At 64.7% G+C, this 57,671-nt stretch carries 45 protein-coding genes, 1 rRNA gene, 1 other RNA gene and 1 pseudogene (1 of these 48 running past the window's edge); 39 read left to right on the forward strand and 9 right to left on the reverse strand.

From position 1 onward, the window contains the following. Positions 1-241: 241 nt before the first annotated feature. Positions 242-354, forward strand: a 5S ribosomal RNA gene (gene rrf, locus ASE30_RS25435). A gap of 323 nt (positions 355-677) precedes the next feature. Continuing rightward, entirely contained in the window at positions 678-1,043 is a 366-nt protein-coding gene (locus ASE30_RS25440; RefSeq protein WP_057287071.1) for a hypothetical protein, read from the forward strand. 382 nt (positions 1,044-1,425) lie between these two features. On the opposite strand, the gene ASE30_RS25445 is transcribed toward ASE30_RS25440, so the two are convergent. After that, positions 1,426-1,704, reverse strand: a complete 279-nt coding sequence (locus ASE30_RS25445) for an SWIB/MDM2 domain-containing protein (protein ID WP_057287072.1) — start codon at positions 1,702-1,704, stop codon at positions 1,426-1,428. Positions 1,705-1,850: 146 nt separating this feature from the next. On the opposite strand from ASE30_RS25445, the gene ASE30_RS25450 reads away from it, so the two are divergent. Further along, the gene (locus ASE30_RS25450; RefSeq protein WP_057287073.1) at positions 1,851-3,044 is read left to right on the forward strand and encodes a M20 aminoacylase family protein; all 1,194 of its coding nucleotides are present in this window, start codon (positions 1,851-1,853) and stop codon (positions 3,042-3,044) included. Between the two features lie 10 nt (positions 3,045-3,054). Then, positions 3,055-4,119 carry a dihydroorotase gene (gene pyrC, locus ASE30_RS25455; protein ID WP_082601733.1) on the forward strand — a complete coding sequence of 355 codons (1,065 nt, stop codon included), beginning with the start codon at positions 3,055-3,057 and terminating at the stop codon, positions 4,117-4,119. Between the two features lie 116 nt (positions 4,120-4,235). Here the strand turns inward: pyrC and ASE30_RS25460 are convergent, their stop codons facing one another. After that, a complete protein-coding gene (locus tag ASE30_RS25460) occupies positions 4,236-6,062 on the reverse strand; it encodes an ATP-binding cassette domain-containing protein (protein WP_057287074.1) in 1,827 nt (608 codons plus the stop codon). A gap of 129 nt (positions 6,063-6,191) precedes the next feature. Between ASE30_RS25460 and rnpB the strand changes: the two genes are divergently transcribed. From rnpB to lpxC, 16 genes are all read left to right on the forward strand, one after another. Continuing rightward, positions 6,192-6,597, forward strand: an RNA gene (gene rnpB / locus ASE30_RS26380) — RNase P RNA component class A. Positions 6,598-6,954: 357 nt separating this feature from the next. Then, positions 6,955-7,383 carry a division/cell wall cluster transcriptional repressor MraZ gene (mraZ, locus tag ASE30_RS25465; protein ID WP_057287234.1) on the forward strand — a complete coding sequence of 143 codons (429 nt, stop codon included), beginning with the start codon at positions 6,955-6,957 and terminating at the stop codon, positions 7,381-7,383. A gap of 7 nt (positions 7,384-7,390) precedes the next feature. Further along, complete coding sequence (rsmH, locus tag ASE30_RS25470) at positions 7,391-8,488, forward strand: 16S rRNA (cytosine(1402)-N(4))-methyltransferase RsmH (protein WP_057287075.1); 1,098 nt, start codon at positions 7,391-7,393, stop codon at positions 8,486-8,488. Beyond that, the gene (ftsL, locus tag ASE30_RS25475) at positions 8,488-8,781 is read left to right on the forward strand and encodes a cell division protein FtsL (RefSeq protein ID WP_057287076.1); all 294 of its coding nucleotides are present in this window, start codon (positions 8,488-8,490) and stop codon (positions 8,779-8,781) included. Before rsmH ends, ftsL begins: the two co-directional genes overlap by 1 nt. Then, entirely contained in the window at positions 8,778-10,508 is a 1,731-nt protein-coding gene (locus tag ASE30_RS25480) for a penicillin-binding protein 2 (protein ID WP_057287077.1), read from the forward strand. The genes ftsL and ASE30_RS25480 overlap by 4 nt, the downstream gene beginning before the upstream one ends. Next, complete coding sequence (murF, locus tag ASE30_RS25485; protein WP_057287078.1) at positions 10,505-13,354, forward strand: bifunctional UDP-N-acetylmuramoyl-L-alanyl-D-glutamate--2,6-diaminopimelate ligase MurE/UDP-N-acetylmuramoyl-tripeptide--D-alanyl-D-alanine ligase MurF; 2,850 nt, start codon at positions 10,505-10,507, stop codon at positions 13,352-13,354. The genes ASE30_RS25480 and murF overlap by 4 nt, the downstream gene beginning before the upstream one ends. After that, a complete protein-coding gene (gene mraY / locus ASE30_RS25490; protein WP_057287079.1) occupies positions 13,344-14,513 on the forward strand; it encodes a phospho-N-acetylmuramoyl-pentapeptide-transferase in 1,170 nt (389 codons plus the stop codon). Before murF ends, mraY begins: the two co-directional genes overlap by 11 nt. Continuing rightward, positions 14,510-16,042, forward strand: coding sequence for a UDP-N-acetylmuramoyl-L-alanine--D-glutamate ligase (murD, locus tag ASE30_RS25495; RefSeq protein WP_057287080.1), 1,533 nt, complete (start codon positions 14,510-14,512; stop codon positions 16,040-16,042). Before mraY ends, murD begins: the two co-directional genes overlap by 4 nt. 49 nt (positions 16,043-16,091) lie before the next feature. Next, a complete protein-coding gene (gene ftsW, locus ASE30_RS25500; RefSeq protein WP_057287081.1) occupies positions 16,092-17,285 on the forward strand; it encodes a putative lipid II flippase FtsW in 1,194 nt (397 codons plus the stop codon). A gap of 11 nt (positions 17,286-17,296) precedes the next feature. Beyond that, the gene (murG, locus tag ASE30_RS25505; protein WP_057287235.1) at positions 17,297-18,370 is read left to right on the forward strand and encodes an undecaprenyldiphospho-muramoylpentapeptide beta-N-acetylglucosaminyltransferase; all 1,074 of its coding nucleotides are present in this window, start codon (positions 17,297-17,299) and stop codon (positions 18,368-18,370) included. After that, on the forward strand, positions 18,367-19,773 hold the full coding sequence (murC, locus tag ASE30_RS25510) for a UDP-N-acetylmuramate--L-alanine ligase (protein ID WP_057287082.1): 1,407 nt from the start codon (positions 18,367-18,369) through the stop codon (positions 19,771-19,773). Before murG ends, murC begins: the two co-directional genes overlap by 4 nt. Beyond that, complete coding sequence (locus ASE30_RS25515) at positions 19,770-20,720, forward strand: D-alanine--D-alanine ligase (RefSeq protein ID WP_057287083.1); 951 nt, start codon at positions 19,770-19,772, stop codon at positions 20,718-20,720. The genes murC and ASE30_RS25515 overlap by 4 nt, the downstream gene beginning before the upstream one ends. A 12-nt stretch (positions 20,721-20,732) precedes the next feature. After that, positions 20,733-21,557, forward strand: coding sequence for a cell division protein FtsQ/DivIB (locus ASE30_RS25520; protein ID WP_057287084.1), 825 nt, complete (start codon positions 20,733-20,735; stop codon positions 21,555-21,557). Positions 21,558-21,561: 4 nt separating this feature from the next. Further along, positions 21,562-22,788 (forward strand): cell division protein FtsA, encoded by a 1,227-nt coding sequence (gene ftsA, locus ASE30_RS25525; RefSeq protein WP_006217473.1) that lies wholly within the window; start codon positions 21,562-21,564, stop codon positions 22,786-22,788. A gap of 186 nt (positions 22,789-22,974) precedes the next feature. Continuing rightward, positions 22,975-24,159 (forward strand): cell division protein FtsZ, encoded by a 1,185-nt coding sequence (gene ftsZ, locus ASE30_RS25530; protein WP_057287085.1) that lies wholly within the window; start codon positions 22,975-22,977, stop codon positions 24,157-24,159. A gap of 240 nt (positions 24,160-24,399) precedes the next feature. Further along, positions 24,400-25,323 carry a UDP-3-O-acyl-N-acetylglucosamine deacetylase gene (gene lpxC / locus ASE30_RS25535; RefSeq protein WP_057287086.1) on the forward strand — a complete coding sequence of 308 codons (924 nt, stop codon included), beginning with the start codon at positions 24,400-24,402 and terminating at the stop codon, positions 25,321-25,323. Between the two features lie 197 nt (positions 25,324-25,520). On the opposite strand, the gene ASE30_RS25540 is transcribed toward lpxC, so the two are convergent. Next, complete coding sequence (locus ASE30_RS25540; protein ID WP_082601735.1) at positions 25,521-25,928, reverse strand: DciA family protein; 408 nt, start codon at positions 25,926-25,928, stop codon at positions 25,521-25,523. Between the two features lie 126 nt (positions 25,929-26,054). On the opposite strand from ASE30_RS25540, the gene ASE30_RS25545 reads away from it, so the two are divergent. The 9 genes from ASE30_RS25545 to ASE30_RS25585 all read left to right on the forward strand — a co-directional run bounded on the left by ASE30_RS25545 (position 26,055) and on the right by ASE30_RS25585 (position 36,618). Continuing rightward, the gene (locus tag ASE30_RS25545) at positions 26,055-27,026 is read left to right on the forward strand and encodes a M23 family metallopeptidase (RefSeq protein ID WP_057287088.1); all 972 of its coding nucleotides are present in this window, start codon (positions 26,055-26,057) and stop codon (positions 27,024-27,026) included. A 190-nt stretch (positions 27,027-27,216) separates the two neighbouring features. Beyond that, on the forward strand, positions 27,217-29,952 hold the full coding sequence (secA, locus tag ASE30_RS25550) for a preprotein translocase subunit SecA (RefSeq protein ID WP_057287089.1): 2,736 nt from the start codon (positions 27,217-27,219) through the stop codon (positions 29,950-29,952). 15 nt (positions 29,953-29,967) lie between these two features. After that, entirely contained in the window at positions 29,968-30,687 is a 720-nt protein-coding gene (locus tag ASE30_RS25555) for a VOC family protein (RefSeq protein ID WP_057287090.1), read from the forward strand. A 186-nt stretch (positions 30,688-30,873) separates the two neighbouring features. Continuing rightward, positions 30,874-31,629 (forward strand): GntR family transcriptional regulator, encoded by a 756-nt coding sequence (locus tag ASE30_RS25560; RefSeq protein WP_057287091.1) that lies wholly within the window; start codon positions 30,874-30,876, stop codon positions 31,627-31,629. Next, positions 31,626-32,612, forward strand: coding sequence for a tripartite tricarboxylate transporter substrate binding protein (locus ASE30_RS25565; protein WP_057287092.1), 987 nt, complete (start codon positions 31,626-31,628; stop codon positions 32,610-32,612). The genes ASE30_RS25560 and ASE30_RS25565 overlap by 4 nt, the downstream gene beginning before the upstream one ends. 59 nt (positions 32,613-32,671) lie before the next feature. Next, a complete protein-coding gene (locus ASE30_RS25570; RefSeq protein ID WP_057287093.1) occupies positions 32,672-34,366 on the forward strand; it encodes a thiamine pyrophosphate-binding protein in 1,695 nt (564 codons plus the stop codon). A gap of 174 nt (positions 34,367-34,540) precedes the next feature. Then, positions 34,541-35,320: an SDR family oxidoreductase gene (locus tag ASE30_RS25575; protein WP_057287094.1), complete on the forward strand. Its 780-nt coding sequence runs from the start codon at positions 34,541-34,543 to the stop codon at positions 35,318-35,320. 66 nt (positions 35,321-35,386) lie between these two features. After that, on the forward strand, positions 35,387-35,845 hold the full coding sequence (locus ASE30_RS25580) for an Lrp/AsnC family transcriptional regulator (protein ID WP_057287095.1): 459 nt from the start codon (positions 35,387-35,389) through the stop codon (positions 35,843-35,845). 161 nt (positions 35,846-36,006) lie between these two features. Next, the gene (locus ASE30_RS25585; protein WP_057287096.1) at positions 36,007-36,618 is read left to right on the forward strand and encodes a gamma-glutamylcyclotransferase; all 612 of its coding nucleotides are present in this window, start codon (positions 36,007-36,009) and stop codon (positions 36,616-36,618) included. A gap of 3 nt (positions 36,619-36,621) precedes the next feature. Here ASE30_RS25585 and mgtE read toward each other — a convergent pair whose 3' ends face one another. The 3 genes from mgtE to ASE30_RS25600 form a co-directional block, all read right to left on the reverse strand. Continuing rightward, on the reverse strand, positions 36,622-38,094 hold the full coding sequence (gene mgtE / locus ASE30_RS25590; RefSeq protein ID WP_057287097.1) for a magnesium transporter: 1,473 nt from the start codon (positions 38,092-38,094) through the stop codon (positions 36,622-36,624). A 10-nt stretch (positions 38,095-38,104) separates the two neighbouring features. Continuing rightward, complete coding sequence (locus tag ASE30_RS25595) at positions 38,105-38,515, reverse strand: acyl-CoA thioesterase (RefSeq protein WP_057287098.1); 411 nt, start codon at positions 38,513-38,515, stop codon at positions 38,105-38,107. 106 nt (positions 38,516-38,621) lie between these two features. Next, a complete protein-coding gene (locus tag ASE30_RS25600; protein WP_156407765.1) occupies positions 38,622-39,713 on the reverse strand; it encodes a YeiH family protein in 1,092 nt (363 codons plus the stop codon). Positions 39,714-39,827: 114 nt separating this feature from the next. Here ASE30_RS25600 and ASE30_RS25605 point away from each other — a divergent pair, with 114 nt between their 5' ends. Further along, positions 39,828-40,721, forward strand: coding sequence for a LysR family transcriptional regulator (locus tag ASE30_RS25605; RefSeq protein WP_057287099.1), 894 nt, complete (start codon positions 39,828-39,830; stop codon positions 40,719-40,721). 8 nt (positions 40,722-40,729) lie between these two features. On the opposite strand, the gene ASE30_RS25610 is transcribed toward ASE30_RS25605, so the two are convergent. After that, on the reverse strand, positions 40,730-41,926 hold the full coding sequence (locus ASE30_RS25610; protein WP_057287100.1) for a M20 aminoacylase family protein: 1,197 nt from the start codon (positions 41,924-41,926) through the stop codon (positions 40,730-40,732). Positions 41,927-42,002: 76 nt separating this feature from the next. Between ASE30_RS25610 and ASE30_RS25615 the strand changes: the two genes are divergently transcribed. Beyond that, positions 42,003-43,697, forward strand: coding sequence for an AMP-binding protein (locus ASE30_RS25615; RefSeq protein ID WP_057287101.1), 1,695 nt, complete (start codon positions 42,003-42,005; stop codon positions 43,695-43,697). 22 nt (positions 43,698-43,719) lie between these two features. On the opposite strand, the gene ASE30_RS25620 is transcribed toward ASE30_RS25615, so the two are convergent. Further along, positions 43,720-44,595 carry an inositol monophosphatase family protein gene (locus tag ASE30_RS25620; protein ID WP_057287102.1) on the reverse strand — a complete coding sequence of 292 codons (876 nt, stop codon included), beginning with the start codon at positions 44,593-44,595 and terminating at the stop codon, positions 43,720-43,722. 140 nt (positions 44,596-44,735) lie between these two features. Between ASE30_RS25620 and mnmD the strand changes: the two genes are divergently transcribed. From mnmD to ASE30_RS29085, 6 genes and pseudogenes are all read left to right on the forward strand, one after another. Continuing rightward, positions 44,736-46,607 (forward strand): tRNA (5-methylaminomethyl-2-thiouridine)(34)-methyltransferase MnmD, encoded by a 1,872-nt coding sequence (gene mnmD / locus ASE30_RS25625; RefSeq protein ID WP_057287103.1) that lies wholly within the window; start codon positions 44,736-44,738, stop codon positions 46,605-46,607. Between the two features lie 270 nt (positions 46,608-46,877). Then, the gene (locus tag ASE30_RS25630; protein WP_057287104.1) at positions 46,878-49,103 is read left to right on the forward strand and encodes a TIM-barrel domain-containing protein; all 2,226 of its coding nucleotides are present in this window, start codon (positions 46,878-46,880) and stop codon (positions 49,101-49,103) included. Positions 49,104-49,319: 216 nt separating this feature from the next. After that, complete coding sequence (locus ASE30_RS25635; RefSeq protein WP_057287105.1) at positions 49,320-50,408, forward strand: methionine ABC transporter ATP-binding protein; 1,089 nt, start codon at positions 49,320-49,322, stop codon at positions 50,406-50,408. After that, complete coding sequence (locus ASE30_RS25640) at positions 50,365-51,018, forward strand: methionine ABC transporter permease (RefSeq protein WP_057287106.1); 654 nt, start codon at positions 50,365-50,367, stop codon at positions 51,016-51,018. Before ASE30_RS25635 ends, ASE30_RS25640 begins: the two co-directional genes overlap by 44 nt. 55 nt (positions 51,019-51,073) lie before the next feature. Further along, a complete protein-coding gene (locus tag ASE30_RS25645) occupies positions 51,074-51,871 on the forward strand; it encodes a MetQ/NlpA family ABC transporter substrate-binding protein (protein ID WP_057287107.1) in 798 nt (265 codons plus the stop codon). A gap of 50 nt (positions 51,872-51,921) precedes the next feature. Then, positions 51,922-52,654, forward strand: a pseudogene (locus ASE30_RS29085) (IS5 family transposase). A 295-nt stretch (positions 52,655-52,949) separates the two neighbouring features. Here ASE30_RS29085 and ASE30_RS25660 read toward each other — a convergent pair. Continuing rightward, positions 52,950-53,663 (reverse strand): autoinducer binding domain-containing protein, encoded by a 714-nt coding sequence (locus tag ASE30_RS25660; protein ID WP_057287108.1) that lies wholly within the window; start codon positions 53,661-53,663, stop codon positions 52,950-52,952. Positions 53,664-54,144: 481 nt separating this feature from the next. On the opposite strand from ASE30_RS25660, the gene ASE30_RS25665 reads away from it, so the two are divergent. Both ASE30_RS25665 and ASE30_RS25670 read left to right on the forward strand, forming a co-directional pair. Beyond that, positions 54,145-54,729 (forward strand): acyl-homoserine-lactone synthase, encoded by a 585-nt coding sequence (locus ASE30_RS25665; protein ID WP_057287109.1) that lies wholly within the window; start codon positions 54,145-54,147, stop codon positions 54,727-54,729. Between the two features lie 352 nt (positions 54,730-55,081). Further along, positions 55,082-57,671 carry the 5' portion of a type I polyketide synthase gene (locus ASE30_RS25670; RefSeq protein WP_057287110.1) on the forward strand. 2,411 nt of this gene lie beyond the right edge of the window, so only the first 2,590 of its 5,001 coding nucleotides appear in the window; the start codon lies at positions 55,082-55,084; the stop codon falls past the right edge of the window.

Raw genomic sequence — 57,671 nt, forward strand, 5'->3', positions numbered from 1 at the left:
CCTTCCCATCCCGAACAGGACAGTGAAACGCCTTCGCGCCGATGATAGTGGACGGACGTCTGTGAAAGTAGGTCATCGTCAGGCTTTTATTCCGCAAAACCCCACAGGTATCCCCTGTGGGGTTTTGTCTTTTAGTGAGAACACGCGTGTGAACTGCCAGGCGTGCCGGCAGCCGTGCGGTGTGATGCGCTGACCCAGATTCGAACAGTTGACGCCGCAGTCAACTGCTCTAGCAGTTACGCTTGACGACCATAGCAAGGTGGTACCACTCCTTCCCATCCCGAACAGGACAGTGAAACGCCTTCGCGCCGATGATAGTGGACGGACGTCCGTGAAAGTAGGTCATCGTCGAGCTCTTATCCTTCAAAGCCCCGCCGGCATCCGGCGGGGCTTTGTCATGTGTGGGCGGAGGTCTCATATGCTGAGGTCTGATCTGTGTGGGCTGCGGTCGCTCAGCGCGAGTTCGTGACCGTGGCATGGCACGCACGCCCACCGTATCCGCGTGCCGCCGTGGGGCCCGTGTGGAGCGCTGCCGACGCGTGTCGAATCGCGCTCGCGAATCCATGCGTGTCGGTCTGCAAGCCGCGCCAATGCTGAATGTGCACAATTAACAACGCACGTGGGCGGGGTGGCTTTGTGCGGTAAGATTGACCGAGTCAATTCGTTGGAGCGTTATCGTGAGTGATACCCAGACCCCCGTGCCCGGTACGACATTGGACCTGCGCACGTTGACCCACGTGGCCTATGGCTTGTACGCCTTGGGCTTTCTGACGAGTGGAATTCTGGGCATCGCCACGCTGGCAGCCGTTGTGCTCATGTATTTGAAGCGCTCGGATGCCGCCGGCACCGTCTACGCCGCTCATTTCGACTGGTTGTTGCGCACGTTCTGGTGGGCCTTGCTGTGGCTGGCTATCAGCGGCATTGCGACGCTTATCTTCATTGGATGGATCGGCGTGGCCGCCACGGTCGTATGGGTGCTGTATCGCCTGATCAAGGGATGGCTGGCGCTCTTGGAAGGCAGCGCGCCCACCACCTACGCCTGACGTCACGTCCAGGTATGCAGAAGGGCCGGCATCGATGCCGGCCCTTCTGCATGTGGCTCCGCGCAGCGCGGAGCAAGCCAAGTCCGCGCGCGTGGAACGGACAGGCTCATATCACAATCGCTACAGACCGATCGAGAGTAGAAGAGGTTGGGATGTCAGCCGCGGCGGCCGTGGCGCACAGGCTGATTGATGCGTCTGCCTGAGACGCGCACCAAGCGGGCGTTTCGGGCGATGGGATGGGGTAGGACGGGTCCACGGATCGTGGAGGTGGCGAATACGCCGGAGACGGGATCAGCGCGGGGGAGCTTGGCTCGCCCGGCAGTGAGCCAGGGCGTCGCGACAATCCAAAGGCAGGGACGTACGCTGTACGCCCTTTGCCTGCTTACTTCAGATGTGCGTTGACCAGTTTGGTCAGTTCGAACATCGTGACCTGATCTTTGCCAAAGATCGGGAGCAGCTTGGCATCGGCGTTGATGTTGCGCTTGTTGCTGGCGTCTTGCAGGTTGTGCTTCTTGATGTATTCCCAGATCTTCTTGGTGACCTCGGTACGCGGCACGGCTTCCGAGCCGATGACAGCGGCCAAGTCGGCGCTGGGGGTCAGGGGCTTCATGAATGCAGCGTTCGGCTTGCGCGCGGTCGCGGGTTTGGAGGTTGTGGCCATAATGCGGCGCTCCTACTCTGGCTGTTGGAAAAATTGTCCTGCGGCCGGAGCATAACGTGTCTCTCCCGTAAAGACAAAGGCATTTATCCTCTGTAGCAACTAAAATGGCCAGAATGTCCCCTCTACCAGGTCATTCTGTAACCTCTATGTACGCACGATCTCCCTTGGAATCGATTCGGCTTTTTCATGACGAATTGACGGCGCTTCGGCGCGATTTGCATGCACATCCTGAACTGGGCTTCGAAGAAGTCCGAACGTCGGGAATCGTCGCGGGCGCCCTGGAGGCCCTGGGGATCGAGGTGCATCGCGGTATTGGCAAGACCGGCGTGGTGGGTGTGATCCGTGGCAAGCGTTGCGACAGCGGCCGCATGATCGGCCTGCGCGCGGACATGGATGCGCTGCCCATGACCGAAGACAACAGCTTCGGGCACAAATCGACCAAGCCTGGCCTGATGCATGGTTGCGGGCACGACGGTCATACGGCGGTGTTGGTCGGGGCCGCGAAGTACCTGGCGCAGACGCGCAACTTCGACGGTACCGCGGTGCTGATTTTCCAGCCCGCCGAAGAAGGCCGAGGCGGTGCGCGCGCCATGCTGGAAGATGGCCTGTTCGATACCTTTCCGTGCGATGCGATCTATGCCCTGCACAACTGGCCTGGCCTGAAACCGGGCACCATCGGCATCAATCCGGGGCCGATGATGGCCGCCGCTGACCGCTTCGAGATACTGATCACGGGGCGGGGCGGGCATGGCGCGCATCCGTACCAGACGATTGATCCGGTAACGATCGCGGGGCAGATCATCACGGCGTTGCAGACCATTGTGTCGCGCAACGTGAACCCGCTGGATTCGGCCGTGGTGTCCATTGGATCGCTGCAGGCGGGCCACCCTGGCGCGATGAGCGTGATTCCGCGCGAAGCCCGGATGGTCGGCACGGTGCGCACGTTCCGCAAGTCGGTCCAGGAAATGGTCGAGACCCGCATGCGCGAACTGGTCTCCGCCATCGCCGGCGCTTTCGGCGGCACGGCGGAAGTGGTGTATGAACGCATCTATCCCGCCACCCTCAATACGCCGCAGCACGCCAATCTGGTGGCCGACATCGCGACCGAGATGATCGGCAAGGAGAATGTGGTGCGCGACCTGGTGCCCTCGATGGGCTCCGAAGATTTTTCTTTCATGTTGCAGAGCAAGCCAGGCGCCTATTTCCGCCTGGGGCAGGGCGGCGCCGATTCCGGCTGCGTGCTGCACAACTCGCATTTCGATTTCAACGATGCCGTCATTCCTCTGGGCAGCGCGATGTTCTGCGCGCTGGCCGAACGAGGCATGCCGCTGGCAGACTAAGAAGCCTCTCATGTCTATTCAAAGCACGACTCAGCTCACCATCACCCGCCCCGACGATTGGCATTTGCACCTGCGCGATGGCGCGGCGCTGGAAGCCGTTGTGGCCGATACCGCGCGCCAGTTCGCCCGCGCCATCATCATGCCCAACCTGAAGCCGCCCGTGACCACCACCGAGCAGGCGCTGGCTTACCGCGACCGGATTCTTGCGGCGCTGGCCAAGGCGGGCGGCAACCCGGCGTCGTTCACGCCACTGATGACGCTGTACCTGACCGACAATACCCCCGCCGAGGAAATCTTCCGCGCGCACGAGTCCGGCCAAGTGTTTGCGGTGAAGCTGTACCCCGCTGGCGCGACGACCAATTCGGATGCCGGCGTGACCGATCTGCTGGGCAAATGCACGAAGGCGCTGGAGGCGCTGCAGAAGTGCGGCATGCCGTTGCTGGTGCATGGGGAAGTGACGGACGCGTCCATCGACGTGTTCGACCGCGAAGCCATTTTTGTCGAGCGAGTGATGAAGCCCTTGCGGCGCGCCTTCCCGGCATTGAAGGTCGTGTTCGAACACATTACGACGAAAGAGGGCGCCGAGTACGTGCGTGACGCCGAGGGCCCGATCGCCGCGACGATCACGCCGCAGCACATGCTATACAACCGCAACGCGATTTTCCAGGGCGGCGTGCGCCCGCATTGGTATTGCCTGCCGATCCTGAAGCGCGAGACGCACCGCCTGGCCCTGGTCGAGGCGGCCACCAGCGGCAGCCCGCGCTTCTTTCTGGGCACCGACAGCGCGCCGCACGCCCGTGGCTTGAAGGAGCACGCTTGTGGCTGCGCGGGCTGCTATACCGCCCTGCATGCCATGGAACTCTATGCCACGGCCTTCGAGGCGGCGGGCAAGCTCGACAAGCTGGAGGGATTCGCCAGCTTTCACGGTCCGGATTTCTATGGCCTGCCCCGCAATGCGGGCACGCTAACGCTGGCCCGCGAGACATACCGCGTGCCCGAAGAACTGGCGTTCGGCAATACGACGCTGGTGCCGCTGGCCGCCGGCGAAGCGCTGGCCTGGCGCGCCCACGCGTAGGCGGAAGATGGCAGGGCGCTTGCGTCCGCCGAGAAAAAAGGGGTGACCGGCTGTGGGCCGGTCACCCCTTTTCATTTGATGCGCTGCTGAATGTATATATAGAGAGAGCCTGGTTGTCAGAGCGTGCCTTCGCGCCGGGCCTCCAGCAGTTCCCAGCGGGCGAACCGCTCTTCCAGCTCGCTTTCCAGCTTGGCCAGTTCACCGTTGATGCGTTCCACCTCTGCCGGCGCATCGCGGTACAGGCTGCCGTCCGCCAGCTTGCCTGCCAGTTCGGCCTGCTGCGCCTCGAGGGCGGCAATGGCATCCGGCAAGCCTTCGAGTTCGCGGAGGTCCCAGGCGTTTATCTTGCTGGACTTCGCGGGTTTTGGGCGCGCGCCCTTGGCGCGCGAGGAGGCTTCGTCCGCCGGCTTGACGGCCTTGCCGCCATCGGACGGCGAGGCCGCGGCCTCTGGCCGCTGGGCGACCCATTCATCGTAGCCGCCGACATAATCGCGCCAGTGGCCATTGCCTTCGTAGGCGATGGTCTGGGTGACCACGTTGTTCAGGAAGGCGCGGTCGTGGCTGACGAGCAGCACCGTGCCGGCGTATTCCTGCAACAGCTCTTCCAGGAGTTCCAGCGTTTCGATATCCAGGTCGTTGGTGGGTTCGTCCAGCACCAGCACGTTGGCGGGGCGGGCAAACAGTCTCGCGAGCAGGAGGCGAGCGCGTTCTCCGCCCGACAGGCTGCGCACCGGCGAGCCCGCGCGCGCGGGCGAAAACAGGAAGTCCCCAAGATAGGTCATCACGTGCTTGCGGGTGCCGCCGATCTCGACCCATTCGCTGCCCGGGCTGATGATGTCGACGAGCGTGGCGTTTTCATCAAGCTGCGCACGCATCTGATCGAAGTAGGCAACCGCGACGTTGGTGCCCAGGCGCGTCGTGCCGGTGTCGGGCTGCATCTCGCCCAGGATGAGCTTGAGCAGCGTCGTTTTGCCGGCCCCGTTGGGGCCAATGATGCCGATGCGGTCGCCGCGCAGGATGGTCGTGGAGTAATCGTCCACGACGATCTTGTCGCCGAACGTCTTGCCCACGTGTTCGAGTTCGGCCACGAGCTTGCCGGAACGTTGGCCTTCGGCCAGCGCCAGCGACACATCGCCGACGCGTTCACGGCGCTCGGCGCGCTGGACGCGCAGGCTTTCCAGGCGCCGCACACGGCCTTCGTTGCGGGTGCGGCGCGCTTCGACGCCTTTGCGAATCCAGACTTCTTCCTGCGCCAGCAGTTTGTCGAAACGCGCTTGCTCCAGCCGCTCGGACTCCAGCCACTGGGCCTTGCGTTCCTGCCATTGTGAAAAGTTGCCGGGAAAGCTCAGGAGGCGGCCGCGATCGAGCTCCACGATGCGGGTGGTGACGGCGTCCAGGAAGCGCCGGTCATGGGTGATGATCACCGCGGCGCCCTTCCAGGTGCGCAGCATCTCTTCCAGCCAGGCGATGCCTTCGAAGTCGAGATGGTTGGTGGGTTCGTCCAGCAGCAACAGATCGGGTTCGTCGACCAGGGCGCGGGCCAATGCGACGCGCTTGCGGGTGCCGCCAGACAGCCCGGCGATCTGCACGTCGGCGGGCAAGCCCAGCTTTTCTATCACCGCGCGCGCGCGGGACGGCCGCTGCCAATCCTCGTGATCGCCTTCCGAGTCGCAGACCACGTCGAAGACGGTGGCGTTGTCGTCCAGCTCGGGTTCCTGTTCGACGGTTGCGACGCGCAGGCCCGAACTGCGGGCGATGGAGCCGTCGTCGGGCTGCGTTCTGCCGTCGAGCAGCCTGAGCAGCGAAGACTTCCCGGCGCCGTTGCGGCCGATGAGGCCGATGCGTTCGCCGGCCTGGATGGCGAAGTCGGCATGATCCAGCAACGGATGGTGCCCATAGGCAAGCTGGATGTCGGTCAGGGTGATGAGAGTGTCGAGGGCCATGTAGTGGGTAGTGTCTGCGGCGTCTAAGCGAATCAAGGCGTATTGTCGCAGGAACCCCGGATGTCGGCCGAAGGCTCGCCAAGGCTTCCTTGGGGACAGAGTCGCGGCGTGTAATAGAATACGCATTGCAAGGCGGGTCGGGCGATCGCGGTGGGTGCGAATCCATCGAGGAAGGTCCGGACTCCACAGGGCAGGGTAACGGCTAACGGCCGTCCGGTTGCGTCTTCGGGCGCGGCTGAGGAATAGGACCACAGAGACGAGACTGCGGGGCGGGCGGGCATTGCGCGCACCGATACGGCCATCTCCGTATCGCGCCATCCGGCAACGGACGGCGGCATCGCAGGGTGAAACGCGGCAACCTCTATCCGGAGCAACATCAAATAGGCATGCGTGCGGCCCTCGGGCCGTGAAGGGCGGCTCCGTCCTAGCATGCGGGTAGATGGCTAGAGCGGCTCAGCAATGATCCGCGCAGAGGAATGATCGTCCGCCAGGGCAACCTGGTGTACAGAATCCGGCCTATAGACCCGTCTTGCATTGAATTCCCAAGCGCGCGCATGCCCGGCCGGAAGCCCGCCGGGGATCCGGGGCACTGGATTCGCGGTTTTTTTTAAGGCCTGGCCGGGGTTGTTCGGCCGGAAGCCTTGCCAGCCGGGGCAATTGAGCGCCCGTAAAACAATGCAAAGGCATTGTTAGCCGCTACTCCTGAACAAGGACATTTAGAGTGTGCTGCAACCCCCTGATTTATTAGGGGGTTTTTCTTTTTGCCGTTTTACAAATTGATCTAAGTCCTTGTTGTGATTGAAAAAATTGCAACCACGCGCTTGACCGCCCCTGTGCCATACCGTAGAGTGGGAAATAGTAGGAAATTGTGCAATTAAGTGGGGTAAATGTGGTGTTTCAGGGAAGCAGCGCGCTCACGCTGGATGCCAAGGGACGGATCTCGATTCCGACCCGGCATCGTGACGCGCTCGTATCGCAGGCCGATGGCCGGCTGACCCTGACCCGCCACCCCGACGGTTGCCTGCTGGTGTATCCGAGGCCGGAGTGGGAAAAGAAGCGCGAGCAGATCGCCGCTTTCCCCATGACGGCTCGTGCGCTGCAGCGGCTGTTGCTGGGCAACGCTCAGGACGTGGAACTGGACGGCTCCGGCCGGGTTCTGATCGCTCCTGAACTGCGCAACGCTTCCGGTATGACGCGCGATGTGATGCTGCTCGGTCTGGGCGCGCACTTCGAGCTGTGGGACGCCGCTACCCTGGCCAGCCGCGAGGCTGAGGACCTGGCCAAGGGTATGCCGGATGTGTTGAATCAGTTTTCGTTCTGAAAAAGATATGGAATTCGAACATCGGCCCGTCCTGCTGGCGCCGACGGTGGATGCACTATTGCTGCCCGGCTTTGGCGGCAAGGGTGCGACACGGTCGCATGTGCAGGCCGAGCCGGATACGGCTACGCGAGCGGAGAGCGGCGTCTTCGTCGACGGCACCTTCGGGCGTGGCGGGCACAGCCGCGAGCTGCTTGGCCGTCTGGGCAAGCAGGCGCGGCTGGTGGTCTTTGACAAGGATCCCGAAGCAATCGCCGTGGCCAACGCGTTGGCGGCGGCGGATGCCCGGGTCACGGTCGTTCATGGCGGCTTTGCCACCATGGCGGAAGAATTGGAGCAGCTCGGCATCGGCAAAGTCGATGGCGTGATGCTGGATCTGGGCGTTTCGTCGCCTCAGATCGACGACGCTGAACGTGGCTTCTCGTTCATGCGGGACGGACCGCTGGATATGCGGATGGACACCACTCGTGGACCCACGGTGGCGGATTGGCTGGCGCAAGCCAGTGTGGATGAGATGCGGGAGGTCATAGCGGATTATGGCGAAGAACGGTTTGCTTTTCAGGTTGCAAAGGCGATTGCTGCTCGCCGCGCAACAAGGCCGCTGCGCACCACGCTCGAGCTTGCCGAGTGCGTCGCCAGCGCCGTCCGCACGCGCGAAAAGGGGCAACATCCGGCCACACGCACCTTTCAAGCTTTACGGATTTACATCAATCGGGAACTCGAAGAGCTCGCGCGCACCCTCGCGGCAGCTCTAGACCTGCTTGCCCCGGGAGGGAGGTTGGCGGTGATCAGCTTTCATTCGCTAGAAGACCGCATGGTCAAGCAATGCATCGCGGCGGCGGCTCGTCCGGCCGCTGCGCATGCACGCCTGCCCCTGCGCGAAAGCGAAATGCCCCAACCCGTCCTGCGTTCCCTGGGCCGTATCCTGGCTGAAGACGATGAAGTCTCGGCCAATGCCCGCGCCCGCTCCGCGGTGTTGCGGGTCGCCGAACGTACCGAAACGCCCCTGCCCGCCGAGGGCGGTTTTGCGTTCGTGAAAATCGGTTCGCTGCCCGGCAGCGACCTGGCCCCGCCGCCTCGCCGCGGCGGCAAGGGGGGACGCCGCTAATGGGTCGCGTCAACCTGATCGTTGCGGCTTTGCTGATGCTGTCGGCCATTTCCCTGGTCACCAGCCGGTATCAGTCGCGCCAGCTTTTCGTGGAGCTGGGCCGCGATCAGGCGCATGCGCGTGACCTGGAAACCAATTGGCGGCGCCTGCAGCTCGATCGCGCCGAGCTTGCCCGCAACGCGCGGGTGGACGCGATTGCCCGCGACGGCCTGAAGATGATCTCCATCGTTCCGGACCGCACGCTGTATATGAATCAGGCGCCGCTTCCCGCTCCGGCCGGGGGCGCCCAATGAAGCGCGTTCCCTTCTTCGACAACCCCGTGCTGCGCGGGCAATTGCCCACGTGGCGCGCACGCCTGGTGCTGATCCTGCTGTTCGGCGGGTTCACGGTGCTGGCCGGCCGCGCGCTGTTCCTGCAAGGCTTGTCGACGGAGTTTCTGCAGCAGCAGGGCGAGCGCCGCTATGAGCGCACGCTTACGCTGGCCGCCACGCGCGGCAAGATCATGGACCGCAACGGCGCGGTCCTGGCCTCCAGCGTGCCCGCGCGCGCCATCTGGGCGATTCCCGAAGACGTCAAGCAAGCCACGCCGGGCCAGATCGACGCTCTGGCCAAGCTGCTGGAAACGCCGGCGGGTGACTTGCGCCGTCGTCTGGTCGACGAGGACAAGAACTTCGTCTACCTGAAACGCCAGGTCTCGATGGACGTGGCCGACAAGATCAAGCAACTGGGACTGCCGGGCGTGCATCAGCAGCCCGAAACCCGCCGCTACTACCCGGACGGCGACGTGATGGCCCATGTGGTGGGCTTCAACAGCGTCGAGGACCAGGGCCAGGAAGGCGTTGAGCTCACCTTCAATCAGCAGTTGTCGGGGCGGCCGGGCAGCCGGCGCGTCATCAAGGACCGGTTGGGCCGCGTGATCGAGGACGTCCAGGCCGCCACCTTGCCCGTGGACGGACGCGACTTGCGCCTGTCCATCGATACGCGCCTGCAGTATCTGGTGTTCAAGGCATTGAAGGACGCCATGGACAAGCACCAGGCCAAGGGCGCGACCGCCGTCGTCCTGGACGTGCATACCGGCGAAATCCTGGCACTGGCCAACGTTCCGACCTTCGACCCGAACAAGCGCGAGACCTTCCACGGTTCCAATCTGCGCAATCAGGCCATTACGGACACCTTCGAACCCGGCTCCATCATGAAGCCGTTCACCGCCGCGCTGGCGCTGGAACTCGGCCGCATCACCACGTCGACGCTGTTCGAGACCGGCAATGGCCGCTTCACCTATCAGGGCAGCACCATCAGCGACGTGAGCCGCAACGGCACGCTGGACGTGGCGGGCGTGCTGCGCAAGTCCAGCAACATCGGCATGACGATGATCTCCGAGAAGCTGGAATCCCGCGAGATGTGGGATCGCTTCACGGAGTTGGGACTGGGCCAGGCGCCTCAGGTGGGATTCCCGGGCGCGGCGCCCGGCCGTCTGCGTCCCTGGGACCGCTGGCGCCTGATCGAAAAGGCCACGATGGCCTATGGCTACGGTCTGTCGGTGTCGCTGCTGCAGGTGGCGCGCGCCTATACGGTGTTCGCCCGCAACGGAGACATGGTGTCGCTGACCCTGGTCAAGCGCGACAGCGATCCCACCAGCGTCAAGATCTATACGCCCAAGACGACCGCAACGGTGCGCGCCATGCTGGAGGCCGCGACGGGCCCCGAGGGCACCAAGGCCGCGCAGGTGCAGGGCTATCGCGTGGCTGGCAAGAGCGGCACCGCGCGCAAGATCGTGGATGGCAAGTACAGCATGCAGCGTTACCGGAGCTCTTATGTGGGCTTCGCCCCGGTGTCGGACCCCAAGATCGTGGTGGCCGTGTCCATCGACGAGCCGACGACCGGCGGCTACTACGGCGGCGCGATCGCCGCGCCCGTGTTCTCTCATATCGTGGGGGGGAGCCTCAGGCTGATGGGGGTGCGGCCGGACGCGCCATTTGAATCCACGATTGTTGCTGGTCTCAAGGAGCCAGGCAGATGAGCGCCAAAGGCTTCCTCTCTTCCCCTGTCGCCACGGTTGCTGAAATCGTGGCGTGGTTGCATGCGCGCGTAGCGTTGACCGCGCATCTCAAGCTGGACTCGCGCGATATCGAGCCGGGCGATGTGTTCGTCGCCTGCCCGGGGCTGTCCAGCGACGGACGTCTCTATATGGACAAGGCGTTGGCGCTGGGCGCCAGCGCGGTGCTGTTCGAAGCGCCCGCCAGCGATGCCATCCAGGCGATGTCGGCGGAGGCCGCCGTGCTGCCCGTGACCGGCCTGCGCGCACTGCTGGGCGAACTGGGCGACACCTGGTACGGTCGCCCGTCGGCCGCGCTGGCGGTGGTGGCGGTGACCGGCACCAATGGCAAGACCTCTTCGGTTCAATGGATCGCCCACGCGCTGAGCCGCAATGACAAGGCCTGCGGCACCATCGGCACGCTGGGCGCGGTGCTGCCCGACGGCCGTACGCTGGGCGGCGACCTGACGACTCCCGATGTGCTGACGGTGCACCGCACGCTTGCCGCGATGCGCGATGCCGGGGCAAGGGCAGTCGCGATGGAGGCGTCGTCTATCGGCATCGAGCAGGGCCGGATGGACGGCGTGCGCGTGGCGCTGGCCGCGTTCACGAACCTCACGCGCGACCACCTCGACTATCACGTCACGATGGAGCGCTATGAAGAGGCGAAGGCGCGCCTGTTCCGCTGGCCTGGCCTGACAGCCGCCGTGATCAACGCCGATGACGAGGCCGGGCGCCGGCTGATCGCCAGCCTGCCCGCCGGCGTCTCCCCAATGGGCTACAGCCTGAGCGACGATCCCGCGATTCCCGCCGCCATGCGCGCGCGCGACCTGCAGGCCACGTCCCAGGGCCAGATCTTCACGCTGGTCTCGCCGCACGGCGAAGCCCAGATCGTGACGCGCCTGCTGGGCGCGCACAATGTCTCGAATCTGCTGCTCGTGGCGGGCGTGCTGTACAAGCTGGGCCTGCCGTTCGCGCAGATCGCGCGCGAACTCGCGGCGACCGACCCCGTGGACGGCCGTCTTCAAACCGTCGAGCCGGTGCCGGTGAGCCACCAGGCCCGAGGCCCGCTGGTGGTGGTGGATTACGCGCACACGCCGGATGCGTTGTCGCGCGCGCTGCTCGCGTTGCGCGCCGTGGCCGTGGCGCGCTCGGGCCGCCTGATCTGCGTGTTTGGTTGCGGCGGCGAGCGCGATCCGGGCAAGCGGCCGGTGATGGGCGGCATCGCCGCCGAACTTGCCGACCATGTGGTGGTGTCCAGCGACAACCCCCGCACCGAGTCGCCCGAGGCCATCGTCGAACAGATACTTGCCGGTGTTCCTGAATCCGCCCGCGCCGACGTTCAAGTCGACCGCGCGCGCGCCATCCTGCAGACCGTCTGGGCGGCGTCCCCGGAAGACGTGGTGCTGCTGGCGGGCAAGGGCCACGAAACCTATCAGGACATCGGAGGGGAAAAGCTGCCCTTCGACGACCGCGAATGGGCGCGGCTGGCGCTGCTGCTGCCGCAGGTCAAAGGCGTGTCCACGGATACGCGCCGGGTCGGCGAGGGTGAATTGTTTGTCGCGCTGGTGGGCGAGAATTTCGACGCGCACCATTATCTGGATCAGGCGCAGGCGCGCGGCGCATGTGCCGCCGTCGTGGCGCATCCGGTGCCCGACGCCGGGCTGCCGCAATTGGTGGTGGGCGATACCCGCGCCGCGCTGATGCGCATCGGCGCCGCCTGGCGTGCGCGGTTCACGCTGCCCGTGGTGGCCGTGACGGGCAGCAACGGCAAGACGACCACCAAGGAAATGATCTCGGCCATGCTGGCCGAATGGCAGGGCGAGGCGGGCCGTCTGGCCACCGCCGGCAATCTGAACAATGACATCGGCGTGCCGCTGACCTTGCTGCGTCTGCGCCCGGAGCATTGCGCCGCCGTGTTCGAACTGGGCATGAACCATGCCGGCGAGATCGCGCAGTTGGCAGCCATCGCGGCGCCGACGGTGGCGCTGGTCACCAACGCCCAACGCGAGCACCAGGAATTCATGCATTCCGTGGAAGCGGTCGCGCATGAGAACGGGGCTGCGATTTCGGCATTGCCGGAGGACGGCGTGGCCGTCTATCCGGGCGACGAACCCTATTCGGGAATCTGGGATGCGCTGGCCGGCGCGCGCCGCGTGCTGCGCTTCGGCCTGCAACCCGGCCTGGACGTCTACGCAGAACAGATCATCGCGGAAGTGGATGCGACGCGGTGCCGCGTGGTGACGCCGGTCGGCACGGCAGACCTGGCATTGCCGGTGCCCGGCCTGCACAACTTGCGCAATGCCTTGGCGGCGATCGCCAGCGCCATCGCCGCGGGGGCGCCGCTTGAGAGCGCGGTGCGCGCGTTGGCGGGTTTTGCGCCCGTCGCCGGCCGCATGCAGCACAAACCAATGAGTGACGGAACGTTGCTCATCGATGACACCTACAATGCCAACCCCGATTCGGTTCGCGCGGCCATTGATGTGCTGGCGCGTATCGCCGGCACGCGCGTTCTGGTGCTGGGCGACATGGGCGAAATCGGGGACAACGGCCCCGCCATGCACGCAGAGGTGGGCAATTACGCGCGTGAGCATGGGCTCGACGCGCTCATTACGCTAGGCGAAGCCAGCCGGGCGGCAGCCGCCGCATTCGGCCCCGGCGCGCACGCCTGCGCATCGGTAGACGAAGTCGTTGCCGCCTTGCGCGGCTTGCGCCCGTCCTGCGTATTGGTAAAGGGATCGCGCTTTATGCGCATGGAGCGGGTAGTGACGGCTTTTTCTTTGAATGACGGGACGGCGGCCAAGGGGCAGGGAGAACACCATGCTGCTTGAGATCGCCCGTCTGCTTTCCGATGATGTGCGCGCCCTGGGCGTGTTCGAATACATCACCCTGCGCGCCGTCCTGGCGTGCGCGACGGCCTTGCTGATCGGCCTGGTCGCGGGACCGCGCGTGATCCGCAAGCTGACCGAAATGAAGATCGGCCAGGCGGTGCGTGCCTATGGCCCGGAAACCCACCTGGTCAAGACCGGCACCCCCACGATGGGCGGCGTGCTCATCCTGATCTCCATTGCGATCAGCACCCTGCTGTGGGCCGACTGGACCAACCGCTTCGTGTGGGTCGTGCTGCTGGTGACCTTCGGCTTTGGCTGGATCGGCTGGCGCGACGATTACCGCAAGGTGGTCTATCGCGATCCCGAGGGCATGCCGGCACGGCAAAAATTCTTCTGGCAAGCCACCATCGGCATGGTGGCCGCGGTGTATCTGGCGTTCGCGGTATCCGCGCCCGCCAATACCGAGCTCTGGCCCTTGTTCAAGGCCTGGGTCGGCAGCGGCTTCACGATGGCCTTGCCCACCCGCGCCGACCTGATCGTGCCGTTTTTCAAGACGGTGAGCTATCCGCTGGGCGTGCTGGGTTTCGTGGCGCTGACGTGGGCGGTGATCGTCGGCACCAGCAATGCCGTGAATCTTACGGACGGCCTGGATGGGCTGGCGATCATGCCCACCGTGATGGTCGGCAGCGCGCTCGGCATCTTCGCCTACGTGGTCGGCCGCGTGGACTATTCGAAGTATCTGCTGTTTCCCTACATTCCCGGCGCGTCCGAATTGATGGTGCTGTGCGCAGCGATTGGCGGCGCCGGCCTGGCATTTTTATGGTTCAACGCGTATCCGGCGCAGGTCTTCATGGGCGATGTCGGCGCACTCGCGCTGGGCGGCGCTTTGGGCACGATCGCGGTCATCGTGCGCCAGGAGATCGTGCTGTTCATCATGGGCGGTGTCTTCGTGGTCGAAACCCTGTCGGTGATGATCCAGGTGACGTGGTTCAAGTACACGAAGCGACGTTATGGAACAGGTAGACGCATCTTCCGCATGGCGCCGTTGCATCATCACTTTGAAGTGGGCGGCTGGAAAGAAACCCAGGTGGTCGTGCGTTTCTGGATCATCAGCATGATGCTGGTGCTGATTGGCCTCTCTACCCTGAAGTTGCGATGAATATGATGGAAACCTCCCGCGTTGACGCGCCGCTCGTCCTGATCCTCGGATTGGGCGAGACGGGTGTCGCCGCCGCACGCTGGTGCGCCCGTCAGGGCGCCCGCTTGCGCGTGGCCGACACGCGCGCCGAACCGGGCGGGCTGGCCGCGCTGCGGGAAGCGCTGGCGCAAAGCGACGTGGAATATCGCCTGGGTTGCGACGAGTCCTTCGCCACGGAATTGCTGGACGGCGTGGATCAGGTGGTGTTGAGCCCGGGACTGGCCCCCACGCAATCCCCCGCGGCGAACGTGCTGCGCGAGGCCGAGGCCCGTGGCATCGAAGTCGTCGGCGAAATCGAATTGTTCGCGCGGGCGCTGGCCGATCTGGCAGAGACGCGCGAGTACCGGCCGCGCCTGCTGGCCGTGACGGGCACCAACGGCAAGACGACCGTCACCGCATTGACCCGCCAACTGATCGAGGCCAGCGGTCTCTCCGTTCTGGCGGCGGGAAATATCAGCCCCGCGGCGCTTGCCGCGCTGACGGATGCGCTGGACACCGACACGCTGCCGCAGGTGTGGGTGCTGGAGTTGTCCAGCTTCCAACTGGAAACCACGCGCACGCTGATGGCCGACGCGGCCGTCGTGCTCAATGTCACGCAGGACCATCTGGATTGGCATGGCGGCATGCAAGCCTATGCGCAAGCCAAGGCGCGCCTCTTGAAGATGGCGCGCGTGGCCATCGTCAATCGCGACGATTCCTGCACCGTGGATATGGTGCAGACGCTGAACGCGCTGAACGTGCGCAGTTTCGGCCGCGCCGTGCCGGAACTGGTCGGCGACATGGGCCTGGAACTGGGGCAGGGCGTGGCCTGGCTGGTGGCCTGCGAGCCTAGCGATTTCGACGAACCCGCGCCGCCCGTGCGCCGCAAGAAGGACGCGCCCGAACCGGTGCGCGCCAAGGGCCGCATGAGCCGCCTGATGCCCGTCGATGCCTTGCGCATCCGCGGCATCCACAATGCCTTGAATGCGCTGGCTGCATTGCAGCTTGCGCGCTGCCTGGACCTGGGCTGGGGCGCCATGCTGCGCGCGCTGCGCGAGTATGCGGGCGAACCGCATCGCGCGGCTTTCGTGCGCACGATCGGTGGCGTGGACTACATCAACGACAGCAAGGGCACCAACGTGGGCGCCACCGTGGCCGCGCTGGAAGGCCTGGGCCAGCCGGTGGTGCTGATCGCCGGGGGTCAGGGCAAGGGCCAGGATTTCTCTCCGCTGATTCCCGTGGTGTCGCGCCATGCGCGCGCGGTGATGCTGATTGGCGCCGACGGCCCGGAGATCGGCCGCGTGCTGGCCGCAACCGGCGTCAAGTGCGTGCCGGCGGAATCTCTTCATGCCGCGGTGCGCGGCGCGGCCGAGCTGGCGCAACCGGGCGATGCCGTGCTGTTGTCGCCCGCCTGCGCCAGCCTCGACATGTTCCGCAACTATCCGCACCGCGGGCAGATGTTCGTGGAAGAGGTCGAAGACCTGGCCCGCGACCGTGGGGAGGTGGCATGAGCCGCAATCCCGCTCCCATCGCGACGGCGCGCCGCGCAGAGGCTGTGCAATGAGCCTGATCGCCGATCTCACCGCCAGCGTCAATGCCGTACGGCCCGGCCGTACCCGCATGCGCAATTTCGATCTGCCGCTGGTCATCGCGGCATCGACGTTGCTGCTGCTTGGCTTGCTGATGGTGTATTCGGCATCGATCGCGCTGGCCGACGGTCCGCGCTATGCATCCTATGGCCGCTATTACTTCGTGATCCGCCATGCGGTATTCGTGAGCGTCGGGCTGGTCGGCGCCGCCGTGGTCCTGGCGATTCCCATCCGAGTCTGGCAGCGGATGGCGGTACCGCTGTTCGTGGTGGCGATCGTCCTGCTGGTCGCCGTGCTGATCCCCGGCATCGGCCGCGAAGTCAACGGCGCGCACCGCTGGATCCCGCTGGGTCCGCTGAATTTCCAGCCGTCCGAACTGATGAAGCTGGCCGCCTTGCTCTACGCCGCCGATTACACCGTGCGCAAGCAGGAGCACATGCAGGCGTTTGCGCGCGGCTTCCTGCCGATGGCGGTCGCGCTGGCCGGCGTGGGCATGCTGCTGCTGCTGGAGCCCGACCTGGGCGCCTTCATGGTGATCGTGGCTATCGCCATCGGCATCCTGTTCCTGGGCGGCATCAACGGCAAGTACTTCAGCAGCCTGCTGGCGGTGCTGGTGGGTACGTTCCTGATGCTGATCTGGCTGTCGCCCTGGCGCCGCGCGCGCCTGTTCGCGTACCTGGATCCCTGGAACGAAGACAACGCCTACGGCAGCGCCTATCAGCTTTCGCACTCGCTGATCGCGCTGGGCCGTGGAGAATGGCTGGGGGTGGGCCTGGGCGCAAGCGTCGAGAAGCTCCATTACCTTCCCGAAGCGCATACCGACTTCCTGATGGCCGTGGTGGGCGAGGAACTGGGCTTTGCTGGCGTCATGCTGGTGATCTCGCTGTTCGCCATCATCGTCTACCGCGGTTTCGACATCGGCCGCCAGGCCATCGCGATGGAACGCACGTTCGCGGGCCTGGTCGCGCACGGCGTGGCGATGTGGTTTGGCGTGCAGTCGTTCATCAACATGGGCGTCTGCCTGGGGCTGCTGCCCACCAAGGGCCTGACCTTGCCACTGATGAGCTACGGCGGTTCGGGCGTGGTGATGAACCTCTGCGCGCTGGCGATGATGATCCGGGTCGACGTGGAAAACCGCATCATGATGCGCGGGGGGCGGGTATGAACGCCGCTGCGATGACTCCCCGCACCATCCTGATCATGGCTGGCGGCACCGGCGGCCATATCATGCCGGGCCTGGCCGTGGCCGATGTGTTGCGCGAACGCGGCTGGCGCGTGCTGTGGCTGGGCAATCCCGAAAAAATGGAGGGCAGGCTGGTGCCGCCCCGCGGTATCGAGCTGGTACCCCTGCGCTTTCAGGGCGTGCGCGGCAAGGGCGCATCCGCGCTGCTGAAGCTGCCTTTTCTTCTGCTGCGCGCTTTCGCGCAAGCCTGGTCGCGCCTGTCCGACGTGCGTCCCGACGTGGTGCTGGGCATGGGCGGCTATGTGGCGTTTCCGGGCGGCGTGATCGCCGCGCTGCGCGGCACGCCGCTGGTAGTGCACGAACAGAACGCCGTCGCCGGCACCGCGAATAAATGCCTGGCGAAGATGTCGCGCCGCGTGCTGAGCGGTTTCCCCGGCGTCCTGCCGAAGGGCGAGGCGATGGGCAACCCGGTGCGCGCCGACCTGTGCGCCTTGCCGGACCCGGCCCAGCGCTATGCCGGCCGCAGCGGCGCGCTGCGCGTGCTGGTCGTGGGCGGAAGCCTGGGGGCGCAGGCGCTCAATACCGCCGTGCCGCAGGCGCTGGCGCGCTTGCCGCTCGACAGCCGGCCGATGGTGGTCCATCAAGCCGGCGAACAACATTTACCCGCGCTGCAGCAAGCCTACGCCCAGGCGGGCGTGACGGCGGATTGCCGCGCATTCATCGATGACATGGCGGGCGCCATGGCCGACGCGGATCTGCTGATCTGCCGCGCGGGCGCCATGACGGTGTCGGAAGTGGCCGCGGCGGGCGTCGCGGCGCTTTTCGTGCCGTTCCCGCATGCGATCGATGACCATCAAACCGCCAACGCGCGCTTCCTGAGCGACGCGCAGGCCGCTTGGCTGCAGCCGCAGACCGCCATGACGCCCGAGTGGCTGGCGGACTGGCTCGCCCAGCGTTCCCGACAAGAACTGCAGGCCGTTGCCGTTCGGGCCCGCGCTCATGCGCGCCCCGACGCGGCGGCCCATATCGCCGACGTCTGTGAACAAGCAGCGGGGCGTTCATCATGAAACACAGAATTCAACATATCCATTTCGTGGGCGTGGGCGGCTCGGGCATGAGCGGCATCGCCGAAGTGCTGCTCAACCTGGGCTACACGGTCAGCGGTTCCGATCTGAACGAGTCGGCCGTGACGCGCCGCTTGGCGGGCCTGGGCGTGAAGATCTCGATCGGCCACGTTGCCAGCAACGTCACCGGCGCTGGCGCCATCGTGACGTCCACGGCGGTGGCGGGCGACAACCCCGAAGTGATCGCGGCGCGTTCCGCGCGCATTCCGGTGGTGCCGCGCGCCATCATGCTGGCCGAGCTGATGCGCCTCAAGCGCGGTATCGCCGTGGCCGGCACGCACGGCAAGACCACCACGACCAGCCTGGTGGCCAGCGTGCTGGCCGCCGGCGACCTGGACCCGACGTTCGTCATCGGCGGCCGCCTGAATTCGGCCGGCGCCAACGCGCGGCTGGGGCAGGGCGACTACATCGTGGTCGAGGCCGACGAATCCGACGCCTCGTTCCTGAACCTGCTGCCGGTGATGGCCATCGTGACCAACATCGATGCCGATCACATGGATACCTATGGGCACGATGTGGCGCGCCTGAAAAGCGCCTTCATCGAGTTCACGCAGCGCCTGCCTTTCTATGGCAGCGCGGTGGTTTGTTCGGACGACGCGAATGTGCGCGAGATCATGCCGTTCATTTCGCGTCCGATCACGACATACGGGCTGAACCCGGAAGCGCAGGTGCGCGCCTACGAGGTGCAGGCGGAAGGCACGCGCATGCGTTTCAACGTGCAGCGCACGCATAGCGACACGCTGCTGCCACCCCTGCAGGTCGAACTGAACCTTCCCGGCCTGCATAACGTGCGCAACGCGCTGGCCGCGATTGCGGTGGCGACCGAGCTGGGCGTTTCCGATAACGCGATCTGCGAGGCGCTGGGTGCATTCAAGGGCGTGGGCCGCCGCTTCACGCAGACGGGCGATTTTCCGGTGCCGGCCAACCATGGCGGCGGCACGTTCACCGTGATCGACGACTATGGTCACCACCCCGTGGAAATGGCCGCCACCCTGGCCGCCGCGCGCGGCGCCTGGCCGGACCGCCGCATCGTGCTGGCCTTCCAGCCGCACCGCTACACCCGGACGCGGGATTGCTTCGAAGACTTCGTGCGCGTGCTCGGAACCGCCGACGCCGTGCTGCTGACCGAGGTCTATGCCGCCGGAGAGCCGCCGCTGGTGGCCGCGGACGGACGCGCCCTGTCGCGCGCATTGCGCGTGGCCGGCAAGGTCGAGCCGGTGTTCGTGGAAGACGTGGCCGAACTGCCGCAGGCGATGGTGGATTTTGTGCGTGACGGCGACGTCGTCATTGTTATGGGAGCGGGTTCGATCAGCAAGGTCCCCGCCCAGGTAGGAGAGCTGGCATGAGCACGCAATTCGGCAAGGTGGGTGTGTTGTACGGCGGCCGTTCCGCCGAGCGCGAAGTGTCCCTGATGTCGGGCAAGGGCGTGCACCAGGCGCTGACCGGCGCCGGCGTGGACGCGCACCTGTTCGACACGGGCGAGCGCAGCCTGGCCGAGCTGGCGGCCGAAGGCTTTGACCGCGTGTTCATCGCGCTGCATGGCCGCTATGGCGAAGACGGCACGATCCAGGGCGCCCTGGAGCTGTTGGGCATCCCCTATACGGGCAGTGGCCCGATGGCCTCGGCGCTGGCCATGGACAAGACCATGACCAAGCGCATCTGGCTGCAGCATGGCCTGCCCACGCCCGACTTTGAATTGCTGGACGCCGACACGGAGCTGCGCCTCGTGCCTGACCGCCTGAGCCTGCCGCTGATCATCAAGCCGCCGCATGAAGGTTCCACCGTGGGCATCACCAAGGTGGTGGGCTATTCCGACATGAAGGAAGCCTACGCCGCGGCGGCGCGCTTCGACAGCGAAGTCCTGGCCGAGCAGTTCATCACCGGCCGCGAGCTGACCGTGGCGGTGCTAGGTTCGGGCAAGTCCGCGCGTGCGTTGCCGGTGATCGAAATCGCCGCGCCCGGCGGCAACTACGACTACGAACACAAGTACTTCTCCGACGACACGCAGTACTTCTGCCCGGCCGCCTTGCCCGCGGACGTGGCTGAAGAAGTCGCCCGGGTTGCCGTTAAGGCCTATCAGACGCTGGGCTGCGAAGGCTGGGGCCGCGCCGACTTCATCCTCGACCGCGACAACCGGCCCTGGCTGCTTGAAATGAATACCTCGCCCGGCATGACCGGCCATTCCCTGGTGCCCATGGCCGCGAAGGCCGTGGGGATCAGCTATGCCGATTTGTGCGTAGCGATCCTGTCCGAGGCGTCGTGCAAAGTGCACAGCCCCGCCCGCAACGCTTGACCTGGATATTCCGTGTGGAACGACGCTCGCACTACCAACCTGATCGCCAACACGCTTGCCGTGCTGGCGGTTTGCGCCATGCTCTTCGCGGGCGTGGTGTGGGTAGCGCAACGCCCGTTCTTCACGCTGTCGGCCATCGAGCTCGAATCGATGCCGGACACCGAACTGCACTATGTGTCGACCGGCGCGGTGCGCTCGGCGATCGCGGGCCGCTTCAAGGGCAACTTCTTCACGGTGGACCTGGACGACGCGCGGGAGATCTTCGAGTCCGTTCCGTGGGTGCGGCACGCGACCGTGCGGCGGATCTGGCCCAATGTCCTGCGCGTGCGGATCGAGGAACAGCAGCCCCTGGCGCTGTGGAACGAGAACCAGATGATCAACACCTGGGGCGAGGCGTTCACGGCGAACACGGGCGAGGTGGACGACGAGACGGTGCTGCCGCAGTTCGCCGGGCCCGAGGGCACGGAATCGCTAGTCGTGCAGCGCTATGCCGAGCTGGCGCGCTGGTTCGCGCCGCTGGACATGCACGTGCAGCAGTTGGAACTGAGTCCGCGCTACGCCTGGCGCGTCGTGCTTTCCAACGGCATGTTGCTGGACCTGGGCCGCGATCCGGGCGCCGATGCGCCGGACCCGCACGGCCTGCCGGGCGCATTGCCGTTCGCCGCCCGTATTCAACGCTTTGTGCAGGCGTGGCCCGCTGTGTCGGGGCGCCTGGAAGGGCGCACCATCACGCAGGCCGACTTGCGCTATCCGAATGGTTTCGCCCTGGCGCTGGCCCCGTTGCCCGCGTCGGAAACCAAATCCAAATCCACACCGAAACCTCCCAAGAAACGCTAACGCCATGACCCGTGACATCAAGGACCTTATCGTCGCCCTCGATATCGGCACCAGCAAGGTGGTGGCTGTGGTGGCTGAAATCCTGCCTGAAGGCCGCTTCGAAGTGCTTGGCCTTGGCCAGCACGAATCGCGCGGCATGCGCAAGGGCGTGGTCGTCAACATCGAGACCACTGTGAATTCCATCCAGCGCGCGCTTGAAGAAGCCGAGCTGATGGCAGATTGCAAGATTCGCGACGTCTACACCGGCATCGCCGGCAGCCATATCCGCAGCTTCAATTCCAGCGGCATGGTCGCCGTGAAAGACAAGGAAGTCACCGCCACCGACGTCGCCCGCGTCATCGAGACCGCCAAGGCGGTGAACATTCCGACCGACCAGCAGGTGCTGCACGTGCTGACCCAGGAGTTCATCGTCGACGGCCAGGAAGACATCCGCGAACCGATCGGCATGAGCGGCCTGCGCCTGGAAGTGCGCGTGCATATCGTGACGGGCGCGGTCAGCGCCGCCCAGAACATTGTGAAGTGCGTGCGCCGCTGCGGGCTGGAAGTGCAGGACCTGATCCTGCAGCCGCTGGCTTCGAGCCTGGCCGTGCTGACGGCCGACGAAAAGGAGCTGGGCGTCGTGCTGGTCGACATCGGGGGAGGCACCACCGACGTGGCGATCTTCACCGGCGGCGCGATCCGCCACACCGCCGTGCTGCCTATCGCCGGCGACCAGATCACCAACGACATCGCGGCCATGCTGCGCACGCCGACGCCCGATGCCGAGGAAATCAAGCTGCGCTACGGCGTCGCCAAACAGGTGCTGGCCAGCCCGGACGAATCCGTGGAAGTGCCGGGCCTGGGTGACCGCGGCCCCCGCCAGGTCAAGCGCCAGGCGCTCGGCGCCGTGATCGAGCCGCGCGTGGAAGAGCTGTTCACGCTGGTGCAGCAGGTGGTGCGCGACTCCGGCTACGAGGACCTGCTGGCTTCCGGCGTGGTCCTGACCGGCGGATCGGCGCAGTTGCCCGGCATGATCGAACTGGCCGAGGACGTGTTCCTCAAGCCCGTGCGCGTGGCGGTGCCCGAATACGAAGGCAGCCTGGCCGACGTGATGCGCAATCCGCGCTTCTCGACGGTGATGGGTCTGCTGCAGGAAGCGCGTATGCAGCGTGTGCGAGGCCGCAAGGTGGCCGCCCAGACAGGCAATTTCAAGAGCCTGCTGGCGCGCATGAAGGAATGGTTCATGAATTAAAGGGTGCAGGTTGGGGCCTGCTCCTTGGTGCGATCCGCGGCGGTTTTGCGGGGCGTGCCAGAAAGAGGAGGCGTCTCAAACCCGTGGCGGGCCTATGTAGCCGGCGTCGGCTTTGAGGCGATTCACAAATATAGGTTGTTGGGGAATTTTTGTGATTTGCAAAATCGGACTTGTGAGGGAGTCATCATGATGAACTTTGAGATGCTAGAGAACAACACCAAAGGGACCGTAATCAAGGTCGTTGGTGTGGGCGGTGCGGGCGGCAATGCCGTGGCGCACATGATTCGCAACGGCGTGCACGGCGTGGATTTCATCTGCGCCAACACCGACGCGCAAGCGCTGTCGGCTACCAATGCCCCGGTGCAGATCCGTCTGGGCCGCACCGGCCTGGGCGCGGGCGCCAAGCCCGAACAGGGACGTGCGTCGGCTGAAACCGCGCGCGAGGAGATCCGTGCCGCGCTGAATGGCGCGCACATGGTCTTCATCACCGCCGGCATGGGCGGTGGCACCGGCACCGGCGCGGGTCCGGTCGTGGCCGAGGTGGCGAAGGAACTGGGCATTCTGACCGTAGGCGTGGTCACCAAGCCCTTCACCTTCGAAGGCAACAAGCGCCTGAAGATGGCCGAGGACGGAATCTCGGAATTGGCCAAGCACGTGCATTCGCTCATCGTGGTGCTCAACGAGAACCTCTATGAACTGATGGACGAGGACGCGACGCAGGAAGACTGCTTCCGTTCCGCCGACGACATCCTGCACAACGCGTGCGCGGGTATCGCCGAAATCATCAACGTCGAAGGCAACGTCAACGTCGACTTCGAAGACGTGAAGACGATCATGGGCGAACAGGGCCAGGCCATGATGGGCACGGCGTCGGCTTCTGGCGCGGACCGCGCCCGGGTGGCCGCCGAGCACGCCATTGCCTGCCCGCTGCTGGAAGGCGTGGACCTGAACGGCGCTCGCGGCGTACTGGTCAACATCACCGCCAGCCGCTCGCTGAAGATGCGCGAAACGCGCGAAATCATGGAAACGATCCGCAGCTACGCTTCGGACGACGCGACCGTGATCTTCGGCACCGCCTACGACGAGTCCATGGGTGAAAACCTGCGCGTGACCGTGGTTGCAACCGGCCTTGGCCGCGCGCAGGCACGTCCGCAACTGGTTCAGACCACGGCGGAAGTCCTGCGCACCGGTACCGACAACATGCCCATGGGCACGATGGCGGCCGGCCAAGGCGGCGACTACCGCAACCTGGACATGCCGTCTGTCATGCGCAATCCGCGCAGCCAGGCGTCGGCCCAGGTGCGTGCTCTGGAAAGCTCGGGCATGGATCATTTCGACATTCCGGCGTTCCTGCGCAAGCAGGCGGATTGAACCTTAGAGCCGGCCAACGGCTCTAAATGCACTCCCTCATCTCCGGCCCGCCTGTCCCCTCGGGCGGCCGGAGGCAGAGCGGTCCGTGTTTCCCTTGCACGGCATCAAAAAAGGGACGGAGGTTCAGGTCGATCCCGACACCGCGATGGCGGCAAGGATCGGACAGAGTTACAATACGTCAGTTACGCCGGCAAACTATTCACTATCTTGCCGGCTTCCTGGCTCAAATTCCCAAGTCTCATGTTCCGACAGCGCAGCATTCAGAATCTCGTCCGCACGACAGGCGTCGGCGTCCATTCAGGACGGCGGGTGGAGCTCACCTTGCGCCCGGCACAACCCAATACCGGTATCGTGTTTCACCGCGTGGACTTGCCGCAGGTCGTGGACCTGCCTGCTCAAGCCACGGGCGTGGGCGATACGCGCATGGCGTCCGTGCTGCAGCAGGGCAATGTCCGCGTGTCCACGGTGGAACATCTCATGTCGGCCCTGGCCGGCCTGGGTATCGACAACCTGCATATCGACCTTACTGCCGAAGAAGTCCCCATCATGGACGGCAGTGCGGCGACGTTTGTTTATCTGTTGCGCTCGGCGGGCATCGTCGAGCAAAACGCCCCCAAGCAATTCATCCGCGTCTTGAAGCCGGTGGAAGTGCGCGAAGGCGAAGGCCGCTCCGAGAAGTGGGCCCGGCTGGAACCCCATGAGGGTTATGCGCTGGCGTTCTCGATCGACTTCCGTCATCCCGCCATCGACTCGACGGCCAATTTTGCCGAAATCGATTTCGCGACGCACTCGTATGTGCGCGAGATCGCCCGGGCGCGCACCTTCGGTTTCGTGAACGAAGTCGAGGCCCTGCGGTCGATGGGCCTGGCCCGAGGCGGCAGCCTGGACAACGCCATCGTCATGGACGAGTACCGCGTGCTCAACAGCGACGGGCTGCGCTATGACGACGAATTCGTGAAGCACAAGATCCTGGACGCCATTGGCGACCTGTATCTGCTGGGCAAGCCCCTGGTGGCGCGCTACGTGGCGTGCAAATCGGGGCACGGGCTGAACAACCAGTTGGCCCGCGCGTTGCTTGAGCAGCGCGATGCCTGGGAATTGATTACCTATGAATCGCAGGCAGAAGCGCCCCAGGCGTTTCGCCACGAATGGAAGCTGGCTTAACGCCCAGCTTTCAAGCCGGGCCCGGCCGCCGGGGTGCTCCCCGATCCAAGCGCGCGGGTTCCTGCTTAAGGATGGCGCCGGCCGCCATCCCCTAGCGCGATAGTCGCAAACCGGTAGCAGACCATCGGGCCATCGGCCTGAAAACTTGGTTTCGCTACGTTTCCGGGCAGGCGAAATGCCGGACAACGGGGGTGGCGTCAGCTACTCTTGTGGTGCCTCAAGAGCTTGGCGACCGCATCCGCCAATGCGCCTGGACGCAAGTTGTCGTGCAGCGATTCGAACGCGCCCAGGGCCTTGTCGCCCAGGGGTTGCGCCTCTTTGGGCGGGCGCGGCTGACGGGCGCCGGGCTTGGGCAAACCCGCTTGTACCTTGATGGCAATTTCGTTAAGGTTCCACCCTTGGTCCGCGAGCGACCGCGCAATGCGCGGCGCCAATTGACGCATCTTGGCCGCATGAGCGGCACTAGGCACCACCAGGTGCAGGCACTGGTTTTCCAGTTTGCCAACCTGGCACACGGCGCCCAGCGGGGCGGGCAACACTGCCGCCACCGCATACTGGATTTGCAAGTGCTTGCGGGCGGTCGCCAATACGCCGGCGCCCCGCATGTCATGACCCAGCCATCCCAGGGCGGTATTTTCTGCCCTTCGGCTGGACCCGGAACGTTGACGGTATGAAGAGGGTCTATTCATGCCGGCTCTAAGATTAGGAAGCAAACCTTGAAAATCGTGATTATGCACGCCCGCGAAGGGCAGGACGGGCATTTCACCCTGGGAGGCGCACATCTGGCGTTGTTTCTGGGGTGCGCCCTGATGACCGCGGCCATTTTTGGCGCGGCGCTACAACGATACATCACTCCCATCCTGCCGGCGGTCCATACGGTGGGCTGGCCCTTGTCGGATCAGCCCGGGCGCGACGCCGATTTCCTGCGCGGAAACATGAATCTGCTGGCCGCGAAGGTGGGGGCGCTGCAGGCCAAGCTGGTCAGCATCGATGGCCTGGGCCAGCGCGTGGCCAAAGTGGCGGGCGTGGCCTACACCGATCCCGAATTGGCAAAGCAGTTGGCCGTGGCGCAACCCGAAGCGCTGATCCAGCCGGAAGCCACGCAGGTCATGGACGACCTGTTCACCGATCATCCCCCGCCCAGCGCGGCGTCGGCCGAGGCGCTAGGCCGCCAGCTCGACGAAATACAGGCACGGCTGTCTCAGCAGACGGACAACCTGAAGCTGCTGGACGCTGCCTTGACCAAGCGCTCGGCGGACCAGGCCCGCATGCCGACCGCCATGCCGATCACCGACTATCCCTATCTGTCTTCCTCCTATGGCTGGCGCCGTAATCCGGTGACGGGACGTACCGCCATGCACGAGGGATTGGACTTCGCCGCGCCCGCTGGCACGCCCATCCTGGCGGCCTCGGGCGGGGTGGTGCTGGAATCCAAGTTCCAGCCGGGCTTTGGCAATATGGTCGAAATCGACCATGGCGATGGCCTGATCACCCGCTATGCCCATGCCTCTTCGCTGATGGTCAAGCAGGGGCAGCTCGTCGAGCGTGGCCAACAGGTGGCCCGCGTAGGCAGTTCCGGCCGTTCGACCGGCCCGCATCTGCACTTCGAGGTCCGGCTTGCAGGCCAGCCCCTGGATCCCCGCCTGTTCCTGGGGCCGCAGCAGCATGCGCCGCCCGCCATCGCCCAGGCCGCCACGCCCTGAACCCTTGGCCGGTTGGCTGGTCAAACCGGTCAACAATGCTACCCTGGTAATAGGTTCAGGCTATTGCGCTCCAGGTGCGTTAAACTGGTTCGTTTCCCAGCGGACCCCCGCTCAACCAATAACATCAAGTCACGGGTGACGCTGCCCAAGCGCTTTTGTGTGCGGCGTGGCTCGTGCGGCCGACATACGCATGGTTTCTCTGCTCAAAAAACTCATAGGTAGCCGCAACGATCGGCTGCTTAAGCAGTATCGCAAGCTGGTAACCCAGATCAATGGGCTAGAACCCAAGATCTCCGCGCTCTCCGATTCGGAGCTGGCGGCCAAAACCGAGGAATTCCGTTCCCGCCACGCCCAGGGCACATCCCTGGACGACCTGCTGCCCGAGGCCTTCGCCGTTGTGCGCGAAGCGGGCAAGCGGGTGTTCGGCATGCGCCACTTCGATGCGCAACTGCTGGGCGGCATCGCCCTGCACAGCGGGAAGATCGCGGAAATGCGTACGGGCGAAGGCAAGACGCTCATGGCGACGCTGCCCGTCTACCTGAATGCCATCGCTGGCAAGGGCGTTCACGTGGTGACCGTGAACGACTACCTGGCCCGCCGTGACGCGGAATGGATGGGGCGCCTGTACCACTTCCTGGGAATGAGCACGGGCGTGGTGGTGCCACAGCAGCCCAACGAAGAAAAGAAAGCCGCCTACGCGGCCGACATCACGTACGGCACCAATAACGAATTCGGCTTCGACTATCTGCGCGACAACATGGAATACCGTGTTGAGGACCGCCGCCAGCGCGTGCTGTTCTATGCAATCGTCGACGAAGTGGACTCGATCCTGATCGACGAAGCCCGCACGCCGCTGATCATTTCCGGCCAGGCCGAAGATCACACCGAACTCTATATCCGCATGAACGCGGTGCCGCCGCTGCTCAAGCGCATGGCAAGCGAGCCCAAGCCGCAGGAGCCGGAACCCGAGGGCGACTACTGGGTCGACGAAAAGAGCCAGCAGGTCTACCTGTCCGAAGCCGGACACGAGAACGCCGAAGCGATCCTGGCCCGCCTGGGCATCCTGCCCGAAGGCGAGTCGCTGTACGACCCGCGCCATATCGCGCTGATGCACCACCTGATGGTGGCCCTGCGCGCCAACAACCTGTTCTTCCGCGATCAGCAGTACGTCGTGCAGGACGGCGAGGTCGTGATCGTCGACGAATTCACGGGCCGCCTGATGGTGGGCCGCCGCTGGTCCGATGGCCTGCACCAGGCTGTCGAGGCCAAGGAAGGCGTGAAGATCCAGCACGAAAACCAGACGCTGGCATCGATCACGTTCCAGAACTACTTCCGCATGTACGAAAAGCTGTCCGGCATGACGGGCACGGCGGACACGGAAGCCTACGAATTCCAGGAAATCTACGGGCTTGAAACGGTCATCATCCCGACCAATAAGCCCATGATCCGCAAGGACCAGAACGACCAGGTGTTCAAGACCGATGGCGAGAAGTACAACGCCATCCTTGAAGACATCCGCGACTGCCACGAGCGTGGGCAGCCCGTGCTGGTGGGCACGACCAGCATCGAAAATTCCGAGCTGCTGTCGGGCCTGCTGAAAAAGGCCAAGCTGCCGCACGAAGTGCTCAACGCCAAGCAGCACGCCCGCGAAGCCGAAATCGTCGCCGAAGCCGGCAAGCCCGGCCATATCACCATCGCCACCAACATGGCGGGCCGCGGCACCGACATCGTGCTGGGCGGCAGCGTCGACAAACAGGTCGACCTGATCCGCGCCGACGAATCCTTGTCCGATGCCGAGAAGACCGCTCGCATCGAGAAGGTGCGCGCCGAATGGAAGCCGCAAAATGAGCAGGTAAAGGCCGCGGGCGGCCTGCGCATCATCGGCACCGAGCGCCACGAATCGCGCCGCATCGACAATCAGCTTCGCGGCCGCGCCGGCCGCCAGGGCGATCCGGGCTCGTCCCGCTTCTACCTGTCGCTGGAAGATTCGCTGATGCGCATTTTCGCGGGCGACCGCGTGCGCGCCATCATGGAACGCCTGAAGCTGCCCGAGGGCGAGCCCATCGAGGCCGGCATGGTGACGCGTTCGATCGAGACCGCGCAGCGCAAGGTGGAAGGCCGCAACTTCGACATCCGCAAGCAATTGCTGGAATACGACGACGTCGCCAACGATCAGCGCAAGGTGCTGTATTCGCAGCGCAATGACGTGCTGGAAGCCGCCAGCGTGGGCGCCACCGTGCAGAACCTGCGCGACGCCGCCGTGACCGAACTGTTCAATACGTACGTGCCGCCTGAGTCGGTGGAAGAGCAGTGGGATATCCCGGCGCTGCAAAAGGCGCTGGAAGCCGACTGGCACCTGCATCTGCCTCTGACCGAGATGCTGGAAAAGGAAGAGAGCCTGACCGACGAAGACCTGCGCGAACGCGTGGTGGCCGCGGCGCGCGATGCGTACCAGGCCAAGGTCGATCAAGTCGGCACGGAGTCCTGGTCGCAATTCGAGCGCTCGATCATGCTGCAGGCGATCGATACGCACTGGCGTGAACACCTGTCGGCGCTGGACTACCTGCGCCAGGGCATTCATCTGCGCGGTTACGCGCAGAAGAACCCCAAGCAGGAATACAAGCGCGAAGCCTTCGAGCTGTTCTCGGGCATGCTGGACCGCGTCCGCGACGATGTGGTCAAGGTGCTGATGACTGTGCGTGTGCAGTCGTCGGAGCAGGTCGAACAGGCCGAAGCCGAGGCGGCGCAACCGCACGTGCAGAACGTGCAGTACCACCATTCCGACTACGACGAAGCGCTGGCCGCGACCGAGTCCGACGACAGTGCCCAGCCCGTGCGCAACGCATTGCCCAAGGTCGGCCGCAACGACCCGTGCCCTTGCGGCAGCGGCAAGAAGTACAAGCAGTGCCACGGTAAGCTGGTCTGATAAAGGGAAACCGTCATGCTGCATTCCGTTGGCCGCACTGAATTCGACCACGCTGTCGTCATGGTGCGCGACCGGCTGGATGCGCTGGCGCCCCATTTCGAACGCCAGGGTTTCCACCTGAGCGACAAGGCGGTGCACAACCTGGGGTCGTGCAACCGTCTGATCGTGCTGGAAGGCACGTACGTCGAGTTGCTGGGATGGCCGCCGGGCGCGCCGCCCGCGCGCAAGGAAATCGCCGATTCCGCCTTCGGGCTGGAGGCGCTGGTGTTCCGCACCCATGACGCCGAAGCCACCTACCAGCGGTTGCGGGATGCCGGCTTTGCCGTGAATCCCGTGCAGGAACTGACTCGGCCCGCCCTGCTGGATGGCCAGGAAGTTCAAGCCCGCTTTCATACCGTGCGTTTCGCCGAGCAGCCGCTGCCCGGCATCCGCATGTATTTCTGCCGCCATCTGACGCCCGAGTGCGTCTGGTCGCCGGATCTCATGGCCCATCCCAACGGCGCGCGCAGCCTGCAGCGCATCGATGCCCGCGCGGCAGACGCCCGCGGCGTTGCCGAACGCCTGGCTCTGGTGGCCGGTGTCAACGCCGAGCCCGCCACGGGCGGCTGGGATGTGCCGCTGGCGAACCTGCGCATCCACGTGGCGCAAGATGCCGCTGCGCAAACCCCCGTGCTTTCCACGCTTACCCTGGAGAACCGGGACGGCGCGCACTACACGCTGGATACCGGCTTGTAGCTCGCATTTCTTGCGGGCTGCCGCGCTTGGCTGTCGCCAGGCGCCTTCCCTGATGTCATCCAAACGAGCCCCTGCCGCCGGCGGGAGACTGCGTCCGTCCGGGCAAACCCGAGTTGCCGATCAAAGTGTATGCACTTTAGTATGCACTTTGTCCCCGCTGGAAAATGGCCTCAGGTAATCCCCGGTATGCCGCTCTCCCCACCCGCAGTCCGACCCAGTGCCCGTACCTCGGCGGGCCAGGCGGAGTTGTATGGCGCCGTCAAGGCGATGGCAGTGCGCTTTGAGTTCAAGCCGGGCGAACGCATCAACGAGGTCGAGCTTGCGCGCAGGCTGAACGTCAGCCGCACGCCGCTGCGCGAAGTGCTGAACCAGCTCATGGTCGAAGGCTTTCTGACCCGGTCCGTGAACCGCGGCTTTATCGCCCGCTTGCTGGACGCCAAGCAGATCCACAGCCTGTACGAGTACCGCGCGGTGCTGGAGGCTGGCATTGTGCGCGCCGCGTGCGAGCGCGCAACCGACGAGGAACTGGCCAGCCTGCGGGCTTTCGTGGAGCGTTCGCGCGATGAGCCCGACGACAGCGACGCCGCGCGCTTGCTGGAACTGGACGAAGCCTTTCATCTGGCCCTTGCCCGCTGTTCGCGCAACGACGAATTTGTGCGCGCGCTGGAAAGCGTCAATGCGCGCATCCACTTCGTGCGCTGGATCGACATGCAGCAAGGCCGCCGCGGCCATACGCAGGGCGAGCACCTGCGCATCGTGCAGGCGCTGGAGCAGCGTGACATCGACGCCTTGCCCGGCCTGATGAGCACGCACATCGGCCGGCGGCTGGACCAGATCACCGACGTGATACGCACCGGTTTTTCAACGATTTACATGCGGGACCAGGCCGAACCCGCCAAGGCAGCGCCGGCCAACACCACAACAGCAGGGGAAAATAAATGAATCACACGATGAAGCGGGTACTGGCCGCGGTATGCACGCTGGCCGCCGCGGGAGGCGCCGTTATCGCCACGCCCGCCGTCGCCGAGGAACGGCCGTTGGTGCTGGTCGTACCGTATCCGCCGGGCGGGAGTACCGACATCCTGGCGCGCATCCTGCAGCCGCGCCTGTCGCAACAGTTGGGCGGACGCGCGGTCGTGGTCGAAAACCGTCCGGGCGCCGCCAGCCAGATCGCGACGGCATTCGTGGCGCGCGCCGAGCCGGATGGCAACACGCTGCTGGTCAGCTTTGACAACCACGGCATCAACCCCGCCGTGAAGCCCAAGCTGCCCTACGACACGTTCAAGGACTTCGTCGCGATCGGGCAGACCGTGCGCTTTCCGCTGGTGATCGGGGCGAACCCGAGCGTGCCTGGGGATAACCTGAAAGAGTTCCTGGCCGAAGCCGCCAAGCAGCCGCCGAACAAGTTCAACTATGCCTCGACCGGCGTGGGTTCGCTGAACCATCTGGCGCCGGAAGAGCTCAAGCGGCTGTCCAAGGTCGAGCTGCTGCACGTGCCGTACGGCGGCGGCGGTCCGGCCATCCAGGCCGTGGTGGGCGGACAGGCCAACATGACCTGGTTGAGCTTCGCGGCGCTGCGCGGGCAGATCCAGGCGGGCAAGATCAAACCGCTGGCCGTGGCCGGCGAGAAGCGCCTGCCGGAACTGCCGAATGTGCCGACGGTGGCCGAGTCCGGGTTTCCGGGCTTCGTCGCCTATTCGTGGAGCGGCATGTTCGCCCCGAAGGGCACGCCCGAGGCGACGGTGAAGAAACTGACGGCGGACTTCAAGGCCGTACTGGCCGACCCGGACATCCGGAAGAAGGTAACGGAAGCGGGCTTCGAGATCGTGGCATCCGACGGCCCGGCGCTGGATGCGTACGTGAAGTCGGAGTACGACCGCTGGAGCGCCTTTATCAAGAGCAGCAACATCAATCTGGATAACTGAGCGGTGGATGGCCGGACGGCGCGCCGTCCGGCCGTGCCCGTGAAACACGTGGAGATGACATGGAAAACCTGACCGGCGCCGAAGCCATGGTGCGGATGCTGCAACACAACGGCGTCAAACATATTTTTGGCCTGTGCGGCGACACCAGCCTGCCGTTCTACGACGCGCTGTATCGCCTGGATCACGGCATGCAGCACATCCTGACGCGCGACGAACGCAGCGCCGGCTACATGGCGGATGCCTACGCCCGCGTGACCGGCAAGGTTGGCGTGTGCGAGGGCCCCAGCGGCGGCGGCGCGACCTATCTGCTTCCCGGCCTGGTGGAAGCCAATGAATCGTCGATCCCGGTACTGGGTATTACCTCGGACGTGGCGGTTGGTTCCCGCGGCAAATACCCGCTGACCGAACTGGACCAGGAAGCGCTGTACCGTCCGCTGACGAAATGGAACCGCACGATCGACCGCGCGGACCAGATTCCGGGCATGGTGCGGGCGGCGTTCCGCGCCATGACAACCGGCAAGCCTGGCGCGGCGCACCTGTGCTTTCCGTATGACGTGATGAAGCAGCAGGTGGATGCGTCCGACATCTGGGCGCAGCCCGAACACGGCCGCTTCCCGGCCATGCGCTCCGCGCCGGATCCGGCCGACGTGGCGCGTGCCGCGCAGCGTCTGGTGGGCGCCCGCTCGCCCGTGATCATTTGCGGCGGCGGCGTGGTCATCGCCGGCGCCAGCGGCGCCTTGCAGGAATTGGCCGAGACGCTGAAGGCCGCGGTATGCGTGACCGTCAGCGGGCAGGGGAGCCTGGCCGATACGCATCCGCTCAACGCGGGCGTGGTGGGCTCCAACGGCGGCGTGATGGCTTCGCGCGACGTCGTGGCCGCCGCTGACGTGGTGCTGTTCGTAGGGTGCCGCGCCGGATCGACGTCGACCGAACACTGGCGCTTCCCGAGCCGCGACGTGCCCATCCTGCACATCGACATCGATCCGATGGTGATCGGCGCCAACTATCTGACCGAAGTCGGCCTGGTGGGCGACGCCAGGCTGGCGCTGGAGGCGCTGGGCGCCGAGGTGCAGGCCCGCCTGGCGCACCGGCCCTCGGATGCGGCCGACGGCGCGGTGCTGGCAGGGCGCGCCAAGGCGGCGCGACTGGCCCAACTGGAGCCGCTGGCCAACAGCCTGGAGGCCCCCATCCGGCCCGAACGCGTGGTGCAGTCGTTGAACCGACTGCTGCCCGACGACGCGGTGGTCTGCGCCGATCCCGGCACGCCTTGCCCGTATTTCTCGGCTTATTACGATGTGTCGCGCCCCGGCCGCCACTTCATCACCAACCGGGCGCACGGCGCGCTGGGCTTTTCCATGTCGGCGGCGCTGGGCGCGTGGGTAGGCCGCCCGCAATCCAAGTGCGTGTCGGTGATGGGCGACGGCAGCTTCGGCTTCACCGTGGGCGAGCTGGAAACCATCGTGCGCCACAAGGCCCCGCTGCTGATGATCGTGTTCTCGAACTCTGTCTATGGGTGGATCAAGGCCAGCCAGAAGGCCGGCTACGACAAGCGCTACTACAGCGTGGATTTCAACCGCACCGACCATGCGCGCATCGCCGAAGCCTATGGGGTGAAGGCGTGGCGCGTCGAGGATCCGGCCAAGCTGGATGCCGCGATCAAGGCCGCCATGGAGCACGACGGCCCCGCGCTGATCGATGTGGTCGCGCAGCCGTTGCAGGATGCCGCCGCGCCCGTCAGCCAGTGGATGGGTTGATGCGGTAGCCGCGTCAGCGCCGTTGGGGTCCTTTGGGGCCCCATTTTTCATTGCGGTCGCGGGGTGGGGCCCGGCGCCGGCCTTGCCGGGTTGAGCTCCCTCCTATACTGTTTCCGCTTCGGAGGGGCGGACCGAGGGGCTGTCCGTCCTGGGCGCGGAACAGAGGAGTCAGGCATGGATCTTGGGATCAGCGGCAAGACGGCACTGGTGTTTGGCGGCAGCCGGGGGATGGGCAAGGCGTGTGCCCTGCGATTGGCGCGCGAGGGCGTGGCGGTGACGATCGCGGCCCGCAATCCGCAGACGTTGGAGCAGGCCGCCGCCGAGATTTCGCGCGAGACCGGCATTGGCGTGGGCTGGGTATCGGCCGACCTGACGCTGCCGCAAGGCCGGGATGCGGCCCTTGCCGCCTGCCCGCATCCCGACATCCTGATCAACAACGCCGACGGCCCCTTGCCGGGGGACTTCCGGGACTGGTCCCGCGAAGACTGGATCGCCGCGCTGGACGCCATGATGCTGGGGCCGATCGACATGATCCGGCGGGTGGTGGATGGAATGGTCGAGCGCCGTTTCGGCCGCATCGTGAACATCGTGTCGCGTAGCGTGAAGGCGCCGCATGCCGAGCTGGGGCTGTCCAACGGCGCGCGGTCGGGCCTGGTCGGTTTCGTGGGAGGTCTGGCCCGGCAAACGGTGCGCCACAACGTCACCATCAACAATCTGCTGCCGGGCGCCTTCGCGACGGACGCGCAGACCCGGCACATCCAGGGCATGCTGGAGCAGTCGGGCAAGACCTTCGAGCAGCTCTGGGACGAGCGGGCGCGGTCGAATCCCGCCGGGCGCTACGGACGGCCCGAGGAACTGGGGGCGCTGTGCGCCTTTGTCTGCTCCGCGCACGCCGGCTACATGACCGCACAGAGCCTGCTGATCGACGGGGGCGGCTACCCGGGCACCTACTGATCGCGCCTTGCTGGACGCGGGCCGGAGTACAAGGCAAGATTGGCACCCATCGCGTCAAGGACATCCATGGATCAGACCGACATCAAGATTCTGGCGCTGCTGCAAAAAGATGCCACCTGTTCGGTCGCCGACATTGCCGAACGGGTGAACCTGTCCGTGACGCCCTGCTGGCGCCGCATCCAGAAGCTCAAGGACGACGGCGTCATTGCGCGCAATGCGATCTTGCTGGATCCGCGCGCGCTGGGGCTGAACCTGACCGTGTTCGTGTCCATCAAGACCAGCCAGCACAACGAAAAATGGACGCAGAGCCTGATCAACGCCGTCATGGCGCTGCCCAACGTGGTGGAATTCCACCGCATGGCGGGCGATATCGACTATCTGCTCAAGGTCGTGGTGGAAGACATGGCGGCCTATGACCGGTTCTACCGCCGGCTGATCGGCGCGGTGGACCTGCTGGATGTCAGCGCCAGCTTCTCGATGGAAATCATCAAAAGCACCACCGAACTGCCGTTGGGCGCGGTGTAGGCGCGGGCGCGCAATTTTTTTCCTCGGAGCAGCGCTTTGGCGGACGCAAATTTCTTTCTGCGTGTTGCAAGGGCCCCATCTCGCAATTCTTTTGCTCAGGCGGCGGCGTAGGATATCGCTCACTCCAGCCATGGAATGAACCGGGATATCAGAGGACCCTTATGTCGTTTGCAGTACCCGCCGGCTGCGCCGGACTGGCAAAGACGCGGCAGGCGCTTTCGGTGGATGACCTCCTGGCCGGCTGGAACGGCGCCGACGATCTGTGGGTGTTCGCCTATGGCTCCCTGATCTGGCATCCCGGCTTTGCGTGGCGCGAGCGCCGTCTGGCGACGGTGCGTGGTTATCACCGTTCCCTGTGCCTGTGGTCGCACGACCATCGCGGGTCTCCGGACAACCCTGGCCTGGTGTTCGGGCTGGATCGTGGCGGATGCTGCCGCGGCGTCGCGTTCCAGATTGCGGCCTGCGATGTGCCGGCGGTGTTCCAGGCGCTGTGGCGCCGTGAAATGGTCACCGGCGCCTATAGTCCCCGCTGGCTCACCTGCCACACCGAAGCCGCGCCGGTGCGCGGATTGGTATTCCTGCTGAACCGGGCGTGCCAGGAATACGCGGCCGATATCGGCGACGAACGCCTGCTGGCGTCCGTGCGCAATGCCGTCGGGCATTCCGGGCCCTGCCTGGATTACGTGATGGAAACCGAGCGCGCGCTGCGCGCGCACGGTATCGACGACTGGCGTCTGGGCGACCTGGTCCGCAAGCTGGGCCAGGTGTTCTGAGGGCTACAGTAGAAAGATCGTCGCCAGGCCCAGAAAGATGAAAAACCCCAGGGAATCGGTGGCGAAGGTAAGCAACACCGAAGACCCCATCGCCGGATCCTTGCCGAAGCGCGCCCGCACCATCGGCACCAGCACCCCGACCGATGCGCCGACCAGCATGTTGCAGATCATGGCGGCCATCATGACCAGCGCGATGGACATCGAGCGCGAGATCACCCAGGCGAACAGGGCGGCCACGACGCTGCCGCACAGTCCCACCAGCAGGGTCACGAACAGTTCGCGCTTCACCAGTTGCCATAGATTGCGCCCGGTGATCCGGCCCATGGCCAGCGCCCGGATGATGAGCGTCATGGTCTGATTGCCCGAGTTGCCGCCGATGCCCGCCACGATCGACATCAGAAACGCCAGGATGACGATCTGGCTGACCGTGCCCTCGAACCGGGAGGCCACGAACGAGGCCGTGGCGGCGGTACAGAGGTTAAAGAGCAGCCAGGGGGCGCGGTTGCGCAGCGCGGTGGTGACCGGCGCGAAGATGTCTTCCTCTTGCAGGCCGGCCCGGGACAGCGCCTGCTCTTGCGAGTCTTCGCGCATCACGTCCACCACGTCGGCGATGGTGACCCGGCCGATCAGGCGGCCCTGGTCGTCCATCACGGGGGCGGAGACCAGGTCGTAGCGTTCGAACGCGCCAGCGGCATCGGCGTCGGAGTCCAGCGGGTTCAGCGCCAGGAAGTCCGAATTCATCACGGCGCGCACTTCGGTTTCGGGCTCGCTGACCAGCAGGCGCGATAGGGGCAGGATGCCTTGCAGCTTGTCCTGGCGGTCCACCACGAAGATCTGGTCGGTGTGGTCGGGCAGCTCGTGCAGGCGGCGCAGATAACGCAGCACGACTTCCAGAGTGACGTCCTCGCGCACGCGCACCATCTCGAAGTCCATGATCGCGCCCACGCTGTCTTCCGGATAGCCCATGGCTTCCAGCAGTTGCGCGCGTTCTTCGTCGGTCAGGCCTTTCTGTACTTCCGCCACCACGTCGGGCGGCAGGTCGGGCGCCAGGTCGGCCAGCTCGTCGGCATCCATGCTGCCGGTGGCTGCGACCAGGTCTTGGCGGTCCATCGCCTCGATCAGCGATTCCCGGACCCAGTCTTCCACTTCCAGCAGGACGTCGGCGTCGTGCTCGGGGCTGACCAGCTTCCAGATGGACTGGCGCTCGTCCTTGGGCAACGATTCCAGGATGAAGGCGATGTCGGCCGGATGCAGGCCATCCAGCAGCGTCTTGAGTTCGGCTTCGTGCTGGCGATGCACCAGGTCTTCGACCAGCGTCGCCTTGGCGTCGCCTTCTTCCTGGCGATGCACCAGGTCCGCGACCAACTGCTGGCGGCGCAGGCGTTCCTGCACTTCGGCCAGGGCGGTCTGGGCGTCTTCCGGGTCGAGGCGGCGAGGCGTCGCGGGCGGTTTCTGCGCGGCGGCGGACTGCGTCATGCGTTACGGCTCAAAGTATGGGAAGGGGGCGGCTGCGCCGCGCTTCGTCGGTGGCGACGTAGGTCAGCGTGGCCTCGGTGACCTTGACGACCTCGGCGTCCAGCCGCTGGCGTTCCGCGTAGACCTCGACCGACACCGTGATCGATGTGGTGCCGGTCTTGGCGATGGACGCGTAGAAACTGAGCAGGTCCCCCACGAATACGGGTTCTTTGAACTGGAAGGCGTTGACCGCCACGGTGGCCACGCGGCCAGCGGCGCGCCGGGCGGCGGGGATCGATCCGGCGATGTCGACCTGGGCCATGATCCAGCCGCCAAAAACGTCCCCGTGAATGTTTGCATCGGCCGGCATCGGCATGACGCGCAACACCACGTCGCGATGGGCAGGCAGAGTCGTAAACGGGGTTTTGGTACTGGAGGTCATGCGGCCGACTCCAACGCAAGGGAACCAGCCGATTATGCAGGAAAAACGAGACAGCGGCGTGCGCGCCAGCGCCCCGCCGCCATGCTCGATGGCGGCGGGGCGTGGATTAGCTGGCGAGCTTCACGATCCCGTAGCCGCCAACCAACAGCCAGGCGTACAGAATCAGGCCCAAAGCCATCACGCGCGGACCGGCCTTTCTGATTTGAGCGAAGCGGGTTTCGATACCCAGCGCGGTCATGGCCATGGTCAATGCGAAGACGTCCAGGCGGCGGACGGCCGCAATGGCGTCGGGCGGGATGATGTTGAGCGAATTGATGATGGCGAGCACCAGGAAGCCGACCGCGAACCAGGGAATGGGCAGCTTGGCGCCTTTTTCCTGGCTGCCCGCCTGGGCGGCCGCGCTGCGCAGGTACATGCCCAGCACCAGCAGAACCGGGACGAGCAGCGCCACGCGGGTCATCTTGACGATGGTGGCGACTTCCGTGGTGGCGGGGTCGATATTGCTGGCGGCGCCGACGACCTGGGCCACTTCATGGATGGTGCCGCCGATATAGATACCGAGCGCCTGGGTGTCGAAATTGAGCCAGCCTGCGTGATAAAGCACGGGGTACAGGAACATGGACAGAGTGCCGAACAGCACCACGGTGGCCACCGCCACCGCGCTCTTGTGGGGGGCGGCGCGCAATGTGGGCTCGAATGCCAGCACGGCGGCCGCGCCGCAGATCGCGCTGCCGGCCGCGGTGAGCATGGCGGTGTCGCGGTCCAGGCCCAGCACGCGCTGGCCGACCACGGTGCCGATCAGAAGGGTACCCAGCACCACCGCCACGGAGACCGCCAAACCGGGCAGGCCGACAGCAGCGATTTGCTGGATGCTGATATTCAGGCCATAGAAGGCGACGGCGATGCGCAGCAGGCGCCGCGCCGTGAAATTCACACCCACGCCCCACCCGGTGGGCATGGTGCCCCGGAGGAAATTGCCGTACAGCATGCCGCAGACGATGCCCACTACCAGCGGCGAAAAGCCCAACTGGCGGATGAAGGGCAGGTCGGCCAGTTGCATCACCGCGCCGGCCATCAGCCCCACGAACAGCACACCGTTGAGCCTGTCGCGCCAGGGCGTCGCGATGGCGGCCGGCGCCGCGGCGGCGGCGGGGCTGGCGGGGAGGGGGACGGCGGCGGTACTGGTGGAGGTGCTCATGACTGGCCCTGTGGGCATATCTAAATAACTAGGCGAAATATTAAATCTTCCAAAAATATTTGAAAAATCTTTAATTTAAATATGTAATATCGGGAATTCTTATATTTAATCGCCATGACACCGGACCAGTTGCTCACCTTTGCCTGTGTCGCCGATACCGGCAACATCAGCCGTGCGGCGCAGGTGCTGAATCTGTCTCAGCCCGCCGTTTCTGGCCAGTTGCGCATGCTGCAGGAGTGGTTTGGCGAACCCTTGTACCGCCGCAGCGGGCATGGCATTGCGCTGACCCTCGCCGGCGAGCGCCTGGCCGAGCAGGCTCGCCAGCTACGCCAGGTCTACCGCCAGGCTCAGGCGGTGCGCGAATCCTGGCGCGGGCTGGAAACGGGCGCGCTGCGCCTGGGCGCCAGCACCACCCCCGCCAGTTATCTGCTGCCGCGCCTGGTGGCGGACTTCCGCCATGCTTTCCCGGCGGTGAGCCTGCACTTGTCCGACGGCAATACGCGCGAAATCGTGGAACGCCTGCCCGCGCTGGACCTGGCGTTCATCGAGGGGGATGTGCCCGCGGGGCTGCCGGCCGATACGGCGGTGCATGCGTGGCGGCAGGACGAGGTGGTGGCAATCGTGCGCGCGGATCACCCGCTGGCGGGTAAAGAGGCGGTGACGCTGCACGATCTGGCCGCATCCGCGCTGGTCATGCGCGAACCTGGTTCAGGCGTGCGCCGGCTGGTGGAGCGCGCTTTCTCGGACGCGGGCCTGGCGCCATCGGTCGGCTTGGAACTGGCCGGCGTCGAGGGCGTGAAGCAGGCCGTGCGGGCGGGGCTGGGGGTGGGCTTTGTGTCCGTCATGTCCATGCGCCACGAGGACGGGGCCTTGGCGGCCTTGCGCCTGGCGCCCAAGCCGCTGACGCGCACCCTGAGCATCCTGGTGCCGCATGCGGACGCCGCCGCCCGCGCCGCCGAACGCTTCCTGGCCATGTGCCTGGCGGTCGGGACAGACGACGGCGGCTAGCCGGTTGATCAGGCCTTGGCCAGCCGCTTGAGCGCCAGTTGAACCCAGTAGGTGCCGCCCAGCGGCAGCAATTCGTCGTTGAAGTCGTAGCTGCCGTTATGCAGCATGCAGGGGCCCAGTCCGTGGCCGCTGTCGCGGTGGTCGCCCGTGCCGTTGCCGATCCAGACGTAACAGCCCGGCAGTTCCTGCAGCATGAAGGCAAAGTCTTCCGCGCCCATGGTCGGCTGCACGTTGGCGTTGACGTTGGCTTCCCCCACGATGTCGCGCAGCACGTCGGCGCAGAATTCGGCTTCGCCGGGGTGGTTGATGGTGGGCGGATAGTTGCGCTGGAACTTGAAGTCCACTTCGCAATCCATGGCCGCGCACGTGTGACGGGAGATCTCTTCCATACGGCGTTCGATCAGGTCCAGCACATCCAGCGTGAAGGTGCGCACCGTGCCGCGCAGTTCGGCGTGGTTGGGCACGACGTTGTCGGCGCTGCCGGCGTGGATCTGCGTGATGCTGAGCACGGCCGCATCCAGCGGATTGCGGTTGCGCGTGATGATGGTCTGCAGCGATTGCGCCAGTTGCACCGCCGCCATGACCGGGTCGACGCCCAGGTTGGGCATGCCGGCGTGCGTGCCCTTGCCTTTCACGGTGATCGAGAATTCATTGCTGGACGCCATGATGGGGCCGGGCGTCAGGCCGAACTGGCCGGGCTTCATGCCGGGCCAGTTGTGCATGCCGAACACCGCTTCCATCGGGAAACGCGTGAACAGGCCGTCGTCGATCATGCGCTTGGCGCCGCCGCCGCCTTCTTCGGCGGGCTGGAAGATCACGTAGACGATGCCGGCGTAATCGCGGTGCTGCGACAGGTATTGCGCCGCGGCCAGCAGCATCGCGGTGTGGCCGTCATGGCCGCAGGCGTGCATCTTGCCGTCGTTCTTGCTGGCGTGCGCGAAGGTGTTGACCTCTTGCATGGGCAGCGCGTCCATGTCGGCGCGCAGGCCGACGGCGCGATCGCCCGGCTGGTTGCCGCGGATGATGCCGACGACGCCCGTCCCGCCCAGCCCCCGATGGATCTCGATGCCCCATTCCTCGAGCTTGGCCGCCACCACGTCGGCGGTGCGGAATTCTTCGAATGCCAGTTCGGGGTGCGCGTGGATGTCCCGGCGGATCTTGGAAATATCGTGATGCCAGGCGACGATGGGTTCAAGGAGTTTCATGGGGAACTCGGGCGGAATATAGGGAACGCAACAAGGGTATCATCAATCAAAAATCTATTTAATGGAGACAAATACCATGACGCGTCCGTGGCTTGCACATTACCCGCAAGGCGTTCCGGCGGAGATCTCCACCGAAGGCTATGCCTCGCTGACCGACCTGCTGGACCGGGCCTGCAAGCAATATGCGCCGCGCATCGCCTGCACGGCGATGGGCAGCGACATCACCTATGCCCAACTCGATGCCCATGGGCGGGCATTCGCGGCCTGGCTGCAAAGCCTGGGCCTGCCCAAAGGCGCGCGGGTGGCGCTGATGATGCCCAACGTGCCGGCCTATCTGGTCGGCATGCTGGGCACGCTGCGGGCGGGCCTGGTCGTCGTGAACGTGAATCCGCTGTACACCCCCGAAGAGCTGCAGCGGCAACTGCTGGACAGCGGCGCGTCGGTCATCGTCATCCTGGAGAATTTCGCGCATACCTTGCAGCGCGTGGCCGACCGCGGCCAGCTCAAGCATATCGTCGTGACCGGTCCCGGCGATCTGCTCGGCGGCCTGAAGGCGCCGCTGGTCAACCTGGGCGCCCGCTATATCAAGAAGATCGTTCCGGCATGGCATATCGACGGCGCGCATTCGCTGCCAAAGATACTGCACGAAGGCGCGCACCTGCCGTTCAACCCGCCATCCCTGTCGATGGATGACGTGGCGGTGCTGCAGTACACGGGCGGCACCACCGGCGTCCCCAAGGGCGCCATGCTGTCGCATCGCAACCTGGTGGCCAACGTGCTGCAAACCGAGGCGGTGGCGCAACCGGTCATCCACGACCTGGCGGACCAGCAGCTCACCATCATCAGCGCGCTGCCGCTGTACCACGTGTTCGCCATGACGGTGTGCGGCCTGTATGCCCTGCATGCGGGGATGCGCAACGTGCTCATCATCAACCCGCGCGACCAGCCTTCGCTGATCAACGCGTGGCGCAAGGTGCCCGTCAACGTGTTCCCCGGCGTCAATACGCTGTTCAACGCGCTGGCGCACAACGAGGAATTCGCCCGACTCGATTTTTCCGGCCTGCGGCTGACCCTCGGCGGCGGGATGGCGGTGCAGCAGCAGGTGGCCGAACGCTGGCTGAAGATCACCGGCCGTCCCTTGATCGAAGGCTACGGACTGTCCGAGACCTCGCCCGTGGCGACGGTGAATCCCACCAACGCGACGGCGTATTCCGGTTCCATCGGCTTGCCCTTGCCGTCCACGGATGTCGCGATCCTGGACGACGCCGGCCACGAAGTGCCGCTGGGCGAGCGCGGCGAAGTCGGCATCCGCGGGCCGCAGGTCATGCTGGGCTATTGGCAGAAGCCCGATGAAACGCGGGATTCGATGACCGCCGACGGGTTTTTCCGCACGGGCGACATCGGCATCATGGACGAGCAAGGCTATACGCGCATCGTGGACCGCAAGAAGGACATGATCGCGGTGTCCGGATTCAAGGTCTATCCGAACGAGGTCGAGGCCGCCGTGGCGCAGCACCCCGGGGTGCTGGAATGCGCGGCCATCGGCGTGCCGGACGAACACTCCGGCGAAGCGGTCAAGGTGTTCGTCGTGAAGAAAGACCCGTCGCTGACCGAGGCGCAGGTGCAGGCGTGGTGCAAGGAAAAACTGACGGGCTACAAGCGTCCGCGCTTCGTGGAGTTCCGCGACGAACTGCCCAAGAGCAACGTGGGCAAGATCCTGCGCCGCGAACTGCGGCCCGATGCGCAGGTGGCCGCGCCCACGCCGCCCTGAGACGAAACGGCGAAAGGGCGCGTCAGCCCTTCTTGTCCAGGTGGGGCGCGATCATCTCGTGCAGCGCGCGTTCGATGGCGGGGTTGCCCGCCACGACGCGCCCGCCGATCGGCCAGGGGTCTTTCCCGTGCATGTCTGAACAGGCGCCGCCCGCCTCGCGCAGAATCAGGGTGCCGGCGGCAACGTCCCAGGGCGCCAGGCCCATTTCCCAATAGCCGTCGTAGCGGCCGCAAGCGGTCCAGGCCAGATCCAGCGCGGCCGCGCCCATGCGGCGCACGCCGCGCGCGCGGTTGATGGCGTCATGCAGCATGGGCATGTACTGCGCGGCAAAAGAGAAATCGCGGAAGGGAAACCCCGTGGCCAGCACGGCGTCTTCGATCGTCTGCGTGCGCGAGCAGGTGATGCGCCGCCCGTTGAGCCAGGCGCCGATTCCATACACCGCGGTGAACAGTTCTTCGCGGCACGGGTCGTAGACCACGCCGATGACCGGCGTGTCTTCCGTCAGGGTCTCGTTCGCGGATATCTGCGTACCGGCCTGCGCGATGAGGGCGATGGACACCGCGTAATGGGGGATGTCGTGTAGGAAATTGGTGGTGCCGTCCAGCGGGTCGATGTACCAGGTGGCAACGCCTTGGACCCTGCCGCCGGTTTCTTCGGCGACGATGCCGAACTTGGGCGTGCGGGTTTTCAGTTCCTGGATGATGGCGGCTTCCGCCTCTCGGTCCGCTTGAGACACAAGATCGTTGCGCGCCTTGCGGTCGATCACGAGATCGGCGCGATGGTGCGCGTAGGATTGCAGAATGGCGGCGCCTGCATGGGCTGCGGTGACGGCCGCGTCGATCGCGGCGCACAGGTCGATGGGCGAGGCCAGCGATTGGGGCTGATCGTAGGTATCCATGAAACCAGTGTAAGCCCATGTATGCGTCAAACCCGTGGCAATGGGCCTAATCCGTGGCGCCGCGTGGCGTCCATCCAACGCGAGGCGGCCCAAGGACCGATAATCCGCGCTTATACCAACTTTGTTTTTTCCTGGACCCCATGTCTGCGACTTACGTTCCCCTGACTCCCGCGGTGGTTGCTCACGATGCGGACGGCAGGCTCTTCAGCCCTGTATATGGCGACGTCTATCACTCGCCTTCAGGGGGGCTGGGGCAGGCCGAGCACGTGTTTCTGCGAGGTAACGGGCTGCCCGGGCGCTGGCGCGGACGGGGCTCGTTCACCGTTTGTGAAACGGGGTTTGGCTTGGGGCTTAACTTCCTGGCGCTGTGGAAAGCCTGGCGCGACGATCCGCAACGGCCGGCGGCCCTGCACGTCGTGTCCCTGGAGGGGCATCCATTCTCGCGCGCGGACCTGGCCGCGCTGCTGACGCGTTATGTGCCCGAGCCGCTGGCGGAACTCGCGGAGCGTCTTGCCGCGCAGTGGCCCGCGCTGCTGCCGGGCCTGCACCGGCTGGAGTTCGAGAACGGCGCGGTCACCTTGACGCTGGGTTTCGGTGACGCGCAGGTTCTGGCGCCCCGCCTGAAGGCGCGCGTGGACGCGTTTTTTCTGGACGGTTTTGCGCCCGAGCGCAATCCCCGGATGTGGGACTTGTCCCTGATGCGCGCCCTTGCCGCATTGGCTGCGCCGGGCGCCACCGTCGCTACCTGGGCATGCACCGGCGCATTGCGCCAGACCTTGCAGGAAGCCGGATTCGATGTGCGGCGCGCGCCCGGCTACGGGGGCAAATGGCATATGACGGCAGGCGTGGCGGGCGCGGAAGGCCGCAGCGCCGCGCCAGCCCCGCGCGCCGTCCAACGCCACGCGGTGGTGGTGGGGGCGGGGCTGGCGGGCGCGGGCATTGCGCAGGCGCTGGCGGGCCGCGGCTGGCGCGTCACCGTGCTGGATGCGGGCAGGGCGCATGGCGCGCCCACGCATGCGGGCCACCTGGCTGCGGCGCTGACGCCCGTCCTGGCGCGCGACGACAATGCTCGCGCGCGCCTGTCGCGGGCGGGCAGCGAGCGGGCCCTGGCGCGTTGGCAAGGCTTGCCGGGGGGCGCGGCGCCCCGGGTGTGCGGCACGGTTCAGGTGGAGCGCGACGCGGGCCGTTCGGCGGCGCTGGCCGGCACCCTGGAGGCCCTGGCCTTTCCGGCGGAATGGGTGCGCCAGGTGGACCGCGACGAAGCCAGTGCATTGGCCGGTCTGCCAGTGGCGCGCGGTGGCGCATTCTTTGCGCAGGGCATGCTGGTGCAGCCTGGCCTGCTGATCGAGGCCCTGCTGGCGACCGCCGGCGTGGCGGTGTTGCCGGGCGAGGTGGCGCGCGTCGTCCCGGCGGGGCAAGGCTGGAGCGCGCGGGACGCCTCCGGCGCCGAACTGGCGCGGGCGGATACCGTGATCCTCGCCAATGCGGCCGGCGCCCGCGGGGTGTTGTCGGATAGCGGCCTGCTTGGCCCCTTGCCCAGGGTGGCGCAGATGCATGCGCTGGCGGGGGAGGTCACGCTGGTGCCGGCGGCGGCGCTGGGGGGCGGACCCCGCTGCATCGTGGGCGGCGAAGGCTATCTGCTGCCCGACGTGGGCGCGGGTTGCGTTGTCGGCAGCACCTACGTGCACGACGCGGCCGAAGCGCGGATCGGGGTTGAAGGCCAGCGCGTCACCCTGGGCAAGGCCGCCGGGCTGCTGAGCGGCCCATTGCCGGACTTCGACGCGCTGGTTCCCGGCAGCCTGCCTGGCTGGGCGGGATGGCGCGCCGTGCTGCCCGGCCGCCTGCCGGCCGTGGGTGAATTGCCGCATGCGCCGGGACTGTGGCTGGCAGCCGGGTATGCCTCGCGCGGGCTGTCATGGTCGGCGCTGATGGGCGATCTGATCGCGGCGGACCTTTCGGGCGAACCATCGCCGCTGGAAACCGATCTGGCCCAACTTATTTCACCGCGATGAAAAAAAAATGGGCGCACACCAGAGCACCCAGACCGGGTGGCGTAGAATTGCAGGAAATGCCAGGATTTGGCGCCAATAGGCCGTAATTGGCTTCAGAGTTGGCGTTTCGGCGACTCGGCGGCGACTACGCAGCCGGGGGCTTGCCGAGGGCTTTATGCCCCTTTTATGGATGAGATTGCCGTCCAAAAGAGGGACCGAGTTTATTTCAAAGCCCAAATCCGTCAAAATAGCGTCTTTTGATGGTTTTTGGCTTAAGCCGGGGGATGCTCTGTGCCGCCCAAGTTCGACTTTGCCCATACTACCCAGCTCGATAATATCGAGCTGCTGACGTCCCGCCCCAGTCGCATCGATTTCGACGCGGGCGATGGGTTGCACCTGGTAGTCGAGGCGCATGCGCCTGGTGTTTTTCGCCTGCGCTGCGGCGAGGCGAACCACTTCAATGATGACAAGCCCGGCGCGCGTGCGCGCGCCGTGGCCGAGATGCTGCTCGCGCGCCAAGAGGCCGTGAGCGAGGCCGCCATCGCGCCCCGCGAAGGCGGGGATGGCTGGCGGATCACCCAGGGCGACGTTGCCCTCGAGATCCAGACCGGCCCCGTGCGCGTGGCGTTATACCGCAACGACGAGCGGGTGTTCGAGTCCGAGGTTTCCACGCATACGCCCGCATTCGGGCACAACGCGCTGGACCAGGCCGACGACGCCGTCTGGACGGCGGGCTTCACCCTGCAGGCCGACGAACGCGTCTTCGGCCTGGGCGAAACGCCGGGCGACCTGAACCGCCGCGAGGAATCCGTCGTGTCGGACGATCCCGAGCATCGCGCCTTGCCGCTGGCATGGAGCCCGCGCGGTTGGGGGGTTTATACCAACACGATGCGCCGAGTCGAACATTCCGTGGGCGTCGCGCCCGCGGATTCGGCCTATGTGCTGACCGTGGACGACGCCGTCCTCGATCTCTTCCTGTTCGCTGGCGAACCCGCTGAAATCCTGAACCAGTACACCGCGCTGACCGGCCGTGCCGGGCAGCCCGTGTTGTGGGCGATGGGCGCGTGGCTGCAGCAGGCCGCGGGCGAGATGCCGACGCAGACGGTGGCCCTGGTGGCGCGCATGCGCGAAAACCAGATCCCCGTGGACGCCGTGACGCTGGCGCAGCCGGCGGCTTGGGGTTTCCAGGCCGACAAGACGGTTTTTGAATGGGACGCTCAGCGCTTCCCGGACGCCAAGCAGATGCTGGCCCTGTTCCACAAGCACAACGTGCATGTCGCGGCCTCCGGTTTTCCGGGCGTGCTCAAGACCAGCCCGCTGTTCGAGGAACTGGAAGACCGCGGCTGGCTGCTGGCCAAGGACGACGGTTCCGCCCAGGTGTTCGACGGCAACGCCGCCACGTCCGGGCAGCCGTATGGCCTGCTGGACCTGACCTACCGCGACATCTACAACCTGTGGGTGGAACGCCACCGCCAGCTCGTGGAAGACGGCCTGGACGCGCCCGCTTGCGACGCGCAGATCGCCATCCCCGATGGCGTGACGGCCCGCAATGGTGAAACCGGCCCCGCGCTGCGCACCATGTATCCCTTGCTCGTGCGCCGCGCGCTGTTCGACGCGGTCGCCGGCCTGAAGGTGCCGCCGGAAGGCGTGGTGCCCAGTTCCGACCTGTTCCCGGCCGCACAGCGGCTGCCGTGGCAGGTGGGACCTCAGGCTGAAAACACCTGGGCCGGGCTGCGCCACACCTTGCGCACGTCGCTGTCGATCGGCGCCAGTGGCGTACCGGTGCAGGTGCATGGCATCGGTTCGGCCCTGGGCGACCGTTCGGGCATGACGTCCGAGCTGTACCTGCGCTGGCTGACCGTGGGCGTGTTTTCGGCCAATTTTTCCTTCCAGGGCGTGGAAGGCCTGATGCCTTGGGATTTCGGTGACGAGACCCTGGGCCAGGTCCGGACCTGGATGCAGTGGCGCTATCGCCTGGTGCCCTATGTACTGGGCGCCATCGAGGACTCGGCGCGTACCGGCTTGCCGGTGCAGCGTTCCATGGCCCTGTCGTTCCCGAACGATCCGCACGCCCATGAATGGGACCTGCAATACCTGCTGGGCCCGGCCCTGCTGGTGGCGCCGGTGACCGAGCCCGGCAATCAGGTGCGCGTGTACCTGCCCAAGGGCGAGGCCTGGTGGGACTTGAACACGGGGCATCGCTACGAAGGCGGCACCACCTGGACAATCGACTGCGAACTGGGCCAGTTCCCGGTTTTCGGCCGCGAAGGGCACATGCTCTGTCTGGGGCCCGCCGCGCAGCATACGGGCGAGTTCAACTCGGCCCGTATCCTGGACGAGGTCTGGATGTTCGGCATGCCTGTGCATAACCCGGTCGTCATGCGCAACAAGATCCGCGTGATGCAGATGCAGGGTTCGAGCTACATCAAGGGTCTGGAAGGGCTGCGGATTTCGCCGTCCGAAGGACTGGAAGTCAAGCGTCGCGGAGCGGAAGTCCGCATCTCCCGCGCGCGCTGAACCCGGCAGGGCCGCTTGCCGGCCGCTGTCGCGAAAAGGGCGGTCAGGAAGGCTCTCCTTCCAGGCCGCCCTTTGTGTCTTCTGCCTGAATGCGGATTGCGCGAAGCGTCGCGCGATGTTCCGGGCCGCCCGCGATGTTTTATATTACTTGTAGTTATTAAAAATGAAAGAAACAGTCGTTCTCTTTAGAAGAGAAAAGATACAAAATCGCTTGCCATGATTCACATCGAGAACCTATCCAAGACCTATGCCACGCCGCATGGAGAATTCCAGGCGCTGCGAGGCATCAACCTGCATATCGAGCAGGGCGAGGTCTTCGGCATCATCGGCCCCAGCGGGGCCGGTAAAAGCACGCTGGTCCAGTGCATCAACCTGCTGGAACGCCCGAACGAAGGCACGATCGCCATTGGCGGCCAGGCCTTGACCGGCCTGAACGAAGCGCAGTTGCGCGGCCAGCGCCGCCGCATCGGCATGGTGTTCCAGGGCTTCAACCTGTTGTCGCGCCGCACCGTGTACGGCAATGTCGCCTTGCCGCTGGAAATAGCGGGCGTGTCGAAAGCCGAGATTCCGGCGCGCGTGGAGCGCCTGCTTGCGCTGGTGGGCCTGGAACACCTGCGCGACCGCTATCCCAGCCAGATCAGCGGCGGCCAGAAGCAGCGCGTGGGCATCGCCCGCGCCCTGGCCAACAAGCCGGACGTCCTGCTCAGCGACGAAGCCACCTCCGCGCTGGACCCGGAAACCACCCACAACATCCTGGCCTTGCTGCGAGACATCAATCGCAAGACCGGCGTGACCGTGGTCATGATCACCCACCAGATGGAAGTCGTGCGCGAAGTCTGCGACCGCGTCGCCGTGCTGTCGCAGGGCGAAGTGGTTGAAATCGGCAGCACCCGCGAGGTGTTCGCCCAACCGCGCCACGAAGTGACGCGCGGCATGGTGTCGGCGGCCACCGCATCCGACCTCACCGACGCCACGCTGGCCGCCGTGAAGGCGCGCATCGAAACGCTGGCCGCCGCCAAGCCCGGCCAGGCCGTGCGCCTGCTGCGCCTGTCGTTGACCGGCACGGACGCGTCGGGGGCATTCCTGTCCGACCTGTCCAGGCAGTTTTCCCTGGACGTGGGCCTGGTGCAGGCCCGCGTCGAAGACATCCAGGGCGTGGCCGTGGGCACGATGTTCGTGCTGGCACAAGGCGCGCCCGCCGCGGTCAAGGACGCAATTGCCGCCCTGGCCGCCCGTGACATTACCGTTGAAGAAATAGCTCATGAGTCCGCAACTGATCGATCTGCTTATTACGTCGCTGCTTGACACCCTGCTGATGGTGGGTGTGGCCAGCGCCATCGCGGTGGTCATCGGCATTCCGCTGGGCGTCACGCTGACGGTGACGGCGCGCGGCAACATGCTCGAAAACCAGCCCGTGAATCACGTGCTGGGCGCGGTGATCAACGCCACCCGTTCGGTGCCCTTCGTGATCCTGATGGTCGCGATCATTCCGTTCACGCGCCTGGTCGCGCAGACCTCCATCGGCACCACCGCCGCCATCGTGCCCTTGTCGGTCGCGGCGATTCCCTTCATGGCGCGCATCGCTGAAAACGCCATGCGCGAGGTGGATCCCGGATTGATCACCGCCGCGCGCGCCATGGGCGCATCGCCGATGCAGATCATCATGAAGGTGCTGCTGCCCGAAGCCTTGCCGGGCCTGATCGCCGCCACCATCGTCACCGTCGTCAGCCTGATCGGTTATTCGGCCATGGCCGGCGCCATCGGCGGCGGGGGACTGGGCGACCTGGCCATCCGCTACGGCTACCAGCGTTTCCAATCAGACGTCATGGCCGCGGTCGTGATCGTGCTGATCGTATTGGTCCAGGCGATCCAGAGCCTTGGCGACCGCTTCGTGCGCCGCATGTCGCATCGCTGATTTCTCTGGCGCAGGTTTTTTCTCTTCCTACTTCCGTAATTCGGGATATCGCATCATGAGCATCAAGGTTTTGAAGTCGCTGGCCGCGTTCGCCCTGGGCGCCGCCGTATTCGCCCAGCCCGCGCTGGCTCAGGACAAGCCGTTGAAGATCGGCGTCACCGCCGGCCCGCACGCCCAGATCTTCGACGTGGTCAAGGCTGAAGCCGCCAAGCAGGGCCTGAACATCCAGGTCATCGAATTCACGGATTACGTGCAGCCCAACGTGGCGCTGGCCTCGGGCGACCTGGACGTCAACAGCTACCAGCACCAGCCTTACCTGGACAACGCCAATGCCGACCGCGGCTACAAGCTGGTCAGCATCGCCAAGACCGTGATCTTCCCGATCGGCATCTACAGCAAGAAGATCAAGTCCCTGTCGGAGCTGAAGGAAGGCGCCCGCATCGCGCTACCGAACGATCCGACCAACGGCGGCCGCGCACTGCTGCTGCTGCAGGCCAATGGCCTGATCAAGCTGCGTCCGGAAGCCGGCCTGAAGGCCACGCCGATCGACGTGATAGAGAACCCGAAGAAGCTGCGCTTCATCGAGCTGGACGCCGCCCAATTGCCGCGTTCGCTGGACGACACCGACGCGTCGGCCGTGAACACCAACTTCGCGCTGGAAGCCGGCCTGAATCCCGCCAAGGACGCCATCGCTCAGGAATCGCCGGATTCGCCGTATGCCAACGTGCTGGTCGTGCGCGAAAAGGACAAGGTCCGTCCCGAGTTCGCCAAGCTGATCGCCGTTTATCACAGCCCGGCCGTCAAGCAGTTCATCGAGACCAAGTACAAGGGCGCCGTGGTCGCTGCCTGGTAAGTCCAGATAGCTTCACCCCCGAAGACGGCCGCCGCGGTGGCCGTTTTCTTTTGGTGTGCTCGGCAAGGCGCACCCTCTACAGCAACGTCAGTCTGCCGAACCTAACGGTGTTGAATGCAGTGCACAACATCGCAGAGCATGGCTGCAAGTGGCGCGGACTGCCCAAGCGGTTCGGCAATTGGCACACCATCGACACGCGCAGGGAGCGCTGGTTCAAGGCGGGCGTTCTGGATCGGGTGTTCGAGCAGTCGCGACGTGCTCAGGTGGTACGCATCAAGATTGAAGCCGTATCGCTCGACGGCACGAGTATCAACGTGCATCTCGATGGCACGGGGGCGCTAAAAAGCCGGCCCGCAGTCATCGGAAAATCCAGAGGTGGCTAGAACGCCAAAATTCATATGGTTGCCGCATATGTTCGAACGGCCATAATGTTCTCGCTGTCGCCGGGACAGGCACACGATGCGCCAGAAGGCCGCGCGCTGCTGCGACGATTGGGCGGGCCGACCGCCCGCTGCACCTGTTGAGGGAGCGAGCCTACGAGGGCAACGAGACGCGACAGCTCGCGCTCGATCTGGGGTCCATCCCCGTCGTACCGCCGCTCATGACCCGGATCGAACCCTGGGAGTACGACCGCGAGATGTACGAGCGCCGCAACGAGGTCGAGCGGCTCTTCCGCCGCCTCAAAGGCTACGGCGCATCGTCTCTCGTTTCGAGAAACAAGACGTGATGTTCCTCGGCTTTATCCGCTTCGCACTGATCGCCGATGGACTTCGTTTGTGTTGATAGGCTCGAAGCCAGGAGTGTCCTGGAAAGTCAAAAATCCCGTCAGAATCAATTTCTGCCGGTTTTTTTTCATCTGTGCTCTTGAGAGTATTAGACCGAATCCCATACGCTCCATTAGCTACACTTGCCGCCCAAATTTGGCGACACAGGCATGCCCCGGGGCACAGAATATGCGTCCTCAGCCGTTGGCTAATGGCGCAACCCGGATGAATCGGTTTGCTGAAACAACCTCAAGGCCTGCGCTACTGGGCGCGAGGTGGCTGCTCTTGGAATGCATGCGCTCGGAAAATGGTGGCTAGTCCAGCAAGCCCATGAGAATCGCTTGGGCCGCTGCCGCCGTCTTGTTGGTAACGCCCAACTTCGCAATAGCGTTCTTCACATGAAAGTTCACCGTGTCGAACGAAATTCGAAGGATATCGGATACATCCCGTGACGTTTTGCCGTCGGCGAGCCACTTAAGGATCTCAACCTCGCGCGCTGTCAGATTGATCTGCAAGCTTTTCCCTGGAGTCGGTAAGAGCGCCTGTGCGAGTACAGGATGTGACATGAGGACGAGGTACCGCATCTTCATATCATTCGCGCGCAGCTCACTGGCGCTCACCGGTGCGCCTGACCGAGCCAGCGTGAGCATGCCTACCACGCCATGGGCATCGAAGTTTGATTGTGCCCAGCCCGCTCTCAGCCCGAAAGAGCACGCACCGTCCCATATCTCTGGCGTGTCCCTGAACAGCGAATCGCTCCAGACCACGGGCGTTTGTGTTCTACGCCCGTGCAGAACGGTAGGGTCGATTGCGACATAGTCCGCTGCTTCATACTGCTGCTTCCAGCCCGATGGATAGTTGCTGAAAAGTAAAATTCTAGGCTTCACGACGGGTAATGTAAGCCGCAAACCATACGCGCAATACTCGAACCCGAGTTTCGTCGCGGCTGTTGCAACCAAGGTAAACGCGGATTCTAGTGTTTGAGCTTTCAGCAGGCTCGTAGAAAGATCCTCAGCCCATTCTCTCAAAGTGATGGCCTTTTTTTTTTCCTCAATACCGTAGCTGCGGCTGAGGTAAATTCAGGGTCGGAGTTGCGATCTCCCGCAACTTCCCGGTATGAGTATGCTAGTCAGCAATCTCTTTCCGAAGTCCGGTTCGGGCGCCAGAAATGCTACAAGTAGCATGTGTAATATTGGATGGTTTCTGGGCTGATGTTTATATAATACTAATATGAAAATCACATAAATCCCAGATATTCGTAAATATTATATGACACGTTGGATTTATTCGATTGGTGTGAATTGTGCTTTTCACGCTGGTGCGTGTATGCCTGCTTTGTCTGCATTTGTTGCGGAACAACCGGGAGGGCCCCTTAAATCAATTTTAGCTGCACGCGATTCGCTGGATATTGAAAGGTTTGCGTGAAGGCTAAGTCATTTACTAAATTTGGTAGTTGCTCCAAAGCTGTCTGCGAGGTCGAATCGCTCCTACTACTTTTAGGGGGGGCGTGTGGAGATTTTAATTGGAAGGTCAAACAGACTTGCGAATGGTGTCGTAAGGGCGCTTGCGAGGTATCGCCATAGGATCTTCATCGACAGGTTAGGTTGGAATTTGACTGGCCAACATGGCTTGGAACTTGACCAGTTTGATAATGAAGAAACGATCTATGCCGTGGTGCGCAACTCGCAGGGCGAAGTTGTGGGATCGGCGCGATTACTTACGACCGAACGTCCCTATCTTCTCAGCGAGATCTTTCCTCAGTTGATGGGGGGCATCGCGCCTCCCTGCGACCCGCATGTCTGGGAGCTGTCCCGGTTCGCTGCGACGGACATCTCTATAACCCGCGACAAAGCGAATTCGCAATTCAGGGCCTCGGTGGTGGTCGAGTTGCTCGACGCCGTTTTTGCCGAAGCCGCCCGTCATGGTGTGCAACGAATAATCACGGTTTCCCCTATGGGGGTCGAGCGTCTGTTGCGACGTTACGGTTTCGAGGTCCAGCGTGCTGGGCCGGCGCACATCATTGATGGCCGACCCGTCCTCGCATTTTGGATTGAGGTGGGCCAAAGCACGCTACGCATCTGCACGGACCAATAGTGCCGTCCTCGTTGTGTCCTCGGAGGCCTCCGGCGAGAACTTGCCCGCCATAAACCAGGCGCGGGGCGGTGCGAGAAACCGGGGAGGGTCCAGTATTAAAAAAATACTTTGAAAAACTACCAAAAAAGGGAATTGTGCAGTGCGGGGGCTGCGTGTCAAATCCCCTCAGCGGACATCATTGCATCGTCACAGTTTCCCGGCTGGATATTAAGTGCTCGATAGCTACTGCAGTTCGCTGCTCAACGCATTGGGCAAGTTTCCTGTCCCTGGGTAGCGCGGCGGTCTCCGTTTGTTGATGAAGGTTAATTGCCGCTTTTTTCGTCGTCCACACGCACATTGCAAAAGAATCGCCATGGCATGCACTTCCTTAGTCGAGCTGTTTCTCAACAATACTGACCCCAGCACGCCGGCCGCTTTCACCTATCTGCGCAGCGGCGATCAAGCCGACGCCATGCTGACTCATTTCGAGTTGGCCGAGCGCGCCAAGCGAGTGGCCGCTTGGCTTATTGATCACGGCTATGGAGGGGAGCGAGCGCTCCTGATGTTCCCTCCCGGTTTGGAATTTGTCGAAGCCTTCTTGGGCTGCATGATGGCCGGCGTGGTGGCGGTACCGGTGGCGCCGGTATCGCTGAGAGGCGACAAGGGCAAGGTCAAAGTTAAGCGTGTTCTGTCGATCCTAAACGATTGCCGCCCTGCGCTGGTGCTAGGTGTCAGTCAGACCTTGGACGGAACGCCCGCCTTTGTCGCCGAGCATCCCGAGTTCCAAAACCTGGTTTGGCTGGCTTTGGATGCTTTCGATGGCTGGGAGCATTACCGGGGGCTGGATGTAGCGCTGCCGTCAGCCGACTCGATCAGTCTCTTGCAATACACGTCCGGATCGACCGCCAATCCCAAAGGCGTGATGTTGTCACACAAGAATATCTTGCACAACTTGGCGCAATGGGACTATGGCCTCGGGCACGACGCCGACAGCAAAATGGTGTGTTGGGTGCCGCATTTCCACGACCTGGGCCTACTTTACGGCGTACTGTTCCCCATGTATCGCGGGATTTCAGCCTATTTGCTCCCTGCGGCAGCCGTGGTGCAGAAGCCGTTACGCTGGTTGCAGGCGATCACACACTATCGCGGTACCCACAGCATGGGGCCGAATTTTATCTACGACCATTGTATTGACCACGTCGCCGATGCCGAATGTGGGGGCCTGGATCTGTCGTCGTGGCGCATGGCCCTGAACGCGGCAGAGCCAATCCGGGCCGAGACGATTCAGCGCTTCAATGCCAAGTTTGCACCCTATGGGCTTCGATCCCATACGCTGACCGCCGCTTACGGGTTGGCCGAGGCTACCTGCATCGTCACCGGCCAGAATTGGGACCAGCCAATGCGCAGCATGGCGCTGTCGAGTGCCGCGCTGAGTCGCAACTTGGTGCGGCCCGCAGGACCCGGCGAGACAATCACTGAGCTAGTCGCCTGCGGCCAGGTCTTGTTGAACACAAGTGTCAAGATTGTTGACCCCAACAGCGGCACCGAATGTACACCCGATGGTATCGGGGAGATTTGGGTGCGTGGCGACAGCGTCTCGGCTGGCTATTGGAACCGGCCGGAAGAAAACCAACGCAGCTTTGGCGCGGTCATGCAGGGCGATCCGCAGCAGCTGCCATATCTGCGCACCGGGGACCTCGGCTTCCTGGACAGCGGTAATGTTTTCACCACCGGCCGCATCAAGGACGTCGTCATAGTACGTGGCGAAAATTACTACCCGCAAGATGCCGAATGGGAAGTCGAACATTCCCACCCAGCATTCAAGCCATCCGGTTGCGCGGTGTTCTCTGTGCTGCGCGATCACGAAGAGAGAATCGTCGTCGCGCAGGAGTTGATACGACATCACGATCGCTGGAGCGTCGAGGACATGTATGGCGCGATTCGACGTGCGGTCAGCACCGTGTACGACTTGCCGGTCGAAGCGATTGTGCTGATCCGCCCCGGCACCACCGCCAAAACGTCCAGCGGGAAGATCCAGCGCGGGGCGTCGAAAGCTGCATACTTGAACGGCGCGCTTCAGGTGATCGCGCAATGGCGGCGACCGTCATCGGTAGTCGATGTTGAACAGGTCACCGGCATTACGCCGGTGGCCGAGATGTCGCAGTTGAAGGCGATTGAACTGTTTCTGATGCAGCGTATCAGCGCGCTGGCGTCGCTCGCGCCCACGGCGATAGATCCGCTGCGGCCGTTTGCCGAATACGGTCTAGGTTCCCTTGATGCGACCATGTTGGCCGGAGAACTGGGAAGCCACTTCGGCCTAGAGGTGGCACCGACCGCGTTCTACGATCACCCCAGCATCCGTCAGTTGGCGCTGGAGCTTTCCGGTACCTCGGTTGCGGCCTGCTCTGCCTGTGTGACCAGCGACGGTCCCGATGACGATACCATCGTGGTGGTGGGCATGGCATGCCGCTTTCCTGGTGCCGATCAGCTTTCGGCCTACTGGAAAGTGTTGGCGGAAGGCGTCAGCACCACCACCGAACGCATCTTGAGCGACGGCAGGCTGCGACACGGCGGCTTCCTCGACAACGTCGGCGGATTCGACCATGAATTCTTCACAGTCAGCCAGCGCGAAGCGGCCTGCATTGATCCTCAACAGCGCATTGCACTGGAGGTGACGTGGCAGGCGCTGGAGGATGCCGGCATACGGCCCGAACAGCTTGGCGGCAGCAATGCCGGCGTGTTCTTTGGGGCCTCGGCGTTCGACTATGGCGCGCTGCAATTGGGGGAAGGGGCTCTGGATGCCTACAGCTGTCAAGGCTCGTCGCTGGCGGTAATAGCCAACCGCATCGCCTATCAGTTCGACTTGCGCGGGCCCAGCTTCGTGGTCGACACCGCTTGTTCGTCGGCATTGACGGCGCTGCACCTCGCCGCGCGTAGCCTACGGGATGGCGAATGCGAACTGG

It is taken from the genome of Achromobacter sp. Root83 (assembly GCF_001428845.1).
Lineage (GTDB): Bacteria > Pseudomonadota > Gammaproteobacteria > Burkholderiales > Burkholderiaceae_B > Achromobacter.

Coding starts and splice junctions, on each gene's coding strand:
- ASE30_RS25445 (WP_057287072.1), bottom strand. CDS start 1,704: ATGGCCACAACCTCCAAACCCGCGACCGCGCGCAAGCCGAACGCTGCA.
- ASE30_RS25450 (WP_057287073.1), top strand. CDS start 1,851: ATGTACGCACGATCTCCCTTGGAATCGATTCGGCTTTTTCATGACGAA.
- pyrC (WP_082601733.1), top strand. CDS start 3,055: ATGTCTATTCAAAGCACGACTCAGCTCACCATCACCCGCCCCGACGAT.
- ASE30_RS25460 (WP_057287074.1), bottom strand. CDS start 6,062: ATGGCCCTCGACACTCTCATCACCCTGACCGACATCCAGCTTGCCTAT.
- rsmH (WP_057287075.1), top strand. CDS start 7,391: ATGGAATTCGAACATCGGCCCGTCCTGCTGGCGCCGACGGTGGATGCA.
- ftsL (WP_057287076.1), top strand. CDS start 8,488: ATGGGTCGCGTCAACCTGATCGTTGCGGCTTTGCTGATGCTGTCGGCC.
- ASE30_RS25480 (WP_057287077.1), top strand. CDS start 8,778: ATGAAGCGCGTTCCCTTCTTCGACAACCCCGTGCTGCGCGGGCAATTG.
- murF (WP_057287078.1), top strand. CDS start 10,505: ATGAGCGCCAAAGGCTTCCTCTCTTCCCCTGTCGCCACGGTTGCTGAA.
- mraY (WP_057287079.1), top strand. CDS start 13,344: ATGCTGCTTGAGATCGCCCGTCTGCTTTCCGATGATGTGCGCGCCCTG.
- murD (WP_057287080.1), top strand. CDS start 14,510: ATGAATATGATGGAAACCTCCCGCGTTGACGCGCCGCTCGTCCTGATC.
- ftsW (WP_057287081.1), top strand. CDS start 16,092: ATGAGCCTGATCGCCGATCTCACCGCCAGCGTCAATGCCGTACGGCCC.
- murG (WP_057287235.1), top strand. CDS start 17,297: ATGACTCCCCGCACCATCCTGATCATGGCTGGCGGCACCGGCGGCCAT.
- murC (WP_057287082.1), top strand. CDS start 18,367: ATGAAACACAGAATTCAACATATCCATTTCGTGGGCGTGGGCGGCTCG.
- ASE30_RS25515 (WP_057287083.1), top strand. CDS start 19,770: ATGAGCACGCAATTCGGCAAGGTGGGTGTGTTGTACGGCGGCCGTTCC.
- ftsA (WP_006217473.1), top strand. CDS start 21,562: ATGACCCGTGACATCAAGGACCTTATCGTCGCCCTCGATATCGGCACC.
- ftsZ (WP_057287085.1), top strand. CDS start 22,975: ATGATGAACTTTGAGATGCTAGAGAACAACACCAAAGGGACCGTAATC.
- lpxC (WP_057287086.1), top strand. CDS start 24,400: ATGTTCCGACAGCGCAGCATTCAGAATCTCGTCCGCACGACAGGCGTC.
- ASE30_RS25540 (WP_082601735.1), bottom strand. CDS start 25,928: ATGCGGGGCGCCGGCGTATTGGCGACCGCCCGCAAGCACTTGCAAATC.
- ASE30_RS25545 (WP_057287088.1), top strand. CDS start 26,055: ATGCACGCCCGCGAAGGGCAGGACGGGCATTTCACCCTGGGAGGCGCA.
- secA (WP_057287089.1), top strand. CDS start 27,217: ATGGTTTCTCTGCTCAAAAAACTCATAGGTAGCCGCAACGATCGGCTG.
- ASE30_RS25555 (WP_057287090.1), top strand. CDS start 29,968: ATGCTGCATTCCGTTGGCCGCACTGAATTCGACCACGCTGTCGTCATG.
- ASE30_RS25560 (WP_057287091.1), top strand. CDS start 30,874: ATGCCGCTCTCCCCACCCGCAGTCCGACCCAGTGCCCGTACCTCGGCG.
- ASE30_RS25565 (WP_057287092.1), top strand. CDS start 31,626: ATGAATCACACGATGAAGCGGGTACTGGCCGCGGTATGCACGCTGGCC.
- ASE30_RS25570 (WP_057287093.1), top strand. CDS start 32,672: ATGGAAAACCTGACCGGCGCCGAAGCCATGGTGCGGATGCTGCAACAC.
- ASE30_RS25575 (WP_057287094.1), top strand. CDS start 34,541: ATGGATCTTGGGATCAGCGGCAAGACGGCACTGGTGTTTGGCGGCAGC.
- ASE30_RS25580 (WP_057287095.1), top strand. CDS start 35,387: ATGGATCAGACCGACATCAAGATTCTGGCGCTGCTGCAAAAAGATGCC.
- ASE30_RS25585 (WP_057287096.1), top strand. CDS start 36,007: ATGTCGTTTGCAGTACCCGCCGGCTGCGCCGGACTGGCAAAGACGCGG.
- mgtE (WP_057287097.1), bottom strand. CDS start 38,094: ATGACGCAGTCCGCCGCCGCGCAGAAACCGCCCGCGACGCCTCGCCGC.
- ASE30_RS25595 (WP_057287098.1), bottom strand. CDS start 38,515: ATGACCTCCAGTACCAAAACCCCGTTTACGACTCTGCCTGCCCATCGC.
- ASE30_RS25600 (WP_156407765.1), bottom strand. CDS start 39,713: ATGAGCACCTCCACCAGTACCGCCGCCGTCCCCCTCCCCGCCAGCCCC.
- ASE30_RS25605 (WP_057287099.1), top strand. CDS start 39,828: ATGACACCGGACCAGTTGCTCACCTTTGCCTGTGTCGCCGATACCGGC.
- ASE30_RS25610 (WP_057287100.1), bottom strand. CDS start 41,926: ATGAAACTCCTTGAACCCATCGTCGCCTGGCATCACGATATTTCCAAG.
- ASE30_RS25615 (WP_057287101.1), top strand. CDS start 42,003: ATGACGCGTCCGTGGCTTGCACATTACCCGCAAGGCGTTCCGGCGGAG.
- ASE30_RS25620 (WP_057287102.1), bottom strand. CDS start 44,595: ATGGATACCTACGATCAGCCCCAATCGCTGGCCTCGCCCATCGACCTG.
- mnmD (WP_057287103.1), top strand. CDS start 44,736: ATGTCTGCGACTTACGTTCCCCTGACTCCCGCGGTGGTTGCTCACGAT.
- ASE30_RS25635 (WP_057287105.1), top strand. CDS start 49,320: ATGATTCACATCGAGAACCTATCCAAGACCTATGCCACGCCGCATGGA.
- ASE30_RS25640 (WP_057287106.1), top strand. CDS start 50,365: ATGAGTCCGCAACTGATCGATCTGCTTATTACGTCGCTGCTTGACACC.
- ASE30_RS25645 (WP_057287107.1), top strand. CDS start 51,074: ATGAGCATCAAGGTTTTGAAGTCGCTGGCCGCGTTCGCCCTGGGCGCC.